This is a genomic window from Ureibacillus thermosphaericus (genome assembly GCF_012396605.1).
Lineage (GTDB): Bacteria > Bacillota > Bacilli > Bacillales_A > Planococcaceae > Ureibacillus > Ureibacillus thermosphaericus.
On record NZ_JAAXPW010000025.1, the window covers coordinates 1 to 50,466 of the forward strand.

Below are 50,466 nucleotides of genomic sequence, written 5' to 3' on the forward strand. Positions count from 1 at the left end.
CATATAGTGAAGTGACGATGGCGAAGAGGTCACACCCGTTCCCATACCGAACACGGAAGTTAAGCTCTTCAGCGCCGATGGTAGTAAGGGGCTTCCCCTTGTGAGAGTAGGACGTCGCTTCGCAAAAAGGCACCACAATAGTGGTGCTTTTTTTATTGCAAAAGTTGAAGCCCCTTACTAACAAGGACTGAAAGTCCGATCGGCGCGATACAGAAACCACATGTTAAACAAAAGTAAAATAAATACTTGAAGGAGACGAGAAGCACGGGGACCAAGAAGTTCAAGGAAGCGAGGCAGCCCGGAGCGGAGCGTACTAAGTACGTGAGCACCGGACTGCCGAAGCTGACACAGAAATTCGCCGGTCAACGTGCTTCGGAGTTAGCGCCGATGGTAGTTAAGGGGTCCCCTTGTGAGAGATAGACGAGCGCTTCGCAAAAGGCACCACAATAGTGGTGCTTTTTTTATTGCAAAAGTTGAAGCCCCTTACTAACAAGGACTGAAAGTCCGATCGGCGCGATACAGAAACCACATGTTAAACAAAAGTAAAATAAATACTTGAAGGAGACGAGAAGCACGGGGACCAAGAAGTTCAAGGAAGCGAGGCAGCCCGGAGCGGAGCGTACTATGTACGTGAGCACCGGACTGCCGAAGCTGACGCAGAAATTCGCTGGTCAACGTGCTTCGGAGTTAGCGCCGATGGTAGTTAAGGGGTCCCCTTGTGAGAGTAGGAAGTAATATGCCACTGTAAAATGCTAATTTCACAAGTGAAAACCCAACGGTTTAAAAAGATAGTCTTTAAAACAAAAAATAATTAAAATTTTACAGCGTTTAATTGAAAATAACAACAAGGACAAAAAGTCCACTCGAGTTCAAATAAACCGCAGTACAACTAAAGAAACCTACAAAAGAAAAGCATATACCAACATTTAATTTCAATTAATAAAGAGAAGATACAGTGTATGAGCACCGGACCGCTGAAGCTGACGCAGAGTTTTGCCGGTCAACGTGCTTCGAAGTTAGCACCGATGGTAGTAAGGAACCCCCTTGTGAGAGTGGATGTGGCTTTTCAATAATACCACTGTAAAGTGGTAATAAAATCTTTCTAACTATTTTATAGGTAATAACAAGATGAGTTTTCTCCCTATTAAGACTATAATAAAGGAAGAGTATTTAGCGGGGTGAGATGATGAGAATAGGACGGCCGTTAATTGAAACATTGGAGAATTTTGTGGAAAAACAACCAACATCCTTTCACGTTCCGGGCCATAAAAATGGATTGATATCAGGATTACCGCAACCAATACAAGGCATGTTACCCTTCGATGTAACAGAACTAACAGGACTTGATGATTTCCATCATCCAAAAGAAGTTATATATGAAGCCGAAAGATTATTAGCCCAAACATACGGTGCAGATCGCAGTTTTTTTCTAGTGAATGGTTCAACAGTGGGCAATTTGGCGATGATTTATGCAACTTGTAAAAGAAACGAAAAAATCATAGTACAAAGAAATGCACATAAATCTATTTTTCATGCTCTTCAATTAATTGGTGCTAAACCGATTTATGTCTCGCCTGAATGGGACGACGAAACTAGAACAGCAACTCACGTTTCGTTAACTACTTTAAAAGAGGCACTACGAATACATCGAGATGTAAAGGCTGTAATTTTAACTTCTCCAACCTACTATGGAGCGGTATCAAATGAATTAAAACAACAAATCGAATTATGTCATCAGATGAATATTCCGGTATTAGTCGACGAGGCCCATGGAGCTCATTTAACAGCAAGTAAACAATTTCCGGAATCTGCATTAGATTTAGGAGCAGATATTGTTGTTCAATCGGCCCATAAAACGTTACCAGCCATGACAATGGCCTCTTTTTTACATATCAAGTCTAATATTGTTGAAGCAGAGCAGGTCAACCGTTACTTACGAATGTTGCAATCAAGCAGTCCATCCTATATATTATTGGCTTCATTAGATGATGCAAGACATTATGTTCAAACATATTTAGAAAGCGATGCAAATTATTTATTGGACAGAAAAAAGCATTGGATTGAAGCATTGCGTTCAATTCAATCGTTACAAGTCATTGAAATGGACGATCCTTTAAAAGTGTTATTAAGGGTGCGAAGTTATAGCGGTTTTCAATTGAAGGATGCGTTAGAAAAGCAAGGAGTATATTCAGAATTAGCAGATTTACATCAGGTATTATTCATATTGCCTTTATTAAAACAAGGACAAAGTTATCCTTTTGCAGAAACGAGAATGCGTATTAAGGAAGCGGTTGAGTCTTTACAAAGCGTTGAAGAAGTACCTATCGAATTTGCAGCAGCATTTAAAGAAGTGAATAAAATATCCATTCCTGAATATTCATTTTGTGAATTAGAGGAAAAAGATACGGAATGGATTCCCTATATGCGAGCAATAGGTAGAATTTCAGCAAGTATGGTGATACCATATCCACCAGGTATCCCTTTACTCATTCCTGGAGAAAAAATTACTGTATCGAAGCTCAGTCAATTGGAAGAACTATTAGCGGTCGGAGCATCTTTCCAAGGGAATCATCAACTTGAAGAAAAGCTGATATGCGTCTATAAATAAACAAAGAGTAAACTGGATGGAGGAACAGACTTGTGGGTTATTTAATCAGTTTTGAAGGTGGAGAAGGCTCAGGTAAGAGTACAATTCTTAAACAATTGGCAGAATATTTAATTCAACAGGGGTATTCCGTAGTTTGTACGAGAGAGCCTGGCGGAATTGAAATAGCAGAACAAATTCGAAATGTAATTTTAGACAAAAAGAATGTAAATATGGATGCAAAGACAGAGGCGCTTTTATATGCTGCCGCAAGAAGGCAGCACTTAGTTGAGAAAATCATACCTGAGTTGGAAAAAGGAACGATTGTATTATGCGACCGCTACATTGATAGTAGCCTTACTTATCAGGGATATGCAAGAGGATTGGGGATAGAAGAAGTATATACCATCAATCAATTTGCTATCGGTGATTTTTTCCCTGATTTAACGTTATATTTAGATGTATCACCAACAATTGGACTTTCAAGAATACAAAAAGATGGTGAACGAGAAGTCAACCGATTAGATTTAGAATCATTGGAATTTCATTCAAAAGTAAGAGAAGGTTATTTGAAACTACTTAAACAGTTTCCAGAAAGAATAAAGGCCATTAATGCAGAAAATGAAATTGAAGTAGTACTAGAAGAGGTAATAAATATTGTATTACCATTCTTAAAAGACAAAAGTTAATGATTTCGAGTTCTCTAATGTTTTTCAAAACCAATTTCATACAACCAAAAGGAATGCATTCTAATGAAAAGAACGCATTCCTTTTATTTTGCGTAAAATAACTGCATAAGGATGATGGTGATATAGCCCTTTGTGTAGAATAAACTTTTTTGGGTAAGAGTAATAGAGAATTGGATTTACTTTGTTAATAAAGGTATTTTGTAATGATAAAAAGGAATCTTCAATAAAATAATATAAATTTCCATATTTTAATCATAAATATTCTTAACTGCTAAAAAGTTATTTATTTATTCTTGTCATAAGAACAAGGAAATGAAGTGAACATGTAATGTATGGTATAATAAAAACACGCAAGTTAGGAGTGAATGCGTATGAAATTAGTAATTGCGGTCATTCAAGACCAAGATAGTAACCGACTGTCTAATGCCTTAATGAAGCAAAATTTTCGTGCGACTAAGTTAGCGAGTACAGGAGGATTCTTGCGCTCAGGGAACACTACTTTTCTAATTGGTGTAGACGATCAAGATGTTTCCAAGGTATTAGACATTATTCGAGATAATTGTCGGGCAAGGGAACAAATGGTCACTCCTGTTTCACCTCTTGGAGGAAATGCAGATACCTATATTCCGTATCCGGTTGAGGTGGAAGTTGGTGGTGCAACGGTATTTGTTTTACCGATCGAAGAATATCACCACTTTTAACAGCTTATACTTTGCCAAATCCCATGAAAAAGTGAGCGAGGGCTGAATGAAGTGAAAATTAATCAAGATTTACGAGTTGGAATCAAAACAAATATACATGAAATGAAGCAACCAAATGAGGCAAATCAACGCTTTGGAGAATTGGTTGTGAAGCAAGGACAGAAACTGCAAAGTGAGCAATTAACTCGATTGCTAGGAGATATTTCCGCTGCAGGTGATCGAGTAGCAAGGTCAAGAAACTTGCGAGATTTAGCGAGATTTAAGATGCTTGTGAGGCGATTTTTACAAGAAGCTGTTGAATATGGCCTTGAACTAAAACAGTCTCACACTTGGAATCGATTTGGTGAAGGTAGAAGACTTAAAATTATTAAGAAAATTGATGAACGTTTAGTTGAACTAGCTCAAGATTTATTAGATGAAGAAAAAGAAACGATTGATTTGCTTGATAAAATTGGCGAAATAAAAGGTTTGTTAATTAATTTATATATGTAAAACCCGTGTCTTTTACCATGGTGATAGACACGGGATTTTTTCTAAAGAAAATGAAGGAAGTCAACCTGATCAAAGAAAAGGTGAAAAGAAATGCTTGATACAGTGGATGAGCTAATGAAGCTGCAACCAATCGTCATAAAACAATTACAAATGATTTTTGAAAAGGGACGTATTGCACATGCTTATATTTTTGAAGGCGAAAGAGGAACAGGCAAAAAAGAAGTAATGAAGTTTTTTGTTAAATTAATGTTATGTCAAAGTCCGTCGAAAAATGTTCCATGTGAAACATGCAGAAATTGTAAACGCATAGAATCAGGCAATCATCCCAATGTTTTGCAAATAGAACCTGATGGTCAATTTATTAAAGTTGAACAAATTCGTGATTTAATATCAAATATGACAAAAACAGGTATGGAAGAAGGCAGAAAAATTTATGTAGTTCATCATGCAGATAAAATGAATAATGCTGCAAGTAATACATTATTAAAATTTTTAGAAGAACCAGATGGATTAGTGACAGCAATACTCTTAACGGAGCAATATCAATCGATATTGCCAACGATTCAATCACGTTGTCAGCATATTAAATTTTCAAGTATTCCTAAAGACTTTTTAGTCCAACAATTACAACAGCAAGGGTTAACGTTTTCCATGGCATCAACTGTCAGTCAAGTGACAAATAGTCTTGAAAAAGGTCTTGCTTTAGCACAAGATGAGCAGTTTGCACTAGCGAGAAAAACAGTGTTAAAATTAGTTGAGACTGTTAGAAAAAATGTCAATGAAGCCATGCTAATTGTATATGATGAATGGCTTCCAAATGTAAAAGATAAAAGTGATTTTGAACTCAGTCTTGATTTACTTCTGTTAGCTTATCGTGATATTGTAGCTATAAAGGCAAACCCTGAAAGTTCTTGTACCTATCCAGATATGGTAGATACATGGAAGGAAATTGCATTAACTTCTACTTTCGAACAATTGTCGAATCAAATGCAAGCAATATTACAAGCAAGACAAAATGTAGGTCGTAATATGAATCGCACGCTTTTAATGGAACAGCTTATGCTGAAATTGCAGGAGGGGTATTCCTTTGTATAATGTGGTAGGTGTCCGCTTTAAACGGGCGGGTAAAATATATTATTTCGACCCTGGAGAATATCAACTTGAAAAAGACCAATATGTCATTGTTGAGACAGCTCGAGGTGTCGAATATGGAAAAATTGTTGTTCCAATGAGACAAGTTGGTGAAAATGATGTTGTTTTGCCTTTAAAGCAAGTTTTACGTCCTGCTACAGAGCGAGATAAAATCCAAGTGGAAGAAAACAAAGCTGAAGCAAGACGAGCTTTTGATATAGCGAATGTAAAAATTGCTGAACATCAACTGGAGATGAAACTTGTTGATGTTGAATATACATTCGATCGAAATAAAGTGATTTTTTATTTTACAGCAGAGGGAAGAGTCGATTTCCGTGAATTAGTGAAAGATTTAGCTGCGATTTTCCGAACTCGTATCGAACTTCGCCAAATCGGTGTAAGGGATGAAGCTAAGCTTCTTGGAGGTATTGGTCCTTGTGGTCGAATGCTCTGCTGTTCAACATTTCTAGGAGATTTTGATCCGGTCTCAATTAAAATGGCGAAAGATCAAAATTTATCATTAAATCCGACAAAAATTTCAGGATTATGTGGTCGTCTTATGTGCTGTTTAAAATATGAAAATGACGATTACGAAACAGCGAAAGATGGAATGCCTGATATTGGCGAGACAACTATTACTCCTGATGGGATTGGAACAGTCGTTGGAATCAATGTGCTAGAAAGAGTCATTCAAGTATATTTAGAAGAGCTTGAACGCACCGTTGAATATACGCTGGAGGAAATACTCGAGTGTGAAAAGAATCTGATATAGATTAAAACTAATGGGGTGGCTTGGTTGAGGGACCGTAATTTTTTGGATTCTATAATGGAATTTGAACAGCAACTAGAAACGTTACAACAGCAGTTTAACGAGTTAAAAAAATTTGTTGCACATATGGTAGAAGAACATCAGTCACTTCAAACAGAAAACTTTCATTTAAGAAGACGACTAGAAGAACTTTCGAAAGCAGCAGAAGGAACTTCTGAACAAGGTGAAAAGAAAAGCTATTTAGATATTGGGGAAGGATATGATAATTTAGCTCGACTATATCAAGAAGGGTTTCACGTATGCAATGTACATTTCGGAAGTTCCCGCAAGGGTGAAGACTGCTTGTTTTGTCTATCGTTTTTTAATAAAAATGGTTAATGTAAAGGCTGATACCCGAATTGGGTACAGTCTTTTATTTTCATGAGGAGTGTGTAAGTGTGGAAGATTGGTTAAAGGATGATGAACGGTTAGATTATTTATTAGCAGAGGATTTACGAATTATTCAAAGTCCTTCCGTTTTCTCTTTTTCTTTAGATGCCGTTTTATTAGCGAAGTTTGTTAACATTCCTATTTCAAAGGGACAAATTGTTGATTTATGTTCAGGAAATGGTGTTATTCCTTTATTTTTAAGCACTCGCACAAAAGCAAAGATTATTGGAGTGGAAATTCAAGAGCGGCTGTATGATATGGCAGTAAGAAGTATTCAATACAATAGATTAGAAAATCAACTTCAAATGGTTCATGGTGATGTAAAGGACATTCCTCCGCTACTCGGCATTGAAAAATATGATGCTGTGACATGTAATCCACCGTATTTTTTAGATATTGAATCAAGCGATAAAAACTTAAACGAGCACTATACGATTGCCCGCCATGAAGTATTGCTTACATTGGATGAGGCAATTCATGCGGCAAGCAGGTTGCTGAAACAAGGCGGAAAGGCAGCCTTTGTACATAGACCGGGGAGATTACTTGATATTATTACTTCTATGCGGAAACATCGTTTAGAACCGAAACGAATTCGCTTTATCTATCCGAAAATGGGGAAAGAAGCAAATATGTTGTTGATTGAGGGAATCAAAGATGGCAAGCCGGATTTAAAAATTTTGCCTCCTCTGTATGTATATGATGACAACAATCAGTATACAGCTGAAATGAGTGAAATCTTATATGGTGGAAAAGGATAAACATTATTTTTACGTCTTGGAATGTGCCGATTCATCTTTTTATGCGGGATATACGAATGATTTAGAACGAAGAGTGAATCAGCATAATGCGGGCAAAGGAGCAAAATATACGAGAGGAAAGCGGCCGGTAAAATGCATATATTATGAAATTTATGAAACAAAAGAGCAAGCAATGAGAGCTGAATACGCCTTTAAACAATTAAAACGTAGCGAAAAATTGAAATATATTGGGAGATGTAAAAAATGAAATCTCAAAAAAGTAGCATGTATGAACAAAGCAGTTGTTTATATTTAGTTGCGACGCCCATTGGAAATTTAGAAGACATTACAATCAGGGCATTGCGCATTTTAAAAGAAGTGGACATCATTGCGGCAGAAGACACAAGAAATACGAAAAAACTTTGTCATTATTACAACATTACGACACCGTTAGTTAGCTATCATGAACATAATCAAGAACAAGCAGGAGAAAAAATATTGCAGTGGTTAAGAGATGGGAAATCAGTAGCATTAGTAAGTGATGCGGGGATGCCTTGCATATCTGACCCCGGTGCTGATATTGCTCAAAAAGCGATTGAGGAAGATTTTGCAGTAGTTCCTATACCAGGTGCCAATGCAGCCATGTCAGCTTTAATTGCATCTGGTTTAACGCCTCAACCATTTTACTTTTTCGGTTTTTTAAATCGCAACAAAAAAGAACGAAAAAAACAGTTATCTAATCTCAAAAATCGAAAAGAAACATTAATCTTTTATGAAGCACCCCATCGTCTAAAAGATACATTAAAAGATTTAGCAGCGGAGTTAGGCAATCGGAAAATTGTTTTAGCACGAGAGTTAACAAAAAAATTTGAAGAGTTTTTACGTGGTACTGTAGAAGAAGCAATTCAATGGACAGAAGAGAATGAAGTGAGAGGGGAATTTTGTATCGTTATTGAAGGATCGCAAAATGAAGTGGAAGAAAACAATGAAGATGCTTATTGGACAAACATGACGATTCAAGAACACGTAGATTTACTAATGAGAGAAAAACAACTTTCTTCAAAAGAGGCAATTAAAGAAGTGGCTAAATTAAGAGGTCTTCCAAAAAGGGAGGTTTATCAGCAATATCATTTATAAAAAAGAAGGGCTGTCTAGAAACTATCTAGACAGCCAACCCTCTTCGAAAATCGAAGTTATGTTCCTCTGATAGATAAAAATGCACTAGTGTCGTATGAGGAGCGATTTGCCTTATCAGACACGTCCCCATATTCAACTTATTTGTTTAACTGTTGTTGAATTTCTTTCAGTAAAATTTCGGCACCTTCTGGACTTAAAATTAATTTTCCTCCAGCTAAGCGGAAATTTTGATCTGAAACTTCTCCAGTAATAGCGCAAGTCATGTTAGGCATGTATTTTTTGAGGATGATTTTATCATCGTCTACGTAGATTTCTAGTGCATCTTTTTCATTGATGCCAAGTGTGCGTCGAAGCTCAATTGGAATCACTACACGACCTAACTCATCAACTTTACGAACAATACCTGTAGATTTCATGACAATGTTTTCCTCCTATAAATGAGTCATAATTTTAGAATAAATCTCGTATTCGCCAAAATTCGACATTTATTCTTTGTCTGTCTAGAATAATACCAATAAAAGGAATAAACGTCAATAAATTAGCATTGAAGTTTTGAGATTTAATAAAAGAATTTATAAAAATTCGTTTTTTTTATTAAAAAAGTATTAATCGTTAAAGAATATTATTATAAAACGTAGTATTTAGACAAAAAGTTCCATTAATTTTTTAATTGATTGAATTAGTAAAATTCGTCAAAACTTTAGTATAATATGTTAGCGTTGAAACAGAAATAGTTAATCGTTACAATAAATACTATATATAGTTGACAATGGAGGCAGTTTAGGTGAGTGAGAAGAAAACGTTTTATATAACAACACCAATATATTATCCAAGCGGAAAATTTCATATTGGTACAGCATATACAACTGTGGCATCTGATGCTATGGCACGATATAAAAGATTGCGCGGATATGATGTTCGTTTCTTAACAGGAATGGATGAGCATGGACAAAAAATTCAACAAAAAGCCCAAGAAGTTGGAAAACATCCGCAAGAATATGTGAATGAAATTGCTAAAGCAGCAAAAGAATTGTGGGGGAAAATGGATATCTCTTATGATGATTTTATCCAAACCACACAAGAACGTCATGTAAAAAGTGTTGAGAAAATCTTTAAAAAGTTTTTAGACAACGGAGATATTTATAAAGGAGAATATGAAGGTTGGTATTGTACTCCTTGCGAATCTTTCTTTACAGAAACTCAGCTAATTGATGGCAATTGTCCAGATTGTGGACGCCCTGTTCAAAAGTTGAAAGAAGAATCCTATTTCTTTAATATGCAAAAATATGCTGATCGTTTACTTCAATATTATGAAGAAAACCTAGAGTTTATTGAACCGGAATCACGAAAAAATGAGATGATTAATAACTTCATTAAACCGGGATTAGAGGATCTTTCTGTTTCAAGAACTTCCTTTGATTGGGGAATTAAAGTACCAGGAGATCCTAAACATGTCATTTATGTTTGGGTAGATGCGCTAACAAACTACATTACTGCTCTTGGATATGGTTCGGATAATGAAGAATTATTCAATAAGTATTGGCCAGCCGATGTTCATGTCGTAGGAAAAGATATTGTTCGTTTCCATACTATTTATTGGCCGATCTTCCTAATGGCATTGGGATTACCGCTTCCGAAAAAAGTATTTGCCCACGGTTTCATTATGATGAAGGATGGAAAAATGTCGAAATCGAAGGGGAATGTTGTTTATCCGGAAATGTTAATTGATCGTTACGGATTGGATGCAACGCGTTACTTCTTACTTCGCGAATTACCATTTGGGGCAGACGGCGTATTTTCTCCAGAATCATTTGTAGAGCGGACAAACTATGATTTAGCAAATGATTTAGGTAATTTATTGAATCGTACGGTTTCAATGATTAATAAATATTTTGATGGAATCATACCAACAAAAGGTTTAGAAGAAACAGAATTTGATGCATCATTAAAAACTCACGCAAAAGAAACAAAAGCTGCATATGAAGCCAACATGGATAAAATGCAGTTTAGTGTTGTATTAGCAGAATTGTGGTCATTTGTTTCAAGAACAAATAAATACATTGATGAAACAGAGCCTTGGGTGTTGGCAAAAAATGACGAAAACCATGGCAAATTAGGTCAAGTAATGTATAATTTGGCCGAAAGTTTACGTCATATTGCAGTAATGTTACAACCGTTTATGACACAAACACCAAAACGCATAATGGAACAACTTGGTTTAGATGAAAAATTATTGGCTTGGGAAACGATTGAAGAGTTCGGAAATGTTATACCAGAAAACACAAAAGTGGTAGAAAAAGGAGTACCAATTTTCCCAAGATTGGACGCTGAAGTAGAAATAGAATATATTCGTGAGCAGATGCGAGCTTCTGTAAAAACACCTCAAGAGGAAGAAACGAAAAAGCCAATAGAAGCTCCTGAAGTGCCGGAAATCACAATTGAAGATTTCCTAAAACTCGATTTAAGAGTAGGTACTGTTACAGCATGTGAACCAGTTCCGAAAACCGATAAACTACTTAAACTTCAAGTGGATTTAGGCTATGAACAACGTCAAGTAGTTTCAGGAATTGCTGAGCATTATAAACCTGAAGAATTAATTGGTCAAAAAGTAATTGTTGTGGCCAATTTAAAACCAGTTAAGCTTCGTGGCGAGTTGTCTCAAGGTATGATTTTAGCTGGTTCTCATGATGGTGTGTTAAAAATTGCGACAGTAGATTCTGCTTTGGAAAATGGTGCGAAAGTAAAATAATGTGATTAGCCTGTTGATGAAATGATTCAACAGGCATTTTTGTTCAAAACTCATTTTAATTAATTATATTAACATAACGATTTTGGTGGTTAATTGGAATTAAATGAAAACCTTTTAGTATGAATAGACTATATTTATTACGAAAAAATAAGGTAAATATCATAAGATTGGGTTCTTGTAATCGAATTGTAATCTTTTTGTTAAGTCAGTAATGTTCGTTAGCAATAAAATAGACGGTAGGTGTAATCAAAATGTTTATTGACACACATGTTCATTTAAATGCAGATCAATTTCAAGAAGATTTACAAGAAGTAATTGATAGAGCACGAGCTGCAAAAGTTGAAAAAATGATTGTTGTTGGCTTTGATCGAATAACGATCGAGCGAGCAATAAAACTCATAGAGGAATATGAATTTATATATGCAGTAATTGGTTGGCATCCAGTAGACGCAATCGATTGCACAGAAAAAGATTTAGCATGGATTGAAGAGTTGACCCATCACCCTAAAGTCGTTGGCATTGGTGAAACGGGATTGGATTATTATTGGGATAAGTCACCGAAAGAAGTACAGCAAGAACTATTTCGACAACAAATTCGTTTGGCGCAAAAAGTTAATCTTCCAATCATTATTCACAATCGTGATGCAACGGGGGATGTTGTAAGAATTTTGAAGGAAGAAAACGCTCAAACGGTCGGTGGCATCATGCATTGTTTTAGTGGAAGCGTCGAAACGGCACTGGAATGCATCAAAATGAATTTTATGATTAGTTTAGGTGGGCCTGTTACATTTAAAAATGCCCGCTTGCCGAAAATGGTGGCGAAAGAAATTGCATTGGAGCATCTATTAATCGAAACAGATGCACCTTATTTAGCACCGCATCCATATCGAGGAAAAAGAAATGAACCTTCTTTTGTACCGTTAGTTGCAGAAGAAATTGCTCGGTTAAAAGAGATGTCGGTTGAAGAAGTTGCGAAGGCAACGACTGAAAATGCAATCAAGATTTTTAAGCTAAATGTATAAATTTTAAAAAAGCCTCCAATACTGCAGATTAATAGGGTTTAAAGTTACTAAAATACTAAACTAAAAAATTTTTTAGTTGACATAATTAGAAGTTGCCCGTATAATCCAACGAGTGTTAAGGAGGCGTTTTTAAATGTCAAGTAATCCCATAAGGAAAATTTTGTTTGGGATCAAGTATAAACAATCAGTGGTCACCATTTTGTTTATGGTATTGTTTGTGGCAGTTATTTCCTTTGTTTTGTATCAAGGAACAAAAAAGCCTGTGACAATACATGCAAATGGTGAAGAAATTAAAATATTAACTCATGCAAAAACTGTTGAAGAATTATTGAAAGATGAAAATATTGAAATATCGATGCATGATAAATTATCTTATTCACTTGATGCCAAAATTACATCGGGAATGGAGATTGAGTGGATTCAAGCAAAACAAGTAACAATTATTATCGATGAAAAAGAACAAGAGATTTGGACAACCGAAACGAAAGTCAAAAATATTTTGAGTGAAGCAAACATTCAAGTAGCCGAATACGATGAAGTTTCTATTCCTTTGGATGAAGATTTAGGTGATGAAAATCAAATTAAAATTAATAAAGCGTTTCAGGTAACACTTGTTGATGGAACTGAAATGAAGCAAGTGTGGTCCACTTCCACTACGGTCGCTAACTTTTTAAAGCAACAAAAGATAACACTAAATGAACTAGATCGTGTCGAAAAAAAATTAAGTGATAAGCTAAAACCAAACGACGAAGTCACGATTGTTCGCGTAGAAAAAGTTACCGATGTAGTGGAGGAAGAAATTAACTATCCAGTAGAAACAAGATCAGATTCTTCGTTGTTGAAAGGCAGAGAAAAAGTAATTTCACAAGGAAAAAAAGGAAAAGTATCAAGAACATATGAAATTACGAAAGAAAATGGAAAAGTAGTCAAAAAGGTTTTAAAGAATGAACAAATTATCGAAAAACCTAAAGCAAAAGTGGTAGCGGTGGGAACTAAAGTAGTAACAGCTAAAGTATCTCGTGGTACAAGCGAAAGTGGGAAAGAGTTTTATGTAACTGCTACTGCATACACTCCATACTGTGATGGTTGTTCCGGTACATCCGCTGCAGGAATTAATTTGCGTAGCAATCCGAACTTAAAAGTAATTGCAGTAGACCCAAATGTAATTCCTTTAGGTTCAAAAGTTTGGGTTGAGGGATATGGATATGCTATTGCGGGTGATACTGGCGGTGCGATTAAAGGAAATAAAATTGACGTACTTGTACAATCAAAGCAAGAAGCTATTCAATGGGGTCGTAAAAAAGTACGAATTAAAGTATTAGACTAAATTTTATTGAGCTTTCCTGTTTTTAAAAAACGGGAAAGCCTTATTTTTTTTAAAATTGCAGAAGAGCAGTAATCTTAAACGAACATTTCTTGTGAAAAATGTTGATGTTTTGTACAATTGTCCAAGATAAAAGTAGAAGAGAGGAACAAAGTTGGAAATTAAAGAAATCATCGTTGTCGAAGGTAAAGATGATACTATTGCTATTCAAAGAGCAGTAAAAGCAGATACAATCGAAACTAATGGTTCTGCTATTTCTGAAGAAACATTACTCCGCATTCAGCATGCTCACGAAAAACGTGGGGTTATTGTATTCACAGATCCTGATTATCCAGGTAGAAGAATTCGAGCAATTATCGAGGAGCGTATTCCAGGAGTAAAACATGCCTTTCTTTCAAAAGAAAAATGTATAGCTAAAAACGGAAAAGGTCTTGGAATTGAACATGCAAGTGATGATGATATACGTCAAGCATTAAAAAATGTATATACACCCATTACAGAAAAGCCTTTAAAAGAAGAGATAACCATTGGGGATTTAATGAGTGCCCGCCTCATTGGCCATCCGCTAGCAAAGAATCGCAGAATTCGGTTAGGCGAAATACTAAATATTGGGTTGACAAATGGAAAACAACTGCATAAGCGATTAATCATGTTTCAAATCACTTTTGAGCAATTTTCACAAGCGATAGCGCAAATTGATCAGGAGGAACAAAATGTATAAAGACATAGCAACGCCAGTACGAACAAAAGAAATATTAAATCAATACGGATTCGCCTTTAAAAAAAGTTTGGGACAAAATTTTATTATTGATCCAAATATTCTTCGGAATATTGTGAGTTACGCAAACTTGAGTGAAGAGAGCGGGGCAATTGAAATTGGACCGGGCATTGGAGCATTAACAGAGCATTTAGCAAGGAATTGTAAGAAAGTCGTTGCATTTGAAATTGACGGCCGTCTATTACCTGTATTGGAAGATACATTAAGCCCTTATTCAAATGTAAAGGTAATTCATTCAGATATTTTAAAAGCGGATGTCGCAAAGGTTATAGAAGAAGAGATGCAGGGAATCAAAGATATTATGGTGGTTGCAAATCTTCCGTATTATGTAACAACCCCAATATTGATGAAATTGTTGCATGACCGCTTACCGATACGAGGGTTGGTAGTCATGATGCAAAAAGAAGTGGCAGACCGTATAACGGCAAAACCAGGAACAAAAAATTACGGCTCGTTATCAATTGCTGTGCAATATTATGCGACAGCAGAGGTTGTAATGACGGTGCCAAAGACTGTATTTATGCCGCAACCAAATGTAGATTCAGCAGTAATTCGACTAACGATGCGCAACATGCCGCCAATCCAAGTAATCGATGAAGACTTTTTATTTATTGTAGCTAGAGCCTCTTTTGCTCAACGAAGAAAAACGATTTTAAATAATTTACAGTCTGGACTTCCATCAGGAAAGGAAAAGAAACAGCAGATTGTGGATGCATTGAATCAATGTGGCATTGAGCCTACCAGAAGAGGCGAAACATTGACAATTGAAGAATTCGGGAAACTTTCAGACGCTTTATTACCACATTTTAGGTAATTAGTGGGAAACATTACAAAAAATATGACGAAAACTTAATTTTTATAAAAAAATAAGTTGACAAAAATATTTGTCTGCTGATAAAATATTATAATTTATTGACAGAATGGCATTTCTAGTCTATACTAGTATATAGTGAGGTGTATGCGGAAATGCCAAAAACATTAGCTGAGATTAAAAAAACATTGGATGAACACATCGGGAAACCTTTGCGATTAAAAGCAAATGGTGGCCGGAAAAAAACGATGGAGTGCAATGGGATTTTAAGCGAAACGTACAATGCTGTTTTTGTTGTTGAACTCGATCAAAAGGATAGTGCTTGTAAACGTGTTTCTTATAGTTACACTGATATTTTAACTGAAGCTGTGGAAATTACTTTTTTAGATGACAATAATCAAGCACTTGCAGTGAAATAATTTTCTGCCTTGTTGTAAATTGTAGACAAAGCCGATATTTGCATCGACTTTGTCTACAATTTTTTTATGAACCTGCGCATACTACGGATGTCAACCTACTTATTTGAAGGAGGCAAATCTCTATGGCACGAAGAAACGGGATCATGTCGAGTCGTCTTAAAGAGGAAATTGCAAAAGAGCTCGGTTTCTATGATGTAGTCCAACGAGAAGGTTGGGGCGGAATTAGAGCCAGAGATGCAGGTAATATGGTGAAGCGAGCAATTGAAATGGCTGAACAAAGTTTAGCACAGCAAGCGAACCAAAATAGCATCAATAAGTAGTGTTGACATGGCCAATGGCTCTTAAAAGGGCTGTTGGCATTTTTTCATTTTTCAAAAATTATTTAATACTTCTATGTTTAATATTTAACATCTATGGTGATACCATCATTATGGTACAATATACGGAAGAAATTTCCCTGTATTAGGAGCTGTTAGGAGGATCAGAATGCTTTATATTAAAGCACCTGCAAAAATAAATTTAACACTTGATGTACTTTATAAACGTCCCGATCAATATCACGAAGTAGAAATGGTCATGACAACAGTTGATTTAGCCGATCGTATTGGGCTTGAATTAAGGAACGATGGAAAAATTGTCATTCATTCATCAAGTGGCATCGTACCGGAAGATGATCGAAATCTTGCATATCAAGCAGCAATACTTTTAAAAAATACATATAACGTTCATGAAGGAGCAACCATTACGATTCATAAAGAAATCCCTGTTGCAGCTGGACTGGCTGGAGGAAGTAGTGATGCAGCTGCTACGCTTCGAGGATTGAATCAACTGTGGAACTTAAATTTATCGATTGATACTTTGGCAGAGTTAGGAGCTAATATTGGCTCCGATGTTCCGTTTTGTGTATATGGAGGTACAGCTTTAGCTACGGGTAGGGGAGAAAAAATTCAACCATTGCCTGCTCCTCCCTCTTGTTGGGTAATACTTGCAAAACCTAGAATTGGAGTATCGACTGCAAAAATTTATGAAGGTCTGAATTTAGAAAATATAGAACATCCTAACACAAAACAAATGATGACTGCTTTGGAAAATAAAGATTATTCTTTAATGTGCAAGTCTTTAGGAAATGTTCTTGAATCTGTTACATGTTCTCTATATCCAGAAGTAGCTGTCATTAAAAATCAAATGATCCGATTCGGTGTAGATGCCGCACTAATGAGTGGAAGCGGTCCAACAGTTTTTGGGTTTGTTGATAGCGAATCAAGATTAAATAGAGTGTACAACGGCCTCAAAGGCTTTTGTGATGAAGTTTATGCAGTACGCATGTTAGGAGAAAGGAATTCTCTTGCCTAAATACGTACATTTATGATAATTTTTCTATAAAATATTCGTATTTTAATTTGTATTAGGAGAGGGTTGCATGAAATGGAAGCGTAGTGAACGCTTGGTTGATATGACACATTATTTATTAGAGCATCCACATCAACTCATTCCACTAACCTATTTTGCTGAGTTATATAATTCTGCTAAATCATCAATAAGTGAAGACTTAGCAATTGTGAAAGGAACTTTTGAAGAAAGAGGTATTGGAGAATTAGTCACTGTTCCTGGGGCGAGTGGGGGAGTTAAATATATTCCTACTGTATCGGATGATGAAGTTCGAGAAACCATACAAATATTAATATCTGAATTAAGCAAATCAGATCGCTTACTCCCTGGTGGTTATTTATTTATGACCGATTTATTGGGAAATCCAGAATTAATGAATCGTGTAGGAAAAGTGTTTGCAAGTATTTTTAAAGACCAACAAATCGATGCTATTATGACAGTTGCAACGAAAGGAATTTCTATAGCTCATTCGATTGCTAGACATTTAAATGTGCCGGTTGTTGTCGTGCGCAGGGATAGTAAAGTAACAGAAGGTTCAACAGTAAGCATCAACTACGTATCAGGTTCTTCCAGAAGAATCCAAACAATGGTATTATCAAAGCGTAGTATGAAAAGTGGTCAACGAGTTTTGATTACGGATGATTTTATGAAGGTTGGCGGAACGATGAATGGCATGAAAAACTTGCTAGAGGAATTTGATTGTACTCTAGGAGGCATTGCTGTTCTAGTCGAAGCTGAACATGCAGGTGAAACTTTAGTAGATGATTATTATTCTTTAGTAAAACTTCATTCGGTCAATGAAAAAGAGAGAACGATTCAATTAAGCGAAGGAAATTATTTTTCAAAGGAGAGATTATAATGAAATCAGTATCTACTACAAATGCTCCTCAAGCGATTGGACCTTACTCCCAAGGAATAATTGCAAATGGATTTTTCTTTAGTTCTGGTCAAATCCCATTAACTCCTGAAGGTGAATTAGTTGAAGGAGATATTGTTGCACAAACAAACCAAGTGTTTAAAAATTTAAAGGCTGTACTTGAAGCTGCAGGATTATCATTAAAAAATGTAGTAAAAACAACTGTATTCTTAAGCGATATGAACGATTTTGCTGCGATGAATGAAGTTTATGAAGCGAATTTTGGCGATCATAAACCGGCTCGCTCAGCAGTAGAAGTTGCTAGACTACCAAAAGATGTGAAAGTAGAAATCGAAGTAATTGCAGTATTTGAATAAATAATAAGCGATGAATTCAAGGGTGAATTCATCGCTTTATTTTTTTCAATTATTTATTATGAAAAACGTCTATTTACAAAAATATAAAACACTTAAAAATTATTTGAAAATTTTTCAAAAAGTTAGAAGGAATTTTTTAAGTTTTGTAGAATTGTAAAAACTTAAAGGCATCCTAGAGGAAAGAGAGGAGTGAAAGAATGGAAGTTACTGACGTAAGACTAAAACGTGTACAAACAGATGGGCGTATGCGTGCAATTGCTTCCATCACACTAGATGATGAGTTTGTTGTTCATGATATTCGAGTGATTGATGGGAATAACGGTCTTTTTGTGGCTATGCCAAGCAAAAGAACACCGGATGGTGAATTCCGTGATATAGCGCATCCAATTAATTCTAACACACGCAATAAAATTCAAGACGTTGTGTTAGCTGCTTATCATGCTGCCGGTGAAGAAAAAGTAGAAATTCAAAACGAAGAATCTCAATTAGAAAAAGCAAACGCATAAAAAAAGCGTCTCAAAAGTAAGTTATTTACTTTTGGGACGTTTTTTTGTGTGCTTGTAAAGGAATTAATGTGTACAAGATTAGCATGAATGAACACTTTCATAAACTTTCTAAAAAAAAATAATATGAAAACAGATGTAAAAAAAATATAATAGAGAGGGAGATAAGATGTCTTGACAACCTTTCAATGCCTTGAAAATCGAACAAAATTACTATATAGTCATAAGAGAACATGAGCTAAAATTGGGGGACTTAGGATGAATGACATTTTTGCGATCGTGCTGGCTGCAGGCCAAGGAACTCGCATGAAGTCCAAATTATACAAAGTATTACATCCCGTATGTGGTAAGCCAATGGTCGAACATGTTGTTGACAATATATTAACTTTAGATGTTAATCGTATTGTAACAATTGTAGGTCATGGTGCAGATAAAGTAAAAGAACAACTTGGCGAAAAATCTGAATACGTACTTCAGTCAGAGCAACTTGGAACAGCCCATGCCGTAATGCAGGCTGAATCAATATTAGGTGATTTAGAGGGCGTAACCTTAGTTGTTTGTGGAGATACACCTTTGATTCGCCCGGAAACAATGAAGGCGTTATTTGAACATCACGTTGCTCAAAATGCAAAAGCAACAATTCTTACTGCAATTGCAGATGATCCTACAGGATATGGTCGAGTAATTCGTGATGATCAAGGTCAAGTGGCTCAAATTGTAGAACACAAAGATGCGACACCAGAACAACGTTTGGAAAAAGAAATCAACACTGGAACTTACTGTTTTGATAACAAGGCGTTATTTGAAGCATTAAAATTAGTGAATAATAATAATGCACAAGGAGAATATTATTTGCCAGATGTCATTGAAATTTTAAAACAGAAAGGCGAAATTGTTACCGCTTACGTTTGTGAAGATTTCAATGAAACGCTTGGCGTAAATGATCGAATTGCCTTATCTCAAGCTGAAGAAATTATGCGTGAACGCATCAATAAAAAACATATGGCGAATGGAGTAACAATTATTAACCCTTCCATGACACATATTAGTATTGATGCTGAAATTGGTCGAGATACAATCATCTATCCTGGTGTTGTAATTGAAGGGAAAACAGTGATTGGAGAAGATTGTGTAATCGGACCGAATAGCCAAATTAATGATAGCACAATTGGTAATCGTACTGTTGTTAAACATTCAGTAGTGCAACAAAGTGTAATAGGGGAAGATACTTCTGTTGGACCATTTGCTCATTTAAGACCTGAAGCAGAGTTAGGCAATCATGTGAAGATTGGTAACTTTGTGGAAGTGAAGAAAAGCAAAATTGGAGATGAATCTAAAGTATCGCATCTAAGTTATATAGGTGACGCTGAAGTTGGGAAAAATGTTAATATAGGTTGCGGTTCCATTACCGTTAACTATGATGGAAAAAATAAACATAAAACAATTATCGAGGATAATGTCTTCGTAGGATGCAATGCTAATTTAGTAGCGCCTGTGACATTGAGAACAGGATCATTCATTGCTGCTGGATCTACAATTACAAAAGAAGTTCCGAAAGATTCATTAGCAATTGCACGTGCTCGACAAGAAAATAAAATAGATTACGCAAAAAAATTAAAATAAATTAGGAGGCCATCATGCCGTATTCATACGCTGATTCTAAATTAAAAATATTTTCGCTTAATTCAAATTATCCGCTAGCACAAGAAATTGCTGAGCTAATGGGTGTTGAGTTAGGGAAATGTTCTGTAAAACACTTTAGTGATGGAGAAGTTCAAATTAATATTGAAGAAAGTATTCGCGGTTGTGACGTGTTTATCGTTCAATCAACTTCTCATCCAGTAAATGAACATTTAATGGAACTTTTAATTATGATCGATGCAGTAAAACGAGCATCTGCACGCACAGTCAATGTAGTGATTCCTTATTATGGTTATGCTCGACAAGATCGTAAAGCAAAAGCTCGTGAACCAATCACTGCAAAACTAGTAGCGAATTTATTGGAAACTGCTGGTGCAACACGTGTAATTGTGTTGGATCTACACGCTCCTCAAATCCAAGGGTTCTTTGATATTTTAATTGACCATTTAATGGCCGTTCCGCTATTATCCGATTACTTTAAATCTAAAAACTTTGCTGAAGATGAAGTTGTAGTCGTTTCTCCAGACCACGGTGGAGTGACAAGAGCTCGAAAAATGGCTGAACGCTTAAAAGCGCCGATTGCCATTATTGATAAACGTAGACCAAAACCAAATGTGGCAGAAGTAATGAACATCGTTGGTAACGTTGAAGGAAAAATTTGTATTTTAATTGATGATATTATTGATACTGCTGGAACGATTACAATTGGTGCGAATGCATTGCTAGAAAACGGAGCAAAAGAAGTATATGCTTGCTGTTCACATCCTGTGTTATCAGGTCCAGCAATCGAACGAATTCAAAACTCTGTTATTAAAGAATTAGTTGTTACAAATACAATTAAATTACCAGAGGAAAAAATGATTTCAAAAATTACTCAATTATCTGTTGCACCATTAATGGCGGAAGCAATTTCCCGCATCTATGAAAACAAATCTGTAAGTACATTATTTGATTAATGCTTGAAATAAAATGTAGACAAAATCAGATAAGATTTTGTCTACATTTTTTTTTAAAATTTTAGCAATTTGGACAGAATGAAAAAGAACACATACTTTATTGCGATGTGAGATTTATGGAAACTTTCAGAAAATGGACTATAATAGAAATTAGGTAGTCCATAATTTTCTAATGGAGGGGTTGAAATCGTGAGCACAGTATTACAAGCGTCAGTACGTAAGACTGGTGTACGTTCAGAGCTTACCCAACTTAGAAAAGGAGGAAAATTACCTGCTGTCATTTATGGCTATAATATTGAAAATACGCCAATTGCAATCGATTATAAAGAGGTAGCAAAAGAAGTTCAAAAAAGAGGAAGTACAAGTATTTTCGATATTGAGGTAGAAGGGAAAAAACTAAAAGCACTCATTAATGAAGTGCAAAGATGCCCGTTAAAAGGACAAGTACTCCATGTTGATTTTTTGTCAGTAAACATGGATGAGGAAGTTGAAGTTGATGTACCAATCCATGCAGTTGGAGAAGCGATTGGTGTAAAAGAAGGCGGAGTACTAACCCAAATTCTAAGTACATTAAAAATAAAAGTGAAGCCCGCTGAACTTCCAGAGAAAATCGAAGTGGATGTATCGGAATTAGGGATTGGAGATACACTTTTTGTAAGTGATTTTAGAGAAAGGCTCAATTTCAATATTATTGAAGGTGATGACGTAACAGTATTTACAGTCACTTCTCCAGCAACTGCTCGCGATGCAGGACAAGGAGATAATGATAATCAAGATATGAAGGCTACAGAAGCTCCTGAATCTCAAGCATAAACCATTGGGTTGTCTAAGTATCTGACTTGGACAACCCTTTTCTTATTGTGATCAGATAGGCTTTAGATTTGATGATAGCATGGGTATTAGCATAAACAATGTAAGAGGAATGATAGAAAGTTTACATACTTAGTGTCTTTATTTAACACTTTTTTTTATATTATGTGATAAAATAAGCGCAGCGAATTAGGATAAAAAGGAATGGTTTCATGAAACTAATAATAGGCTTAGGTAATCCAGGCAAAAATTATGATCGTACTCGACATAATATTGGATTTATGTGTATAGATGCGTTAGCAGAAAAATGGAATGTGACATTAAGTGAATCAAAGTTTAAAGGTATGTATACAGTTGTCCATCGACCTGAAGGAAAAGTAATGTTGTTGAAACCGCTAACGTACATGAACTTATCTGGTGAATGTGTTCGACCAATTATGGATTACTTTGATATAGATGTTGAAGATATAATTGTTATTTACGACGATTTAGACTTGGAGACAGGTAAACTTCGGCTTCGGCAAAAAGGAAGTGCTGGAGGGCATAACGGCATTAAATCGCTTATTCAGCATATTGGAACGCAGGAATTTAAACGCATTCGTGTCGGTATTAGCAGACCGCCGGCTGGCATGAAAGTCCCTGATTATGTCCTTTCAAAGTTTTCTAAGGAAGAAGAGCCTGTTATTGAACAAGCAATTGAAAAAGTGGTCCAAGCCTGTGAGGCATCATTGTCTAAAAAATTCATTGATGTAATGAATGAATTTAATTAAGCAAAAATTGTTTAAATAAATTACAGTGCATAATTGATAATCGAACAGTCTATACTTGGAATATATACCGAAGCTCGTTAAGGAGGATCCAGTATGACTGTTCGTTACCGTTGTAGATATTGCGATACCGAATTGGGTACATTACCTTTTAATGAAGAAGAAACAATACGCAAGCTTCATTTATTCGAAGTTGGCGAAATAGAAGAATTTATCGAAAAAGATGAACTTGGAGTAACGACAGTACACTGTATTTGTGAACATTGTGAGGAATCGTTACGACAATTTCCTGATTATTATGCTTTAAAAAAATGGATTCAATAAAAATAACGCTTTGGACGAAAATTGTCCAAGGCTTTTTCCAATATATTGTAAATTTGCAGTAAACGAAATAAACGTAATGTTTCGGTTGATTTATAGAATGGCTACATAACGAGTGCCTTAGTTGGAAGGAGGTTTCTACAATGGGAGTTATAACTCAATTATTCTCTCAAGATAAACATATAAACATGCTAATCAACCAATTGAAAGAACAAACGTTTAAATCTCAATTAATTACAGGGTTAACTGGAAGTGCACGTGCAGTTTTTATTAATGCGCTTTTTAATGAATTAAAACGACCAGTTTATATTTTATCTCCTAATTTATTGCAAGCGCAAAAGTTAGTAGACGATTTAACATCCCTTGTAGGAGAAGGATATGTTCATTATTATCCTGCAGATGAATTTATTGCAGCAGACATGACGATAGCATCTCCTGAATTAAGAGCAGGACGGATTTCTACATTGGATCACTTAATAAGAGAAGAAGTAGCGATTTACGTTATTCCTATTGCAGGTATGCGTAAATATATGACGCCAGTGGAACAATGGAAACATAACCTTTTAGAAGTACATGTCGGTCAAGAAATAGATATAGACCAATGGCTTTCGAAATTAGTAGAAATGGGATATACACGAAGCCAAATGGTAACAACACCAGGTGAGTTTGCATTGCGTGGAGGAATACTAGATATCTATCCACCCTATGCAGAGTCACCATTTCGTATTGAACTTTTTGATACCGAAGTAGATTCCATCCGTGAATTTTCTGCAGACGATCAACGTTCCGTTAAAAAGCTAGAGTCGTGTCGTATTTTGCCGGCCATTGAGTTGCTGTTGACGTTAGACCAGCGCATTCAATTGGCAGAGCGTTTAGAAAAAGCTCTTTCAAGAAGTATAAAAAAGGTCAAAAAACAGGAAGTTCAAGAAGCATTATATGAAAATATCAAGTACGATATTGAAATGTTGAAACAAGGGAATTTACCTAATCATGTGACGAAATATGGATCATTATTATATGAACAACCAGCATTTTTAGGAGATTATTTTTCAAAAGATGGCATTATCTTATTCGATGAGCTTGGTCGAATTCAAGAAGTGACAGGAGCATGGGAGCGGGAAGAAGAAGAGTGGTTCATATCATTAATAGAAGAAGGAAAAATGGTTCATGATGTTCAACCTTCTTACTCCTTTAAAGAAATTTTCTCTATGTTGGATCTGCAAAAAATATATCTTACATTGTTTACTCGCAACTTTACCGGTATTCGGTTTGACCAAACGACGAATTTTTCCTGCAAACCAATGCAACAATTTCACGGACAAATACCGCTCTTACAAAGTGAAATTGAACGCTGGAATCGAGAAAAATTTACTGTGCTATTTGTCGCTGATGGAGAACGTCGATTAGAAAAAATCAAAAATATTTTAGAAGATTACAAGATTGATGTCACCATTGGACATCCAAAGGGAGAAGGAATTTTCTTAATTGATGGACAGCTTAGTTCAGGATTTGAATTGCCATTGCAACGTTTAGCAGTAGTGACAGATGATGAATTATTTAAACAGCAAGCTAAACGGAAAAAAACTCGTTCTCAAAAGATGACCAATGCTGAACGGATTAAAAGCTATACAGAGATAAAACCGGGCGACTATGTTGTTCATGTTCATCACGGAATCGGAAAATATATTGGTATTCAAACTCTTGAAGTGAACGGAACACATAAAGATTATCTTCATATTCGTTACCGCGGTGATGATAAATTATATGTACCAGTTGATCAAATTGATTTAATTCAAAAGTATGTTTCTTCAGAAGGGAAGGAACCAAAACTTCATAAACTGGGCGGTACAGAATGGAAAAAAGCGAAAGCAAAAGTTTCATCTGCTGTTAAAGATATAGCAGAAGAATTAATTAAACTATACGCAAAACGGGAATCAGAAAAGGGGTTTGCTTTTTCGCCTGATACAGATGAACAACGTGAATTTGAAAGTGCTTTCCCTTATGAAGAGACTGAGGATCAGCTTCGTACAATTCTTGAAGTAAAGCGGGATATGGAACGGGAACGACCAATGGACCGGCTCGTTTGCGGTGATGTGGGATACGGTAAAACGGAAGTGGCAATTCGTGCAGCTTTTAAAGCGATTATGGACGGTAAGCAAGTGGCGTTTCTTGTGCCAACGACCATATTAGCACAACAACATTATGAAACCTTTAGCACAAGATTTCAGGATTATGCAATTAAAGTGGGCTTATTAAGCCGATTCCGCACTCGAAAGGAACAATTGGAAACTATTAAAGGACTAAAAGATGGAACGGTGGATATCGTCATCGGTACTCATCGGCTTCTTTCTAAAGATGTAACGTTTAAAGATTTAGGATTATTGATAGTCGATGAGGAACAACGATTTGGCGTTACCCATAAGGAAAAAATTAAACAGTTAAAGACGAACGTGGATGTGTTGACATTAACAGCGACTCCGATTCCAAGAACCCTCCATATGTCAATGGTTGGTGTAAGAGATCTCTCTGTTATTGAAACACCTCCGCAAAATCGTTTCCCAGTTCAAACGTATGTGATGGAATATAATGGTGCGTTAGTGCGAGAAGCCATTGAAAGGGAGATGGCACGAGGAGGTCAGACTTTCTATTTATATAATCGTGTAGAGGATATGACGAAAAAAGTAGAAGAAATTCAAATGCTCGTGCCGGAAGCTCGAATTGGTTATGCGCATGGAAAAATGACTGAGGCCCAACTGGAGTCAGTGATTCTTAGCTTCTTAAATGGCGAATTTGATGTGCTTGTGACTACTACGATTATTGAAACGGGCGTTGATATGCCAAACGTAAATACGCTCATTGTCCAAGATGCTGATAAGATGGGGCTTTCTCAGCTTTATCAATTGCGTGGCCGTGTAGGAAGATCAAACCGAGTAGCATATGCATATTTCATGTATCAACGTGATAAAGTGCTAAACGAAGTTGCAGAACAACGACTTCAAGCCATTAAAGAATTTACGGAATTAGGATCCGGTTTTAAAATTGCAATGCGCGACCTTTCCATTCGTGGTGCAGGGAATTTACTAGGTGCACAGCAGCATGGTTTTATCGATACCGTAGGATTTGACTTATATACTCAATTATTAGAAGAAGCGATTGCTGAACAAAAAGGAGTGAAGCGTGAAGAGAAAGAAGAAGTCGAAGTGATTCTTCATGTTGACGCGTATATACCTGATCGGTATATTCCTGATGGGTATCAGAAAATTCAAATGTATAAACGGATTAAAGCGATGGAAAATCCGGAAGATTACCATGAAATTCTGGAAGAATTACACGACCGATTTGGGGATATGCCTCCTGAAACAGAGAAGCTGTTGCGCATAGCTCGAATTAAGGCGTGGGCTACACATTCAGGTATTGTGTCAATCAAAGAAAAACAAAAAGTCATTTCAATTGTGTTTTCAGAAGAAGGCACAAAAAATGTGGATGGCTCTGTTGTAGTAACGGAAACAATGAAATTTGATCGAGCAGTTGGATTTAGTATGGATGGACCGATATTGACTCTAACAATTGATGAAAAAAAATGTGGAAAATATGAACCGCTTGATGTATTGGAACAAGTCGTTGAAATTGTTTATAAGGCAAGGAAGAATAATGTAGTGGAACAAGAGGCAAAATAAGACTGTAAGAAATGACCCAAATATTATATTTTGGGTCTTTTTATTCCTTCATTGTTGTTTAATGTTTTCAATTATTGTTATATTTTTAAAATTTTTTGGACATATTAATTTTACAAATTTTCGACGAAATAAAAACAAAATCCTCTCAATGTATTTTTTGCATACTTTGCCTAAAGAGTAAACATACTATCTGTGAAATAATACGATTCAGAAAGCGAGGCAGCATAGATGAAAGCAACAGGAATAGTACGTCGTATCGATGATTTAGGTCGTGTTGTAATACCAAAAGAAATTCGCAGAACAATGCGCATTCGTGAAGGAGACCCTTTGGAAATTTATACGGATAGAGAAGGTGAAGTTATTCTAAAAAAATATTCACCGATAAATGACTTAGGCGAGTTTGCAAAAGAATACGTAGAATCCTTGTATGAAACAATTGGAACTCCAGCATTAATAAGCGATCGAGATGAAATGATCGCTGTTGCAGGATTATCTAAGAAGGATTACACAAATCGTCGACTTTCAACTTTTGCAGAGGATTTTATGAAACAGCGCTCTGTTGTGATGGAAAAGAATGAAACAACAATTGAATTAGTACCAGGACAATTTGAGCAAGTGAAATCTTATTGTGTAGCTCCAATCGTTGCAAATGGTGATACAATTGGGGCGGTATATTTGCTATCTAAAGTTCATTTCCTAAGCGAAGTGGAACAAAAAGCAGCGGAAACAGCGGCACACTTCTTAGCAAAGCAAATGGAAAACTAAATCAGAAGGAAAACGTCTCTTTCTATAAGAGGCGTTTTTTCATTGTTTAGGAAAGTAACACAACATGCAACATAGGGAATTGTACCGTGAATAGCATATGTTTACTGCTTCAATATATGGTTTTAAGAAATACATTGATTGGCCCAGTTAGGAGATTCGATTACCAAATAATATTTTGGTAGAAGTTATGTACAAGTGGGAAGAAAGTAGATTTTTTTATTTAAACGACTCTTTGGTATACTTTCTATTATGTAGATAAGGAAAGAGGATAAGGTATGTCAAATTCATTTGGAATGAAAGGATATATGAAAGGCGCTTTATTACTAACTATATCAGCGATTATCGTAAAAATATTGAGCGCCTTTTATCGAGTGCCCTTTCAAAATTTAGTGGGAGATGCGGGTTTTTATATTTATCAACAAGTATATCCTTTTATATCATTTTTCGTTGTATGGACTTCAGGGGGATTCGCTGTAGCGATTTCTAAAATGTTGGCCGATGCGGAATTATCTCCTAATGCTGAATGGAAAAAGTACATTATTTCCCAAACGGTATTTTTATATTTAGTAGCATTATCGTTATTCTTTTTTTCGTTCCTATTTTTAGGAGCCGATTTATTAGCAATATTGATGGGAGATGAACAGTTATCTCCACTTCTAAGAACAGGTTCCTTTGTTACATTGTTTATGCCGCTACTTGCAATACTGAAGGGAACTTTTCAATCCCAAGGCGAGATGGCCCCAGTAGCCAATGCCCAAGTATTTGAGCAACTCATTCGAGTTACGACTATTTTAGCTGGTGCCATTTTTGTGATGTTTACTTCTGGGTCTCTTTACTTAGCGGGCAATATGGCAGTGTTAGGAACCGTCATAGGGGAAGTAGCAGGGGTTCTATTGTTGTTATATTATGCCAAGAAAACATTTCCTTCCTTTCCTTTCCAAAAAACGAAGAGTGCAGTAAAGAAATGGCCGATTGTGAAAGAAGCGACTTTATTAAGTTTAAGTATAAGTATGAGCAGTTTATTGCTCTTAAGTTTTCAATTAATCGATTCGTTTACTGTTTATTCGTTAATGATCGAAAATGGAATTGACTCGCAACTTGCAAAAGAAACGAAAGGGATTTATGATCGTGGCCAACCACTTGTGCAATTGGGCATCTTGATTGCCTCTTCTTTATCAATTGCTATTGTTCCGCTAGTAGCTGTTCAGTCCAAAAAAAATACAGGAAGAGGAGCAAAACCTTTTATTCAGTTAACATATCGAACAGCCCTACTTTTTGGAGTAGCTTCTTCATTAGGATTAATAATTGTGATGCCTTATGTGAACGAAATGTTATTTGAAACGAATTCGCTTCAAAACGTATTAACCGTTTATGTACTACAAATTATACCGTTATCGATTATTTTGACGTTCACAGCCATCTTACAGGGCATGGGGAAATTAAAAGTGCCATTTTTCATTTTAGCAGGTGCTATTTGTTTTAAATTAATCGGCAATATGGCTCTTGTACCTTTCATGAACGTTTTAGGTTCTGCAGTTACGAGCAGCACAGTGCTATTTATCGCTGCAACTTTACTTATCCTTTATTTAAAAAAATTAACGTTCATTCAATTGGCTCCTCTTAACTATTACATAAAATTAATCGGCGCAAGCACCGTAATGACTTTTGCTGTTTTCTTATTAGATGGGTTCCTCCAAATGAAGAGTGGTATATTTGCTAACAGTCGAGTAGAAGCAGTATGTTTCGGAACAATCTTAATTGCTACAGGAGCTTTTGTATTTTTGACGTTTGTAGCAAAATCTCGTATGCTTTCCGAAAAAGAGTGGTTTTTAATCCCTTTTGGCCGGAGAATGGCTGTTTATCAGCTTTTGTTAAATAAAAGAAAGTAGGTGGAAAAATGCATATAACAATCATGGGGCTCGGTGCATCGGATTATGAACAATTACCAATTGGTATTTATAAAAAATTAAAAGAAGCAAAAAAAGTTTTTGTTCGTACAATGGAACACCCTGTGTTGCGTGTGTTGCAAGACGAAGGAATCCAATTTGAAAGTTTTGATCAAGTGTATGAAAAACATGATACGTTTCAACCGGTTTATCAAGAGATTGTTGAACATTTATTAGAAGCTGCGCAGTCAGAACCTATTGTATACGCAGTACCTGGCCATCCTTTAGTGGCTGAGCAAACAGTACAATTGTTAATTGAAGCTGAAAGAGAAGGAAAAGTTCAATTAGCAATTGAAGGAGGACAAAGTTTTTTAGATCCGATATTTGCTGCCCTAAAAATCGATCCTATTGAAGGGTTTCAGTTGCTAGATGGGACAAACTTCTCCATTCATGACGTTAACATGCGTTCCCATGTACTGATAGCTCAAGTGTATGACCAATTTAGCGCATCCGAAGTGAAATTAACACTAATGGAAAAATATCGGGATGATTATCCAATTACCGTTGTTACTGGTGCAGGATCTAGTAATGAACTGATTAAAACGATTCCGCTTTATGAATTGGATCAAGCGATGGAATTGAATAATTTAACGACTATTTATGTTCCGCCAGTAAAAAGTCATCTAGACGCTTTAAAAGACTGGACTACTTTTAGAAACATTATTGCTACATTGCGCGGACCGAATGGCTGTCCATGGGACCGAAAACAAACTCATGAAAGTTTAAAAAAATATTTGATTGAGGAGACTCATGAATTCCTAGCAGCGGTTGATGAAAAAGATGATTTTGGCATGGTAGAAGAACTTGGGGATATTTTATTGCAAGTTTTCTTGCATGCTCAAATTGGAGAAGATGAAGGCTATTTTAATTTAGAAGAAGTGTTGGAAAGCATTTCTGAAAAAATGATTCGTCGTCATCCGCACGTATTCGGCGATCTTTCAGTGAAAGATGCAGATGAAGTTGTATTGAATTGGGAAGAAATTAAAAAGCAAGAGAAAGGTGAACAAAAAGAATCTTTATTAAAAGGGGAGTATCGACCAAATTCATCATTGCAAACTTCTTATAATTACCAGAAGAAAGCCGCTACAGTAGGCTTTGATTGGCCAGATGCAAGCGGTGCTTTATCGAAATTCGATGAGGAATGGAAGGAATTCCGTGAAGAACTGGAGAAAGGTAACAATGAATCGATAATGGACGAATTTGGAGATGTTCTGTTCACCCTTGTCAATATTGCTCGTTTTTATAATATATCCCCTGAAGAAGCAATGGTTCACGCCAATGAAAAATTTGCTAGAAGATTTCGATTTGTTGAAGAACAAGTGAGAAAGAGCGGAAAAACTTTTCAAGATTTTACGTTAGAACAACTAGATGAATTTTGGAATGAAGCAAAACATTTAGAAAAGGAGTAAGTTATGCGATTAGATAAATTTTTAAAAGTATCTCGATTAATTAAACGCCGCACCTTGGCAAAAGAAGTTGCCGAACAAGGGCGAATTACAATTAACGGAAAAGTTGCAAAAGCCTCTTCCAACGTAAGTGCAGGTGACGAGCTAATGATTCGCTTTGGACAAAAAATCGTCACTGTTCGCATAGAAGAAATTAAAGAGAATGTTCGAAAAGAAGATGCAAGTAAAATGTTTACCATAATCAAGGAAGAAAAGTTAGAAAAAATCGAACCAGAATTTATCGATGATGAAGAATAAAAAAAAGAGAAGAAAAAATATTTTTTTATAGCATGACATCTATTTTGTTGTCATGCTTTTTTTATTTCCCGCATAAAGTGAACAGAACAAACCATTAAAGGAGGAACGATAAATGACACAAATACATCAGGAAAGCAATTACACTATTACTTCTGGAGATCATCTTGTGACAGTGAGAAATAGAAAAAGAATGGACATGACATCAGTAAAGGAAATTGAAAGATTCGACCAGGAGGAATTTTACGTAAGAACATCACAAGGACATTTGCTTATTCGTGGAGAGGAATTGCGCATTGTTCATTTAGATGTGGACAAAGGATTATTAACACTAGAAGGAAATGTAAAAGCCCTTCAATATGATGATGATGAAAATGGGTTAACTAAAGGCTTCCTCCATAAATTATTTGGATGACAGTTAACGAACAATTTTTCAGTATCGTAATAATGACGATAAGTGGCGTTATGATTGGCGCGGTTATTGATGCAACAAGAATTTACATCAGCGCCTTTTCACCAAAGTCATTATTACGAAAGTTTTCATTAATCGTTGAGGTTTTCGTCTGGGCACTGCTAGGTGTTGCAAGCTTTTATATTATCTTTTTAATAAAGGGTGGAGAGTGGCGTTTAGTAGACCCATTATCACAAATTTTAGGTATTTTTCTTTATGAATCATTTTTTCAGCCATTTTTCCGGTTTCTCGGCAGGGTATTTATTATTATTTTTATTAATCCAATAGTAGCAATTGTAAAAATTACTCTGAAAACAATAAAAGGGATTATTAGACTAGTAATTCGAATTTTAATTGTACTATTTAACCCTTTTTGCAAACTATTTGTGGTTGCGAAAAGACCATTTCACAGAAAATTTATAAACTTAAAAAGAGCAATCTTTAAAAAACGTTAAATACTAAGTATAATGACAATACAATGACTATTTAGGAGGTGACGGATGTGGCCAAGCATTATAATAACAGACATGGGAATATGAATATTCGTAAAATAGATAATGACTATGTCCGTTCTGCAAATCGTCAAATGGAAAAGTTGACGAAGCAAAAAATCCGATTAAGAAGAAGGCTGTCTCTATTCTTTGTCATCGCATCCGTCGTCATAATTAGTTTAATCAGTATGATCTTTAACCAAAATGAAAGATTAGCGCAAAAAGAAGCTGAAAAAGAAAAGGTATTATCAGAACTTCAAGAAATAAAAAAAGAACAAGAATTATTACAGTTGCAAATAAAAAAACTTGAAGATGATGAATATATTGCAAAATTAGCCCGTAAAGAATACTTCTTATCGGAGGAAGGAGAAATCATTTTCACCATCCCTAAAGAAGAAAAAGAAAATGAAGAAGATAAAAAGAATAAGAAATGACATTTTTCTAGGCTGTATTAAAATCGTTATTTAAAAATAAGAAATTACTGTTGAACAAATGAAGAGAATAAAAAATACAGGCTGAAAAAGAGTTGTCTTGTTGACACTCTTTTTTTGTTGGCTATAATAAAAGAGAGCATTAGCAAATTTTTTGCTCATTTTATATAATTATGATTACTGGCGATATTTTATTAGCCGTTTAAATTTTAAGGAGGAGCATTTTTTTTATGTCAATTGAAGTAGGCAGCAAATTACAGGGGAAGGTCACAGGAATTACAAATTTTGGAGCATTTATTGAGCTGCCAGATGGTAAGACGGGCCTTGTCCATATTAGTGAAGTAGCTGATAACTACGTGAAAGACATTAACGATCATCTAAAAGTTGGAGATATCGTTGAAGTGAAAGTGTTAAATGTTGAAGAGGATGGAAAAATTGGCCTATCGATAAGAAAGGCTAAAGCTCAATCTGAAAGACCTGAACGTCCTCAAAGACCACGTCGTGATAACCGTTCAAATGAACGAAACGAACGCCAATCAAAAGAAAGTTTTGAACAGAAAATGGCGAAATTCTTAAGAGATAGTGATGAGCGTCTTGCTTCATTAAGACGTGCAACTGAGTCAAAACGAGGTGGACGTGGCGCAAGAAGAGGGTAGTTTGCTGTCTGTTTTAATTGAGTAATTTTTAAATAATCTTTTTTACAATGAAAATGTCAAAATACAGATAACAAAATCGGTTATTCGTTAAAATGGGTCGACTATATTCCGTCAATAGTCGACTTTTTTTTATTTAATTGGTAGTGTTTTACTTGTAGTTGCGAAACAAATTTATTATAGAAAGTTAGTTTGTGAAAATTATATGGAATTGGATTAGTTTATAAAAATACTTAATTGTAGTTTTCAATCTTATTTGAGTAAGAGTTTATTTCCTCCAAGAACCTTTAGAATTCCAATTAACCCCAAATTTCTTCATTTTATCAGCATAAAATTCCAAAATAAATTCCTTATAGTTATCAAATGTTAAGAAAAAAAACGACAAAAACTAGCCTAAATTAACAATTTGTTATGTTATTAAGTAATTCGTCGAACAATTTTTTTAAACTAGAACAGTACTAGACAAATTTTACATCCCTTCTTTTATATAATAGACCGAAACAAATGATATAGATGAGGGGGATGGAATATGTCAAATATCCAAATGCTGAATGAAAAGTCGTCATGGCAAGAGCATTTCAGTCGTTTTACTATTAAAAAGGTAAGCCTAATTCTTCATTTATTCTTCATGTTGTTAGCATTTTTTCTATCAAGAGCGGTAATGTTTGAAGCGGCTGTTCCTTTTTTATTACCATTATGGGCGATCGTGCGAAATAGATATGAAAATGAGAAATGGGCAGTGTTCATCGGCGGGTTAATTGGTGCATTGAGTTTGAGTTTAGGGCAAGGTTTGATTTTGTTACTGCAACTTGGTTTTTACGAATTATTGATTCGGTTCCGATATTGGAAGCCCCCTATGGCTATTGCTGTGGCCCTTGCCATCTTTTTTGGACAATTGTTATGGCAAAGCATTTTGCATATGGGCATCCCTCCTTTCATAGTACAGTTGTATGTTTATTATGAAATGATATTAGCTTTTTTCATGACAATCTTTGTGAAGCTGTTTTTCGTTGAACCTTATCGTTTTTGGTCTGCTTCCTGGAGTTATGAGCGGGTAGGAGCGGGGTTAGTAATTTTAGCGGTCGTTTTAACTGGGATGCATTCATTAACGATATCGTATTTTTCACTTTTTACATTTGTTCTGCATTTATCGATTTGCATTGCTGCCATTACTGGGGGAATAACGGTTGCCTCAAGCGTTTCAACTATTATTGGAGCATTAGTAGGAATATCAGAGCTTTCTTTCACGGGAATGATTGCTGTTTATGCTTTAACGGGCGTATCGAGCGGGTTGTGTAAAGGGATTGGAAGAGTAGGCGCTGTAATAGGTAGTTTAATACCCAGCATCTTTTTCTTTTTTTATGATTCAACGTTGCCGCTCGATAGCGTTTATTTTGTATCGGTCTTGATAGCGGGTGTAGTCTTTTTATTATTGCCGCAAAAATTGCTAAACTTTTTGGAAAATATCTTTCGTCCAAAACGAGATGAAGTATTGCTTAAAAGGCAGGAATGGCTAACGGAACATACAACGGAAAAGTTAGAGACGTTTCAACGTTTTGTTTTGTTTATGAAAGAATTAGTTTTTGAGCGCTTTACGTCAACTGAGAATGTGAGTGAAATTCGAAAGATTGAGCCTTGTGCCACTTGTATGAGTTGTTTTCGATATGATAGATGCTGGGGAGAAAAAAATATTGGAATGGATGAAAATATTCGAAGATGGTTCCTAGCGAAATCGGGATTAAGTGAAAAAGAACAAATGCTTGCGGAAGAACAAATTCGAACAAAATGCGTAAAATCGTCAAAATTGTTGGAAGAACTTGATTATCAGCTGTATAACGATAAAATGAATGGGCAATTCTATCATGGGAAAAAGATGATTGCTTTGCAATTGAGGGACTTGAGTAATCATTTGAATAAATTGATGGAAGATATGAAAAACGAGACGCTTTCATTTAAGACGATTGAGGAAGAATTAAGCCATGAATTTAAACGCGCAAACATTGATTGTTTTCAAATTGATGTTTTAAATAATACGTTGGGGGAACGTGTGATTGTTTGTTCCTTTATTAACAACCATACTCGAGACGATTTATATTTATTATGTGAACGAATCATTTTACCAGTTCTATATGAAGTCTTTGCTGAACCGTTCCAAGTGGATCGAATATCGAATCATAAGACACCATTTGCTCATTTTCAAGTGAGATTTCGCTCTGCAGTTCGCTATAAAATTCAGTATGATATATATAGTAGAGCGAAAAACTCTAATGTTGTGTCAGGGGATTCTCATGCCATTTTCCACATTCATCCGGGATTAGTAGCCATAATGTTGTCGGATGGCATGGGTCAAAGTCGAGAAGCAAAGCGGGAAAGTAGAAGATTGGTAAGGTTAATGAGGGAATGTTTAAGCTATAATATGAATCCAGAGACTGCTATGCATACATTGCATTATGTCCTTAGTCTAAACCGTGAAGTTGATATGTATGCGACGATAGATTTTGCATTAGTTGATTTACAAAAGGGTGAATTATGGTCTTGGAAAGCAGGTAGCATGTCTACTTATATTTTGCGCGGAGAGCAGCTAATGAAAGTGGAAGGATCATCAGCACCTGTAGGGTTCATGCCTGTATTCTCCATTGAAACGGAAAAAGTCAATTTGCTAGCGGATGATTATGTCGTAATGGTTTCCGATGGTTTGTTCTCTAGTAAATATGATTGGGACGAACAGGAACGTAATTTTGTTAAATTATTAAAGTCAAAAATCAGGGTTGGAATGCCGATTGAAGCGCTTCTATATGATGTGATGGACAGTTATCAAAGCCAGTATGAAGTGGAAGATGACTGCACGGTAATTATTTTTAATGTTTCACATGTGGTGCCAAAATGGGCTGTTTTTAGACCGGTTAGTTAATTAGAGGAAATGAGGTGAGAAGATGGTAACTTTTGAGAAAAAAGTGCAAAATTTTATAGCAGAACAACAATTAGTTGAAGCGGGAGACCGTCTTCTCATCGCTTGTTCTGGTGGCGTTGATTCTATGGCATTGCTTCATTTTTTTATTCAATTACAAGAACAATGTAAAGTTGATTTATATGTTGCTCATGTGGACCATATGTTGAGAGGGAAAGTTTCGTATGAAGATCGGCTATTTGTGGAACAGTTTTGCAGAGAACATGGGATTCCGATTTTTAGCACAAGCATCCCCATTCCAGATTTGTTGGAAAAAGAGGGAGGGAATTCTCAAGCGATTTGTCGCAGAGAGCGGTATGCATTTTTTGCAAACATCATGAAACAATACAACATCAATAAGCTAGTGACAGCTCATCATGCGGATGATCAGTTGGAAACTATGCTGATGTCTCTTGCAAGATCCGGAAACGTCAATGGGTTCAAAGGCATTTCCGCAAAACGAGCGTTTTCGGTTGGCGCTATAATCCGTCCTTTTTTAGTGGTTACAAAAGAAGAAATAACAAATTATTTACAGGAAAAAGGCGGCTCCTTCCGAGAAGACGCGAGCAATATGAAGGATGATTATACTCGAAATCGATTCCGACATCATATTATTCCATTGTTAAAAAACGAAAATAAACAGGTGGCAATTCATGCGGTTCAATTAGCGGAAAATTTGCAACAAGATGACGAATTTTTACTTGAACTCGCAAAAAAACGCTTTTCCTCAGTTGTAGAAAAAATGGAGGATCGTTTTATACTACATATTCGTCCATTTCAAAAAGAGCCACTTGCTTTACAAAGAAGAATCATTTTAATACTATTAAACTATCTTTATCAACCTTCAGACAACCAAAGTTACGCTATTTATAGTAAGATTTTGGAATTATGTAAGTCCCAAGAAGGGAACGCAACAATTCATTTACCAAACCAAATTATTGCAAATAGAAGTTATGGCGACATTGCATTCTTTAAATATCAAACATCCAATAATGAAGAAGACTATATTCAACAAATCAAAATTGGGGAATGGAACGTATTAAATGGTTTTCGTTTATACATAGGAAAACTCTCTGATGAAACGGGCTGCCAACAAAATGATATAGCCGCATATTATTTCAATTCCAACGCAATTGCTTTTCCTCTTAAGGTTCGGAAGCGAAAAGTAGGTGATCGAATTCAGTTAAACGGAATGCAAGCGCCGAAACGATTATCCCGCCTTTTTATTGATGAAAAAATCCCTTTAATTGAAAGAGACGATTGGCCAATACTTGTAGATTCAAATGAAGAAATTTTATCGGTATTAGGTGTTCGGGCTAATCATCAATTTTCAAGAACAAAAAGAATTGATGATAATATGGTAATGATAGTTGAAAAAGTTCCTTACAACAAATAAGGTAAATTTTATAAAATATTTTTTAAAAATGGCTATAATTCATGTAAAGAGAATTTTGCCATCAATTAAATAATTATTTAACAAATAATTTTTCAACGCTGTTTAGGAGGAACATTACATTATGATCGAAAAGGATATCGAAAAAATACTAATTACTGAAGAACAAATTCAAGAAAGAATCGCAGAAATTGGCGCCCAGTTAACGGAAGAATATAAAGATAAGTTTCCATTAGCAATCGGGGTATTAAAAGGTGCAGTACCTTTTATGGCAGATTTAATAAAACGTTTTGAATCATATATTGAAATAGACTTTATGGATGTTTCAAGCTATGGAAATGCAACCGTTTCTTCAGGAGAGGTAAAAATCTTAAAAGATTTAAATACGAGTGTAGAAGGTCGGGATGTCATTATCATCGAAGATATCATAGATAGCGGCTTAACACTAAGTTATTTAGTAGACTTATTTAAATATCGAAAAGCAAATTCCATTAAAATTGTTACATTATTAGATAAACCGTCTGGCCGTAAAGTGGACTTAAAAGCTGATATTGTTGGTTTTGAAGTTCCAGATGGATTTGTCGTAGGTTATGGTTTAGACTATGCAGAAAAATACCGAAACCTACCATATATTGGTATATTAAAAAGTGAAGTTTATTCCTTTTAATGTAAGTATTTTTGTATAAATAACGACAAAAATGTAAAAAGGCTACATTATCAGTGCTTTTCATTGTATGATGAAATAATGGTATGTTAAGATTTTACTTATAGTTTTTGTGTTAAGTTGTGAGGAGGCTGGGGATGAATCGAATATTTCGATACACCATACTTTATTTGTTAATTTTTCTTGTGGTGATAGGTATTTTCGGTACCTTTAATGGAGGTGCAACGCCTTCAAAGGAATTAACGTATGATGAGTTTATTAATGCTTTAGAGACAGGGAAAATAAAATCGTTAAATATTCAGCCAGATGCGGGTGTTCTAGTTGGTGAAGGTGAGTTAACAGGAAATGAAGAACAAACTTTCACTGTAAACCTTCCTCAAAACAACCCGGCGCTGATGGAGAAGATAGACAATGCAATTAAAAATTCGAAAATAAGTTTTATACCAGCCCCTGAATCGAGCGCATGGGTTCAATTCTTCACGGGAATCATTCCATTCATTATCATTATCATTTTATTCTTCTTCCTCTTGAGTCAAACTCAAGGCGGAGGCAATAAAGTGATGAACTTCGGTAAAAGTAAAGCGAAACTTTATGATTCTGAAAAGAAAAAAGTTCGCTTTGATGACGTTGCAGGGGCAGATGAAGAGAAGGCCGAATTGGTAGAAGTAGTGGAATTCTTAAAAGACCATCGCAAGTTTACAGAAATGGGGGCACGTATTCCGAAAGGTATTTTATTAGTAGGTCCTCCAGGTACTGGTAAAACATTGCTTGCTAGGGCTGTTGCTGGAGAAGCTGGTGTTCCTTTCTTCTCTATTTCCGGTTCCGACTTCGTAGAAATGTTTGTCGGTGTCGGTGCGTCCCGCGTTCGTGACTTATTTGAAAATGCGAAGAAAAACGCGCCATGTATCATCTTTATTGATGAGATTGATGCGGTTGGACGACAACGTGGTGCGGGTCTTGGCGGAGGTCACGATGAGCGTGAACAAACATTGAATCAATTGCTAGTTGAAATGGACGGTTTTGGTGTAAATGAAGGAATTATCATTATCGCTGCTACAAACCGACCAGATATTTTAGATAAAGCTTTATTACGTCCTGGTCGCTTTGACCGACAAATTACTGTTGGATACCCAGATGTAAAAGGTCGAGAAGCGATTCTGAAAGTTCATGCGCGCAATAAACGATTGGCGGAAGAAGTAGATTTAAAAGCTGTTGCCCAAAGAACTCCAGGTTTTGCTGGTGCAGATTTAGAAAACTTATTAAATGAAGCAGCCTTAGTTGCTACACGTAAAGGGAAACGAAAAATTTATATGGATGATATCGATGAAGCAAGTGACCGAGTGATTGCCGGTCCAGCGAAAACGAGCCGTACTTATACACCAAAAGAGAAAAAACTCGTTGCATATCACGAAGCAGGTCACGTTGTCATCGGTTTAACGCTTGATTCTGCTGAAAAAGTTCATAAAGTAACCATTGTTCCGCGAGGCCAAGCGGGCGGTTATGCTATCATGCTTCCGAAAGAAGAACGTTTCTTCCAAACGAAAGAAGAATTGCTTGATCGCATTACTGGTTTGCTTGGTGGTCGCGCGGCAGAGGAAATTGTATTAGGAGAAGTATCCACTGGTGCTCATAACGACTTCCAAAAAGTAACGAATATTGCTCGCCGAATGGTTACAGAGTTTGGTATGAGCGAAAAGCTTGGCCAACTTCAATTTGGATCATCACAAGGTGGAAATGTATTTTTAGGTCGAGATTTTAATACAGACCAAAATTACTCAGAAGCCATCGCTTTTGAAATCGATAAAGAAATGCAAAAAATTGTGAATGAGCAATATGAACGAGCGAAACGCATATTGACAGAGAAGCGTGATTTGCTAGATTTAATCGCTCAAGCTTTATTGGAGCATGAAACATTAAATGCTGAGCAAATCGAACACTTACGTGATTACGGATGCCTTCCAGAAAAAACAGAAGAAGAAGAAGCTGAGACAATCAAAATCACAACAGTAGAGCCGAAGCAAGCTGACGACGAGAACAAAGAGAGTGAAGAGCCTAAAGAAGTTACTGTAGAAAAATCTGGCTCTGCTCAAATTCATCAAGAGGCAGCTGGTGAAGAAAAAGCTCCGACAACAGATGATTTACCTAAAGAAAATTCTACGGATAGTTTGAATGAAGGCAAAAAGGAATAATGAATACTTGATAAAAGTAGTGTCAGAAATTTTCTGATGCTACTTTTTTCGTTACAGGTTAATCTTTTTGAGGTAACTGCATGCAATATGGTATGATTTCATCAAACGAAAATGGAAGTGGTTTTAGTGATATTAGTCATTGACGTAGGAAACTCAAAAATTTCTGTAGGAGTTTATCAAGATGAGCAATTGATTCATCATTGGAAAATGGAGACGGAGAAAAATAAAACTTCCGATGAATATGCAATGCATTTATATGCCTTTTTTAACTATGCTGGAATCGCCTTTAGCGATATTCGTGGCATTATTATTTCTTCCGTTGTCCCTCCTATTATGTATGTATTAGAAGAAATGTGCCGAAATTATTTTCACATTAAACCCCTTGTCGTAGGGCCTGGCATCAAAACAGGATTAAACATCGCTTGTGATAATCCGCGGGAAGTGGGTACAGACCGAATTGTCAATGCAGTTGCTGCCGTACATGAATATGGCACAAGGCCGCTTATTGTAGTAGACTTTGGGACGGCTATTACTTTTAGTTACATAAATGAGAAAGGGCATTATATGGGAGGGGCCATAACTCCTGGCGTAAGGATTTCTTTGGATGCACTATTTACAAAGGCATCCAAATTGCCACGAGTAGAAATTACAAAGCCGTTTGACATTATCGGAAAAAATACAATCACCTCCATTCAATCGGGAGTTTTTTATGGCTTTATTGGCATGGTTGAGGGAATTGTAAGCCGTATGAAAGAGCAAAGTAAGATTGAACCTTTAGTTATTGCAACTGGAGGTCTTGCAGAATTTTTTTCAAATGAGACAAAACTTATTGATGTAGTAGACAAGTTTTTAACTTTAAAAGGTTTATATATCATTTACAAAAGAAATCATTAAAGAGAGGAAATTTGTTATGGAAGATTATTTAGTAAAAGCTTTAGGATTTGATGGAAAAGTTCGTGCATATGCGGTGCGTTCAACGAATACTGTTGGGGAAGCACAAAAAAGACATAATACATGGCCTACCGCTACTGCTGCCCTAGGTCGCGCATTGACTGCTGGAGCTATGATGGGATCAATGATGAATGCCGATGATAAGATTACAATCAAAATCGAAGGTGGGGGTCCAATCGGTATTATATTGATAGATGCAAACGGAAAAGGAGAAGTAAGGGGATATGTCACGAACCCACAAACTCATTTCCCGTTAAATGAAGTTGGAAAACTAGATGTACGTCGTGCAGTTGGAACGAATGGAAACATTACGATTGTAAAAGACTTAGGTTTGAGAGAAATGTTTACAGGTCAAACCCCAATCGTTTCAGGAGAAATTGCTGAAGACTTCACTTATTATTATGCAGTATCAGAACAAGTTCCTTCATCAGTAGGATTAGGTGTACTGGTAAACACGGATAATTCCGTACTTGCAGCTGGAGGATTTATTATTCAATTATTACCAGGATGCGATGAAGAAACGATTGAAACAATTGAAAACCACTTAAAATCCGTTGAACCGATTTCGAAAATGATTGAAAAAGGCTATACCCCTGAACAAATATTAGATGCAGTATTAGGAGAGGGAAATGTAAAAGTGTTAGAAACTATGCCTGTTCAATTTAACTGTGGATGTTCAAAAGAGCGTTTTGGAGTGGCTATTAAGTCACTAGGTGTACAAGAAATTCAAGAAATGATTGATGAAGATGGAGGAGCAGAAGCAGAGTGCCACTTCTGTTTAGAAAAATATCATTATAGCCAAGAGGAGCTAGAAGGTTTTATCCGTGAGATCGAGGCAAAAAATTAACCAACCTACGACTCAACATACGCCACTATCAAAACGCCGATTAAAAACAAAACCTGTACTCACATTACTTGCGATTTTATTTGTTGGGAATATTTTTTGGTTTGTTCTTTGGTTATTTGCATTAGGTGGAGATGAAGAAGTTGGCGACGATGAAACTATCGTCGCTAGCGTTGATGGTGAAAATATTACTCGCCTGCAATGGATGGCTGAAATGGAACGTTATTATGGAAAAGATACATTGCAGCGCATGGTGAATCAAAAAGTAATGGAAAAGGCTGCGAAAGAATATAGCATTGACGTGACTGAGGATGAAATTGATTTAGAGCTATCCCTTATGGTTTCTTCCAGCGAAATGGATTCAACGTTGCAACAATTAGGAGAGAAGGAACTTAAAGAGCAAATTAAGTCCCAGCTGATTTTAGAGAAAGTATTAACAAAAGATATTATTATTGATGAAAAAGAGCTTGAATCTTATTATGAAGAAAATGAATCGTTATATAATATTCCAACGACGTACCGAGCAAAATTAATTGTTGTGAATACGAAAGATGAAGCAGAAAGTGTTTTAAAAGAACTGAATGAAGGTTCTGATTTTTCGGTATTAGCTCGGGAACGTTCTGTTGAACAAGTTTCGGCAAGTCTCGGGGGAGATATTGGCTATATTACGAATCAATCCAATGTAGATCCAGCTATACTGAAAGCGCTTCAAAAACTAAATAAAAATGAAATTAGCAAGCCTGTTTTATTAAGAGACGGCCGATATGGAATTGTTCAATTACATGAAAAAATGGAAGGAAGATCTTTCCCTTATGGAGAGGTAAAAGATCATATTAAAAGGGGGTTAGCGATGGAGCAACTGTCATCATCCATTACCCCGGAAATGTTTTGGAAAGAATTTGATGTGACATGGTTCTATGGTGAATAATGATTAAAAATTTTACAAATTTTCACTCTCATTTTCATTGACAACAAACGATTAGTAGGGTTAATATTAAAACAAGAAAAACCTATAAAAATAGTCGGTATTATGAAAGGGGAACCGTGATGAGTAAATTATATAATTCTATTACAGAATTAGTTGGTCGCACACCAATCGTGAAGTTAAACCATGCTACAACTGAAGATGAAGGAACTGTTTGGGTAAAATTAGAATATTTTAATCCAGGAAGCTCTGTTAAAGATCGTATTGCTTTAGCGATGATTGAAGCGGCAGAAAGAGATGGACGACTAAAACCAGGTGGCACAATTATTGAACCAACTTCAGGAAACACTGGAATTGGACTTGCGATGATTGCAGCAGCAAAAGGTTATCGCGCTATTTTAGTAATGCCTGAAACTATGAGTATTGAACGCCGTAAATTACTTCGTGCATATGGTGCTGAATTAGTATTAACACCTGGTCCTGAAGGAATGAAAGGTGCAATTGCTAAAGCAACAGCACTTGCAGAAGAAAATGGTTATTTCATGCCACAACAATTTGAAAACCCTGCAAATGCAGAAATCCACCGCTTAACAACAGGTCCGGAAATAGTGGAAGCATTTGAAGGTGTGCAATTAGACGCATTTGTTGCTGGGGTAGGTACAGGTGGTACAATCACAGGTGCAGGTGCTGTATTAAAAGAAAAATATCCAAACATTGAAATTATTGCAGTTGAACCGAAAGACTCTCCGGTTTTATCTGGCGGAAATCCAGGTTCCCATAAAATTCAGGGTATTGGAGCAGGTTTCGTACCAAAAGTGTTAAATACAGAAATTTACGATTCTGTATTCCAAGTTGATAATGAAACAGCATTCGAAACAGCTCGTAAAGTAGGTCGTGAAGAAGGTATTTTATGCGGTATTTCATCAGGTGCTGCTATTCACGCTGCAATTCAAACTGCAAAACGTTTAGGCAAAGGTTCTAACGTATTAGCGATTGTTCCATCTAATGGTGAACGCTATTTATCAACAGCTTTATACAATTTCGAAGACTAATAAGAAACGGCATTATCCTTTTGGATGATGCCGATTTTGTTTGACGAAAAACATGTTATATGATTACACCGAATTTTAGATTTAAAAGTATTGAGTGCTTTGACTTTGAAAATGATATACTTGTTTAGAATGTAATGAAGGCGAATGAGTAGTCCTCTTATTGATAAAGGAGTGTACGAAGATGTTATCGAAATACAGTAAACCGTTAACAATTAATAATATAGAGCTCGATTATACAAAAGAAACTTTTGTGATGGGGATTTTAAATGTAACACCCGATTCTTTTTCTGACGGGGGAAAGTATAATTCAATCGATGCCGCAATTGCACATGCGAAACAGATGGTTCAGGAAGGTGCGAAGATTATTGATGTGGGTGGAGAATCGACACGACCTGGTTATACTCGTATTCCTGATGAAGAAGAGATTGCTCGTGTCGTGCCAGTGATTAAAGCTTTGAGAGAAGAAGTACCTGCCATTATATCAATTGATACTTACAAATCAGCGGTTGCTCGTGCGGCATTGGAAGCTGGTGCCCATATCATTAATGATATTTGGGGCGCGAAGGCAGATCCGGAAATGGCCAAAGTGGCTTTTGAATATAATGCACCTATCATTCTAATGCATAATCGAGAGAACACGAATTACAAAAATTACTTCGAAGATTTTTTAAATGATTTAAAAGAAAGTATTGATATTGTGAAAGCAGCTGGTGTTCCAGACGAGCATATCATACTTGATCCGGGAATAGGGTTTGTGAAAAACTTGCAGCAAAGTATTGAAACGATGCAACGATTAGATGAACTTGCAGAATTGGGATACCCCGTTTTGTTGGGGACTTCGAGAAAACGAATGATTGGCACTATTTTAGATGTTCCATTACATGAAAGAGTAGAAGGTACTGCGGCGACATGTGCATATGGTGTCATGAAAGGTTGTCATATTGTTCGAGTGCATGATGTAAAAGAAATAGCAAGAACCGTGAAAATGATTGATGCATTGATGGGGAAATTTGAAGTGAAAAATGAACTTCCTGAGAGACACTAATTTCGATAGGAGGTCTATTATGGACTATATACATTTGCGAGATATGCAATTTTATGGATATCACGGTGTATTACCTGAAGAAACAATGTTAGGGCAGCGTTTTCGAGTTACAGTATCTCTTGCGGTCAATACGAAAAAGGCAGGGGAAACAGACGACCTGCAATATACAGTGAATTATGTAGAAGTGTATGAATTATGCAAATCAATCATGGAAGGAGAGCCCTTCCAATTAATTGAAGCAGCTGCAGAAACCATTGCTTCATCAATCTTACAAAAATATGAAGGACAAGTGTTTGGATGCAAAGTGGAACTAATTAAACCAGATCCACCTATTCCAGGCCATTATAAAGAAGTAGCTGTTGAAATAGTAAGGGGTCATTATGGTGAATGATGTTTATTTATCTTTAGGTACAAACTTGGGAGATCGGGAAAACAATTTAAAATCTGCCATTGATTTGCTTCAAAGTAAGGAGGGGATATGGATAAAAAAAATATCCCCAATTTACGAAACGGCTCCAGTGGGGTATGTTGATCAGCCCTCTTTTTTAAACATTGCGATTTATGCACAAACAATACTTTCACCTATTGAATTGTTACAGACCTGTCAATTAATTGAAAATGATCTCGGTCGGGTTCGCAATATCCGCTGGGGGCCAAGAATTATTGACCTTGACATTTTATTATTTAATAACGACAATATTGAGTCAGAGAATTTAATCATTCCACATCCTCGAATGTTTGAAAGAGCTTTCGTATTGGTTCCGCTGTTAGATATTGCATCTAAGCCATACTCGGAAAAGTTGATTCAAGCGGAGGCAGCATTAAAGAATATCAACCTTGAAAAAGAGGGCATTAAAAAGTGGAAGGATTATTTTTCTTTGTAACAATACGTATTACGACACTCGACACTATGAAGTAGTGACGGATATAAAAACACTTTTATGGAAAGGAGGTATAGGCCATGGAAGAGAAAAAGCCGTTCCAAATAGGAGATATCGTGATGGCAAACCGTGTAGTACTAGCTCCAATGGCAGGAGTGAGTAACGTTGCTTTCCGGCTAACGGTTAAAGAATTCGGTGCGGGTCTTGTTTATGCTGAAATGATCAGTGATAAAGGACTTATTTTACGCAATAAAAAAACGTTAGACATGCTTTATATAGATGAAAGGGAAAAACCAATCGCCTTGCAAATCTTTGGGGGTGAAAAAGAAACCCTCGTTGAAGCGGCCAAGTTTGTAGATCAACATACGAACGCGGATATTATTGACATCAATATGGGATGCCCTGTAAATAAAATTATTAAATGTGAAGCAGGAGCGAAGTGGTTACTGAATCCGGATAAAGTGTATGAAATGGTAGCGGCAGTTGTTGATGCGGTGGAGAAACCGGTGACGGTAAAAATGCGGATTGGTTGGGATGATGAACACATTTTTGCTGTTGAAAATGCCCAAGCGATTGAAAGAGCTGGCGGCAGTGCTGTAGCCGTTCATGGTCGTACAAGGGTTCAAATGTACGAAGGGAAAGCGAATTGGGAAATCATTCGCCAAGTGAAGGAAAATGTAAACATTCCTGTAATCGGTAATGGCGATGTAGAAACTCCACAAGATGCAAAACGAATGTTGGATGAGACGGGTGTAGACGCGGTGATGATTGGTCGAGCTGCGTTAGGAAATCCATGGATGATCTATCAAACCGTACAGTACCTCGAAACAGGTGAGTTAAAACCAGAGCCATCTGTTCAGGAAAAAATAGACGTTTGTTTATTACACTTTGATCGTTTGATAAAATTAAAAGGTGAATTTGTTGCCGTACGTGAAATGCGTAAACATGCAGCTTGGTATTTAAAAGGGATTCGTGGCAATGGCATTATCCGTAATGCGATTAATCAAGTTGAAACAGCCGAAGAATTGCGTGCAATTTTAAATAACGTGGTTGAACAAAGTAGAGAGCAACAAGAACGAGAGATGCATGTTGTGTGAAAACTAATGGTTACGATTATTGTGAAGCGCTTAATTAAGCAATATAAAAAGCCGTCTCAACAACTGAGGCGGCTTATCCTGAATTGGTAAGATTATGCGTTTGATTGTTCCTTTGTTGGTCCCATGACACCCGGTACAGGTAGGCCAGCTTGTCTTAATAATACTTGCATCTGTGCTCTGTGATGAGTTTGATGATCAATAAGCATGCGTAGTACTGCTCCAATCGCAGTAGGTTGTCCAATCATATCCACTTCTTTTTCTAATGAACTATCATCTAGTTTCTTAACCGCATTTACAACTTCTTCGTTTACTTTTTTATATTCGTCAATGATTTCTTTCATTGTAGTTGGCGGTGTAGATGGATTGATTTGGACATTTAGTGATTGCCCTATTAATCCGCAAAAGAATAAAGGGGCATTTGTTAAGTGCCAGCTTAAAAATTCAAGAGAATTATGACCTTCAACAATAGCAACATACTTTTTATCTTCCGTAATGGATTCCATAATTGCTATAGTACCCGCACTATTGTGTTGCCAATCTTTTATAAAATCGTCTATTTTACGATACATGGAAACACCTCTCTCAAAAAGTTGAATCTTTTATCTGAATATAAGAACATTATATACAAAAGTAGAAAAATTACCCTAATCAAAAATATAAGGGAACTAAAAAAATCTTTCAAAAATGATGAAGAGAAGATAGAAATTGTGTACAATAGATACATTGTGGACTATGAACAGAACGTTTTAAAATTATGAGGAGTGAAAGACGTGTCAAACATTGAAGAATTAAATGATCAACTTTTGGTGAGACGCCAAAAGTTAAGTGATATTCGTGAAAAAGGTATCGATCCATTTGGCCAACGTTTCGAGCGCACACACTTGTCTTCAGATGTTTTCAAACAATTTGATGTATTTACGAAAGAAGAGCTAGAAGAAAAAAATGATGAAGTAGTCATCGCAGGTCGTATTATGACAAAACGTGGGAAAGGGAAAGCTGGTTTTGCCCACATTCAAGATTTGGCTGGCCAGATTCAAATTTATGTTCGTCAAGACCGAGTAGGCGATGAAGCATACGATTTATTTAAACATGCAGATTTAGGAGATATCGTGGGCATCCGCGGAGTTGTTTTCAGAACAAATGCAGGGGAGCTTTCCGTAAAAGCAAACGAATTTACTTTCCTAACGAAATCACTGCGCCCAATGCCTGAAAAATTCCATGGATTGCAAGATGTTGAACAACGTTATCGTCAACGCTACTTAGACTTGATGACGAATGCTGATAGCAAAGAGACGTTTATTACTCGTTCAAAAATTATTCGTTCTATTCGAAACTATTTAGATGGACAAGGTTATTTGGAAGTAGAGACGCCAATTTTACACACTGTTGCTGGAGGGGCAGCTGCTCGACCATTCATTACGCATCATAACGCATTAGATATGGATCTATATTTACGTATTGCATTAGAATTGCATTTAAAACGTTTAATTGTTGGCGGACTCGAAAAAGTATATGAAATAGGACGAGTGTTCCGAAATGAAGGTATTTCAACACGTCACAATCCAGAATTTACATTATTAGAGCTATACGGTGCATATTTAGATTACCGAGATATTATGGAATTGACGGAAAATTTAATTTCTCATGTAGCACAAGAGGTGCTTGGTACAACGAAAATCCAATACGGTGAAGAAGAAATAGACCTTTCACCAGGATGGAAACGAGTGCATATGGTTGATGCAATTAAGGAAGTAACCGGGGTAGACTTCTGGCAACCTATGACATTAGAAGAAGCGAGAAGTTTAGCGAAAGAACATGGTGTGGAAATTCAAGAAATGCATGAAGTGGGACACATCATTAACGAGTTCTTCGAGCAAAAAGTAGAGGAAACATTAGTACAACCAACATTCGTTTACGGACATCCTGTTGAAATTTCGCCATTAGCAAAGAAAAATCCAGAAGATGAACGCTTCACAGACCGTTTTGAATTATTTATCGTTCGTCGTGAACATGCAAATGCGTTTACAGAATTGAACGATCCAATCGATCAACGCGAACGTTTTGAAGCGCAACTAGCTGAAAAAGAAGCAGGAAATGACGAAGCACATGATATGGATGAAGATTTCATCGAGGCTTTAGAATATGGAATGCCTCCTACAGGTGGATTAGGTATCGGTATTGACCGATTAGTTATGTTACTAACCAATTCTCAATCCATTCGTGACGTATTATTATTCCCAACAATGCGTCCAAGAGATTAATTAGCTGGTTATAGAAAATCATTAGTTCAATCTATGGCTGTCTAGAAAATCTCTAGACAGCCAACTTTTTATAGACATGAAAGATGAAATCCTTAATCGCTTTCATTCAACGTAATTTTTTGTATTCCTAAATCTGTGGTTATTGTTGATTCATTAGTCTAATTCTTTTCTTACATCAGAATAGTGTGGGAGTTTTACATTATTTGATTTTATTTAGAGACCTTATATCATTTTTAGTTCAATGATATAAGGGGATATTGTTTTCAAACAATAAAAAAATTAAATGTAAAATAATTTATAACGCTAGATAAAAAATGTTGAAAAATATGTTGACATTTGATTAGGTAAGGTGATAATATATAAAAGCTGTCGCTAAGAGAAAGTAATTCTAATAAAGATCTTAACGAAAGTGATAAAAAATGAAAAAATCCAAAAAAGTTGTTGACAAACGAGTTGGTAAACGATATAATTAAAGAGTTGTTTCAAAAAAGAAGAATGAACCTTGAAAACTGAACAACAAAACGTTAATGCAATAAATTATCTAGTTGTTAACCCTCGTTGACAAACTAGATTCGGACATTAAATTTTGAGCAAATCAAATTTTCTTTTATGGAGAGTTTGATCCTGGCTCAGGACGAACGCTGGCGGCGTGCCTAATACATGCAAGTCGAGCGAACCAATTGAAAGCCTAGCTTTCATGAGGTTAGCGGC

The 50,466-nt window shown here is 36.1% G+C and carries 50 protein-coding genes and 2 rRNA genes; 50 read left to right on the top strand and 2 right to left on the bottom strand.

What is annotated here, in order from left to right; genetic code table 11:
* Positions 1-7: 7 nt before the first annotated feature.
* The 11 genes from rrf (at position 8) to rsmI (ending at position 8,669) form a co-directional block, all read left to right on the top strand.
* A 5S ribosomal RNA gene (rrf, locus tag HF990_RS10260) occupies positions 8-123 on the top strand.
* 1,063 nt (positions 124-1,186) lie between these two features.
* Entirely contained in the window at positions 1,187-2,608 is a 1,422-nt protein-coding gene (locus HF990_RS10265) for an aminotransferase class I/II-fold pyridoxal phosphate-dependent enzyme (protein WP_168412554.1), read from the top strand.
* Between the two features lie 32 nt (positions 2,609-2,640).
* Positions 2,641-3,273, top strand: a complete 633-nt coding sequence (tmk, locus tag HF990_RS10270; RefSeq protein ID WP_016838878.1) for a dTMP kinase — start codon at positions 2,641-2,643, stop codon at positions 3,271-3,273.
* 371 nt (positions 3,274-3,644) lie between these two features.
* Positions 3,645-3,974 (top strand): cyclic-di-AMP receptor, encoded by a 330-nt coding sequence (locus HF990_RS10275; RefSeq protein ID WP_168412555.1) that lies wholly within the window; start codon positions 3,645-3,647, stop codon positions 3,972-3,974.
* 51 nt (positions 3,975-4,025) lie between these two features.
* Entirely contained in the window at positions 4,026-4,466 is a 441-nt protein-coding gene (locus HF990_RS10280) for a YaaR family protein (protein ID WP_168412545.1), read from the top strand.
* A 90-nt stretch (positions 4,467-4,556) separates the two neighbouring features.
* Entirely contained in the window at positions 4,557-5,561 is a 1,005-nt protein-coding gene (gene holB, locus HF990_RS10285) for a DNA polymerase III subunit delta' (protein ID WP_016838875.1), read from the top strand.
* The gene (locus HF990_RS10290) at positions 5,554-6,369 is read left to right on the top strand and encodes a PSP1 domain-containing protein (protein WP_016838874.1); all 816 of its coding nucleotides are present in this window, start codon (positions 5,554-5,556) and stop codon (positions 6,367-6,369) included. The genes holB and HF990_RS10290 overlap by 8 nt, the downstream gene beginning before the upstream one ends.
* Positions 6,370-6,393: 24 nt before the next feature.
* Positions 6,394-6,744, top strand: coding sequence for a DNA replication initiation control protein YabA (yabA, locus tag HF990_RS10295; protein ID WP_016838873.1), 351 nt, complete (start codon positions 6,394-6,396; stop codon positions 6,742-6,744).
* Between the two features lie 59 nt (positions 6,745-6,803).
* Entirely contained in the window at positions 6,804-7,553 is a 750-nt protein-coding gene (locus tag HF990_RS10300) for a tRNA1(Val) (adenine(37)-N6)-methyltransferase (protein ID WP_016838872.1), read from the top strand.
* Positions 7,537-7,800 carry a GIY-YIG nuclease family protein gene (locus HF990_RS10305; RefSeq protein WP_016838871.1) on the top strand — a complete coding sequence of 88 codons (264 nt, stop codon included), beginning with the start codon at positions 7,537-7,539 and terminating at the stop codon, positions 7,798-7,800. Before HF990_RS10300 ends, HF990_RS10305 begins: the two co-directional genes overlap by 17 nt.
* Positions 7,797-8,669 carry a 16S rRNA (cytidine(1402)-2'-O)-methyltransferase gene (gene rsmI, locus HF990_RS10310; RefSeq protein ID WP_168412546.1) on the top strand — a complete coding sequence of 291 codons (873 nt, stop codon included), beginning with the start codon at positions 7,797-7,799 and terminating at the stop codon, positions 8,667-8,669. Before HF990_RS10305 ends, rsmI begins: the two co-directional genes overlap by 4 nt.
* A gap of 137 nt (positions 8,670-8,806) precedes the next feature.
* Here rsmI and HF990_RS10315 read toward each other — a convergent pair whose 3' ends face one another.
* On the bottom strand, positions 8,807-9,085 hold the full coding sequence (locus tag HF990_RS10315) for an AbrB/MazE/SpoVT family DNA-binding domain-containing protein (protein WP_016838867.1): 279 nt from the start codon (positions 9,083-9,085) through the stop codon (positions 8,807-8,809).
* Between the two features lie 368 nt (positions 9,086-9,453).
* Here HF990_RS10315 and metG point away from each other — a divergent pair, with 368 nt between their 5' ends.
* The 37 genes from metG (at position 9,454) to dusB (ending at position 47,494) form a co-directional block, all read left to right on the top strand.
* A complete protein-coding gene (gene metG / locus HF990_RS10320; protein WP_016838865.1) occupies positions 9,454-11,418 on the top strand; it encodes a methionine--tRNA ligase in 1,965 nt (654 codons plus the stop codon).
* Positions 11,419-11,669: 251 nt separating this feature from the next.
* Positions 11,670-12,440 (top strand): TatD family hydrolase, encoded by a 771-nt coding sequence (locus HF990_RS10325; protein WP_016838862.1) that lies wholly within the window; start codon positions 11,670-11,672, stop codon positions 12,438-12,440.
* A 133-nt stretch (positions 12,441-12,573) separates the two neighbouring features.
* Positions 12,574-13,767, top strand: coding sequence for a G5 and 3D domain-containing protein (locus HF990_RS10330; RefSeq protein WP_168412547.1), 1,194 nt, complete (start codon positions 12,574-12,576; stop codon positions 13,765-13,767).
* Positions 13,768-13,918: 151 nt separating this feature from the next.
* Positions 13,919-14,485: a ribonuclease M5 gene (gene rnmV / locus HF990_RS10335; RefSeq protein WP_016838857.1), complete on the top strand. Its 567-nt coding sequence runs from the start codon at positions 13,919-13,921 to the stop codon at positions 14,483-14,485.
* Positions 14,478-15,356 (top strand): 16S rRNA (adenine(1518)-N(6)/adenine(1519)-N(6))-dimethyltransferase RsmA, encoded by an 879-nt coding sequence (rsmA, locus tag HF990_RS10340; RefSeq protein ID WP_168412548.1) that lies wholly within the window; start codon positions 14,478-14,480, stop codon positions 15,354-15,356. Before rnmV ends, rsmA begins: the two co-directional genes overlap by 8 nt.
* A 152-nt stretch (positions 15,357-15,508) precedes the next feature.
* Entirely contained in the window at positions 15,509-15,772 is a 264-nt protein-coding gene (gene veg, locus HF990_RS10345; protein ID WP_016838855.1) for a biofilm formation stimulator Veg, read from the top strand.
* A gap of 122 nt (positions 15,773-15,894) precedes the next feature.
* Positions 15,895-16,092 (top strand): small, acid-soluble spore protein, alpha/beta type, encoded by a 198-nt coding sequence (locus HF990_RS10350; protein WP_016838854.1) that lies wholly within the window; start codon positions 15,895-15,897, stop codon positions 16,090-16,092.
* 166 nt (positions 16,093-16,258) lie between these two features.
* Entirely contained in the window at positions 16,259-17,125 is an 867-nt protein-coding gene (gene ispE, locus HF990_RS10355) for a 4-(cytidine 5'-diphospho)-2-C-methyl-D-erythritol kinase (protein ID WP_016838853.1), read from the top strand.
* A 67-nt stretch (positions 17,126-17,192) separates the two neighbouring features.
* Complete coding sequence (purR, locus tag HF990_RS10360) at positions 17,193-18,020, top strand: pur operon repressor (RefSeq protein ID WP_016838852.1); 828 nt, start codon at positions 17,193-17,195, stop codon at positions 18,018-18,020.
* Complete coding sequence (locus tag HF990_RS10365) at positions 18,020-18,394, top strand: RidA family protein (protein WP_016838851.1); 375 nt, start codon at positions 18,020-18,022, stop codon at positions 18,392-18,394. Before purR ends, HF990_RS10365 begins: the two co-directional genes overlap by 1 nt.
* 197 nt (positions 18,395-18,591) lie before the next feature.
* Positions 18,592-18,900, top strand: coding sequence for a septation regulator SpoVG (gene spoVG, locus HF990_RS10370; protein WP_016838850.1), 309 nt, complete (start codon positions 18,592-18,594; stop codon positions 18,898-18,900).
* Between the two features lie 255 nt (positions 18,901-19,155).
* On the top strand, positions 19,156-20,520 hold the full coding sequence (gene glmU, locus HF990_RS10375; protein ID WP_096549927.1) for a bifunctional UDP-N-acetylglucosamine diphosphorylase/glucosamine-1-phosphate N-acetyltransferase GlmU: 1,365 nt from the start codon (positions 19,156-19,158) through the stop codon (positions 20,518-20,520).
* A 14-nt stretch (positions 20,521-20,534) separates the two neighbouring features.
* Positions 20,535-21,494 (top strand): ribose-phosphate diphosphokinase, encoded by a 960-nt coding sequence (locus HF990_RS10380; protein WP_016838848.1) that lies wholly within the window; start codon positions 20,535-20,537, stop codon positions 21,492-21,494.
* A 189-nt stretch (positions 21,495-21,683) separates the two neighbouring features.
* A complete protein-coding gene (locus tag HF990_RS10385; protein WP_168412549.1) occupies positions 21,684-22,307 on the top strand; it encodes a 50S ribosomal protein L25/general stress protein Ctc in 624 nt (207 codons plus the stop codon).
* Between the two features lie 209 nt (positions 22,308-22,516).
* Entirely contained in the window at positions 22,517-23,074 is a 558-nt protein-coding gene (pth, locus tag HF990_RS10390) for an aminoacyl-tRNA hydrolase (RefSeq protein WP_016838846.1), read from the top strand.
* A gap of 93 nt (positions 23,075-23,167) precedes the next feature.
* Entirely contained in the window at positions 23,168-23,395 is a 228-nt protein-coding gene (locus HF990_RS10395; RefSeq protein WP_016838845.1) for an anti-sigma-F factor Fin, read from the top strand.
* A 140-nt stretch (positions 23,396-23,535) separates the two neighbouring features.
* Complete coding sequence (gene mfd, locus HF990_RS10400) at positions 23,536-27,069, top strand: transcription-repair coupling factor (protein ID WP_168412550.1); 3,534 nt, start codon at positions 23,536-23,538, stop codon at positions 27,067-27,069.
* Between the two features lie 228 nt (positions 27,070-27,297).
* Positions 27,298-27,834: a stage V sporulation protein T gene (gene spoVT, locus HF990_RS10405; protein ID WP_016838843.1), complete on the top strand. Its 537-nt coding sequence runs from the start codon at positions 27,298-27,300 to the stop codon at positions 27,832-27,834.
* Between the two features lie 275 nt (positions 27,835-28,109).
* Positions 28,110-29,723 (top strand): putative polysaccharide biosynthesis protein, encoded by a 1,614-nt coding sequence (locus HF990_RS10410; RefSeq protein ID WP_168412551.1) that lies wholly within the window; start codon positions 28,110-28,112, stop codon positions 29,721-29,723.
* An 8-nt stretch (positions 29,724-29,731) separates the two neighbouring features.
* Entirely contained in the window at positions 29,732-31,189 is a 1,458-nt protein-coding gene (yabN, locus tag HF990_RS10415; RefSeq protein WP_168412552.1) for a bifunctional methyltransferase/pyrophosphohydrolase YabN, read from the top strand.
* A gap of 3 nt (positions 31,190-31,192) precedes the next feature.
* Positions 31,193-31,483 (top strand): RNA-binding S4 domain-containing protein, encoded by a 291-nt coding sequence (locus HF990_RS10420; RefSeq protein WP_016838840.1) that lies wholly within the window; start codon positions 31,193-31,195, stop codon positions 31,481-31,483.
* A 112-nt stretch (positions 31,484-31,595) separates the two neighbouring features.
* Complete coding sequence (gene yabP, locus HF990_RS10425; protein WP_016838839.1) at positions 31,596-31,895, top strand: sporulation protein YabP; 300 nt, start codon at positions 31,596-31,598, stop codon at positions 31,893-31,895.
* Positions 31,892-32,386 (top strand): spore cortex biosynthesis protein YabQ, encoded by a 495-nt coding sequence (gene yabQ, locus HF990_RS10430; protein ID WP_162129925.1) that lies wholly within the window; start codon positions 31,892-31,894, stop codon positions 32,384-32,386. Before yabP ends, yabQ begins: the two co-directional genes overlap by 4 nt.
* 47 nt (positions 32,387-32,433) lie before the next feature.
* On the top strand, positions 32,434-32,856 hold the full coding sequence (locus tag HF990_RS10435; RefSeq protein ID WP_016838837.1) for an FtsB family cell division protein: 423 nt from the start codon (positions 32,434-32,436) through the stop codon (positions 32,854-32,856).
* Between the two features lie 227 nt (positions 32,857-33,083).
* The gene (locus tag HF990_RS10440; protein WP_016838836.1) at positions 33,084-33,509 is read left to right on the top strand and encodes a S1 domain-containing RNA-binding protein; all 426 of its coding nucleotides are present in this window, start codon (positions 33,084-33,086) and stop codon (positions 33,507-33,509) included.
* Positions 33,510-34,035: 526 nt separating this feature from the next.
* Positions 34,036-36,417 carry a SpoIIE family protein phosphatase gene (locus tag HF990_RS10445; protein ID WP_168412553.1) on the top strand — a complete coding sequence of 794 codons (2,382 nt, stop codon included), beginning with the start codon at positions 34,036-34,038 and terminating at the stop codon, positions 36,415-36,417.
* A 22-nt stretch (positions 36,418-36,439) separates the two neighbouring features.
* Positions 36,440-37,849 carry a tRNA lysidine(34) synthetase TilS gene (gene tilS, locus HF990_RS10450; protein WP_016838834.1) on the top strand — a complete coding sequence of 470 codons (1,410 nt, stop codon included), beginning with the start codon at positions 36,440-36,442 and terminating at the stop codon, positions 37,847-37,849.
* Between the two features lie 121 nt (positions 37,850-37,970).
* Positions 37,971-38,513 (top strand): hypoxanthine phosphoribosyltransferase, encoded by a 543-nt coding sequence (gene hpt / locus HF990_RS10455; RefSeq protein WP_016838833.1) that lies wholly within the window; start codon positions 37,971-37,973, stop codon positions 38,511-38,513.
* Between the two features lie 134 nt (positions 38,514-38,647).
* The gene (ftsH, locus tag HF990_RS10460; protein WP_016838832.1) at positions 38,648-40,699 is read left to right on the top strand and encodes an ATP-dependent zinc metalloprotease FtsH; all 2,052 of its coding nucleotides are present in this window, start codon (positions 38,648-38,650) and stop codon (positions 40,697-40,699) included.
* 126 nt (positions 40,700-40,825) lie between these two features.
* Entirely contained in the window at positions 40,826-41,593 is a 768-nt protein-coding gene (locus HF990_RS10465) for a type III pantothenate kinase (RefSeq protein WP_016838831.1), read from the top strand.
* A 16-nt stretch (positions 41,594-41,609) separates the two neighbouring features.
* Positions 41,610-42,497 carry an Hsp33 family molecular chaperone HslO gene (gene hslO / locus HF990_RS10470; protein ID WP_016838830.1) on the top strand — a complete coding sequence of 296 codons (888 nt, stop codon included), beginning with the start codon at positions 41,610-41,612 and terminating at the stop codon, positions 42,495-42,497.
* The gene (locus HF990_RS10475; RefSeq protein ID WP_016838829.1) at positions 42,475-43,422 is read left to right on the top strand and encodes a peptidyl-prolyl cis-trans isomerase; all 948 of its coding nucleotides are present in this window, start codon (positions 42,475-42,477) and stop codon (positions 43,420-43,422) included. Before hslO ends, HF990_RS10475 begins: the two co-directional genes overlap by 23 nt.
* A gap of 119 nt (positions 43,423-43,541) precedes the next feature.
* On the top strand, positions 43,542-44,471 hold the full coding sequence (gene cysK, locus HF990_RS10480; protein WP_016838828.1) for a cysteine synthase A: 930 nt from the start codon (positions 43,542-43,544) through the stop codon (positions 44,469-44,471).
* 181 nt (positions 44,472-44,652) lie between these two features.
* Entirely contained in the window at positions 44,653-45,516 is an 864-nt protein-coding gene (gene folP, locus HF990_RS10485) for a dihydropteroate synthase (protein WP_016838827.1), read from the top strand.
* 19 nt (positions 45,517-45,535) lie between these two features.
* A complete protein-coding gene (gene folB / locus HF990_RS10490; protein ID WP_016838826.1) occupies positions 45,536-45,907 on the top strand; it encodes a dihydroneopterin aldolase in 372 nt (123 codons plus the stop codon).
* On the top strand, positions 45,897-46,400 hold the full coding sequence (gene folK / locus HF990_RS10495; RefSeq protein WP_016838825.1) for a 2-amino-4-hydroxy-6-hydroxymethyldihydropteridine diphosphokinase: 504 nt from the start codon (positions 45,897-45,899) through the stop codon (positions 46,398-46,400). The genes folB and folK overlap by 11 nt, the downstream gene beginning before the upstream one ends.
* Positions 46,401-46,477: 77 nt before the next feature.
* Positions 46,478-47,494 (top strand): tRNA dihydrouridine synthase DusB, encoded by a 1,017-nt coding sequence (dusB, locus tag HF990_RS10500; RefSeq protein WP_016838824.1) that lies wholly within the window; start codon positions 46,478-46,480, stop codon positions 47,492-47,494.
* A gap of 92 nt (positions 47,495-47,586) precedes the next feature.
* Here dusB and HF990_RS10505 read toward each other — a convergent pair whose 3' ends face one another.
* Positions 47,587-48,063: a DinB family protein gene (locus HF990_RS10505; protein ID WP_016838823.1), complete on the bottom strand. Its 477-nt coding sequence runs from the start codon at positions 48,061-48,063 to the stop codon at positions 47,587-47,589.
* Positions 48,064-48,255: 192 nt separating this feature from the next.
* Here HF990_RS10505 and lysS point away from each other — a divergent pair, with 192 nt between their 5' ends.
* Positions 48,256-49,755 carry a lysine--tRNA ligase gene (gene lysS / locus HF990_RS10510; protein WP_172597811.1) on the top strand — a complete coding sequence of 500 codons (1,500 nt, stop codon included), beginning with the start codon at positions 48,256-48,258 and terminating at the stop codon, positions 49,753-49,755.
* Between the two features lie 606 nt (positions 49,756-50,361).
* Positions 50,362-50,466: ribosomal RNA gene (locus HF990_RS10515) — 16S ribosomal RNA — on the top strand; the annotation flags it as partial.

Excerpts from the sequence above, each read along its gene's own strand:
- tilS (WP_016838834.1), top strand. The coding sequence starts at position 36,440 with ATGGTAACTTTTGAGAAAAAAGTGCAAAATTTTATAGCAGAACAACAA.
- HF990_RS10445 (WP_168412553.1), top strand. The coding sequence starts at position 34,036 with ATGTCAAATATCCAAATGCTGAATGAAAAGTCGTCATGGCAAGAGCAT.
- hpt (WP_016838833.1), top strand. The coding sequence starts at position 37,971 with ATGATCGAAAAGGATATCGAAAAAATACTAATTACTGAAGAACAAATT.
- HF990_RS10440 (WP_016838836.1), top strand. The coding sequence starts at position 33,084 with ATGTCAATTGAAGTAGGCAGCAAATTACAGGGGAAGGTCACAGGAATT.
- veg (WP_016838855.1), top strand. The coding sequence starts at position 15,509 with ATGCCAAAAACATTAGCTGAGATTAAAAAAACATTGGATGAACACATC.
- HF990_RS10265 (WP_168412554.1), top strand. The coding sequence starts at position 1,187 with ATGAGAATAGGACGGCCGTTAATTGAAACATTGGAGAATTTTGTGGAA.
- spoVG (WP_016838850.1), top strand. The coding sequence starts at position 18,592 with ATGGAAGTTACTGACGTAAGACTAAAACGTGTACAAACAGATGGGCGT.
- rsmI (WP_168412546.1), top strand. The coding sequence starts at position 7,797 with ATGAAATCTCAAAAAAGTAGCATGTATGAACAAAGCAGTTGTTTATAT.
- glmU (WP_096549927.1), top strand. The coding sequence starts at position 19,156 with ATGAATGACATTTTTGCGATCGTGCTGGCTGCAGGCCAAGGAACTCGC.
- HF990_RS10315 (WP_016838867.1), bottom strand. The coding sequence starts at position 9,085 with ATGAAATCTACAGGTATTGTTCGTAAAGTTGATGAGTTAGGTCGTGTA.
- pth (WP_016838846.1), top strand. The coding sequence starts at position 22,517 with ATGAAACTAATAATAGGCTTAGGTAATCCAGGCAAAAATTATGATCGT.
- HF990_RS10505 (WP_016838823.1), bottom strand. The coding sequence starts at position 48,063 with ATGTATCGTAAAATAGACGATTTTATAAAAGATTGGCAACACAATAGT.
- HF990_RS10410 (WP_168412551.1), top strand. The coding sequence starts at position 28,110 with ATGTCAAATTCATTTGGAATGAAAGGATATATGAAAGGCGCTTTATTA.
- mfd (WP_168412550.1), top strand. The coding sequence starts at position 23,536 with ATGGGAGTTATAACTCAATTATTCTCTCAAGATAAACATATAAACATG.
- purR (WP_016838852.1), top strand. The coding sequence starts at position 17,193 with ATGAAATGGAAGCGTAGTGAACGCTTGGTTGATATGACACATTATTTA.
- holB (WP_016838875.1), top strand. The coding sequence starts at position 4,557 with ATGCTTGATACAGTGGATGAGCTAATGAAGCTGCAACCAATCGTCATA.
- HF990_RS10305 (WP_016838871.1), top strand. The coding sequence starts at position 7,537 with ATGGTGGAAAAGGATAAACATTATTTTTACGTCTTGGAATGTGCCGAT.
- spoVT (WP_016838843.1), top strand. The coding sequence starts at position 27,298 with ATGAAAGCAACAGGAATAGTACGTCGTATCGATGATTTAGGTCGTGTT.
- HF990_RS10330 (WP_168412547.1), top strand. The coding sequence starts at position 12,574 with ATGTCAAGTAATCCCATAAGGAAAATTTTGTTTGGGATCAAGTATAAA.
- hslO (WP_016838830.1), top strand. The coding sequence starts at position 41,610 with ATGGAAGATTATTTAGTAAAAGCTTTAGGATTTGATGGAAAAGTTCGT.
- yabP (WP_016838839.1), top strand. The coding sequence starts at position 31,596 with ATGACACAAATACATCAGGAAAGCAATTACACTATTACTTCTGGAGAT.
- folP (WP_016838827.1), top strand. The coding sequence starts at position 44,653 with ATGTTATCGAAATACAGTAAACCGTTAACAATTAATAATATAGAGCTC.
- ispE (WP_016838853.1), top strand. The coding sequence starts at position 16,259 with ATGCTTTATATTAAAGCACCTGCAAAAATAAATTTAACACTTGATGTA.
- HF990_RS10380 (WP_016838848.1), top strand. The coding sequence starts at position 20,535 with ATGCCGTATTCATACGCTGATTCTAAATTAAAAATATTTTCGCTTAAT.
- yabN (WP_168412552.1), top strand. The coding sequence starts at position 29,732 with ATGCATATAACAATCATGGGGCTCGGTGCATCGGATTATGAACAATTA.
- HF990_RS10420 (WP_016838840.1), top strand. The coding sequence starts at position 31,193 with ATGCGATTAGATAAATTTTTAAAAGTATCTCGATTAATTAAACGCCGC.
- folB (WP_016838826.1), top strand. The coding sequence starts at position 45,536 with ATGGACTATATACATTTGCGAGATATGCAATTTTATGGATATCACGGT.
- rsmA (WP_168412548.1), top strand. The coding sequence starts at position 14,478 with ATGTATAAAGACATAGCAACGCCAGTACGAACAAAAGAAATATTAAAT.
- HF990_RS10350 (WP_016838854.1), top strand. The coding sequence starts at position 15,895 with ATGGCACGAAGAAACGGGATCATGTCGAGTCGTCTTAAAGAGGAAATT.
- dusB (WP_016838824.1), top strand. The coding sequence starts at position 46,478 with ATGGAAGAGAAAAAGCCGTTCCAAATAGGAGATATCGTGATGGCAAAC.
- ftsH (WP_016838832.1), top strand. The coding sequence starts at position 38,648 with ATGAATCGAATATTTCGATACACCATACTTTATTTGTTAATTTTTCTT.
- folK (WP_016838825.1), top strand. The coding sequence starts at position 45,897 with ATGGTGAATGATGTTTATTTATCTTTAGGTACAAACTTGGGAGATCGG.
- yabQ (WP_162129925.1), top strand. The coding sequence starts at position 31,892 with ATGACAGTTAACGAACAATTTTTCAGTATCGTAATAATGACGATAAGT.
- HF990_RS10275 (WP_168412555.1), top strand. The coding sequence starts at position 3,645 with ATGAAATTAGTAATTGCGGTCATTCAAGACCAAGATAGTAACCGACTG.
- cysK (WP_016838828.1), top strand. The coding sequence starts at position 43,542 with ATGAGTAAATTATATAATTCTATTACAGAATTAGTTGGTCGCACACCA.
- HF990_RS10395 (WP_016838845.1), top strand. The coding sequence starts at position 23,168 with ATGACTGTTCGTTACCGTTGTAGATATTGCGATACCGAATTGGGTACA.
- HF990_RS10325 (WP_016838862.1), top strand. The coding sequence starts at position 11,670 with ATGTTTATTGACACACATGTTCATTTAAATGCAGATCAATTTCAAGAA.
- HF990_RS10365 (WP_016838851.1), top strand. The coding sequence starts at position 18,020 with ATGAAATCAGTATCTACTACAAATGCTCCTCAAGCGATTGGACCTTAC.